This is a genomic window from Azospirillum thiophilum, from assembly GCF_001305595.1.
Classification (GTDB): Bacteria; Pseudomonadota; Alphaproteobacteria; order Azospirillales; family Azospirillaceae; genus Azospirillum; species Azospirillum thiophilum.
In genome coordinates this window covers 1431169-1487764 of record NZ_CP012401.1, presented here as the reverse complement: position 1 = coordinate 1487764, position 56596 = coordinate 1431169, and the positions used below count along the sequence as shown (strand labels likewise).

At 70.2% G+C, this 56596-nt stretch carries 52 protein-coding genes (2 of these 52 running past the window's edge); 22 read left to right on the top strand and 30 right to left on the bottom strand.

Annotated features, from left to right (window positions below):
• From AL072_RS06880 to AL072_RS06865, 4 genes are all read left to right on the top strand, one after another.
• On the top strand, positions 1–425 hold the 3' portion of the coding sequence (locus AL072_RS06880; RefSeq protein WP_045580955.1) for a tellurite resistance TerB family protein. 1 nt of this gene lie to the left of the window's left edge; 425 of the gene's 426 nt are visible here — the last part of the coding sequence; the start codon is cut by the window's left edge — 2 of its three bases fall inside, at positions 1–2; it ends in the stop codon at positions 423–425.
• A 56-nt stretch (positions 426–481) separates the two neighbouring features.
• Entirely contained in the window at positions 482–1369 is an 888-nt protein-coding gene (locus tag AL072_RS06875) for an NAD(P)-dependent oxidoreductase (protein WP_045580956.1), read from the top strand.
• A gap of 205 nt (positions 1370–1574) precedes the next feature.
• Positions 1575–3176: a citramalate synthase gene (cimA, locus tag AL072_RS06870; protein ID WP_045580957.1), complete on the top strand. Its 1602-nt coding sequence runs from the start codon at positions 1575–1577 to the stop codon at positions 3174–3176.
• Positions 3177–3318: 142 nt separating this feature from the next.
• Positions 3319–3786, top strand: coding sequence for a preQ0 transporter (locus tag AL072_RS06865; RefSeq protein ID WP_045580958.1), 468 nt, complete (start codon positions 3319–3321; stop codon positions 3784–3786).
• A 69-nt stretch (positions 3787–3855) separates the two neighbouring features.
• Here AL072_RS06865 and AL072_RS06860 read toward each other — a convergent pair whose 3' ends face one another.
• From AL072_RS06860 to AL072_RS06835, 6 genes are all read right to left on the bottom strand, one after another.
• A complete protein-coding gene (locus AL072_RS06860) occupies positions 3856–4557 on the bottom strand; it encodes a ChrR family anti-sigma-E factor (protein ID WP_045580959.1) in 702 nt (233 codons plus the stop codon).
• Between the two features lie 25 nt (positions 4558–4582).
• A complete protein-coding gene (locus AL072_RS06855; protein ID WP_045580960.1) occupies positions 4583–5158 on the bottom strand; it encodes a sigma-70 family RNA polymerase sigma factor in 576 nt (191 codons plus the stop codon).
• A gap of 206 nt (positions 5159–5364) precedes the next feature.
• A complete protein-coding gene (locus AL072_RS06850; RefSeq protein WP_045580961.1) occupies positions 5365–7383 on the bottom strand; it encodes a molybdopterin biosynthesis protein in 2019 nt (672 codons plus the stop codon).
• A gap of 70 nt (positions 7384–7453) precedes the next feature.
• Positions 7454–8632, bottom strand: a complete 1179-nt coding sequence (locus AL072_RS06845) for a molybdopterin-binding protein (RefSeq protein ID WP_045580962.1) — start codon at positions 8630–8632, stop codon at positions 7454–7456.
• On the bottom strand, positions 8629–9552 hold the full coding sequence (locus tag AL072_RS06840) for a diguanylate cyclase domain-containing protein (RefSeq protein ID WP_045582432.1): 924 nt from the start codon (positions 9550–9552) through the stop codon (positions 8629–8631). The genes AL072_RS06845 and AL072_RS06840 overlap by 4 nt, the downstream gene beginning before the upstream one ends.
• 8 nt (positions 9553–9560) lie before the next feature.
• A complete protein-coding gene (locus tag AL072_RS06835) occupies positions 9561–13421 on the bottom strand; it encodes a response regulator (RefSeq protein ID WP_045580963.1) in 3861 nt (1286 codons plus the stop codon).
• 280 nt (positions 13422–13701) lie between these two features.
• Between AL072_RS06835 and AL072_RS06830 the strand changes: the two genes are divergently transcribed.
• A complete protein-coding gene (locus tag AL072_RS06830; RefSeq protein ID WP_082108835.1) occupies positions 13702–15117 on the top strand; it encodes a PQQ-dependent sugar dehydrogenase in 1416 nt (471 codons plus the stop codon).
• Between the two features lie 44 nt (positions 15118–15161).
• Here the strand turns inward: AL072_RS06830 and cowN are convergent, their stop codons facing one another.
• The 6 genes from cowN to AL072_RS06800 form a co-directional block, all read right to left on the bottom strand.
• Positions 15162–15458: a N(2)-fixation sustaining protein CowN gene (gene cowN, locus AL072_RS06825; RefSeq protein ID WP_045580964.1), complete on the bottom strand. Its 297-nt coding sequence runs from the start codon at positions 15456–15458 to the stop codon at positions 15162–15164.
• A gap of 141 nt (positions 15459–15599) precedes the next feature.
• On the bottom strand, positions 15600–16349 hold the full coding sequence (locus tag AL072_RS06820; RefSeq protein WP_045580965.1) for a LytTR family DNA-binding domain-containing protein: 750 nt from the start codon (positions 16347–16349) through the stop codon (positions 15600–15602).
• 28 nt (positions 16350–16377) lie between these two features.
• Positions 16378–17151 carry an RNA methyltransferase gene (locus tag AL072_RS06815; protein WP_045580966.1) on the bottom strand — a complete coding sequence of 258 codons (774 nt, stop codon included), beginning with the start codon at positions 17149–17151 and terminating at the stop codon, positions 16378–16380.
• Between the two features lie 179 nt (positions 17152–17330).
• Positions 17331–18476, bottom strand: a complete 1146-nt coding sequence (lpxD, locus tag AL072_RS06810) for a UDP-3-O-(3-hydroxymyristoyl)glucosamine N-acyltransferase (protein ID WP_045580967.1) — start codon at positions 18474–18476, stop codon at positions 17331–17333.
• A gap of 116 nt (positions 18477–18592) precedes the next feature.
• Positions 18593–19057 (bottom strand): cupin domain-containing protein, encoded by a 465-nt coding sequence (locus tag AL072_RS06805; protein ID WP_052709919.1) that lies wholly within the window; start codon positions 19055–19057, stop codon positions 18593–18595.
• Between the two features lie 137 nt (positions 19058–19194).
• The gene (locus AL072_RS06800; protein WP_245636787.1) at positions 19195–19788 is read right to left on the bottom strand and encodes an OmpA family protein; all 594 of its coding nucleotides are present in this window, start codon (positions 19786–19788) and stop codon (positions 19195–19197) included.
• A 152-nt stretch (positions 19789–19940) separates the two neighbouring features.
• Between AL072_RS06800 and AL072_RS06795 the strand changes: the two genes are divergently transcribed.
• The 3 genes from AL072_RS06795 (at position 19941) to AL072_RS06785 (ending at position 22225) form a co-directional block, all read left to right on the top strand.
• Positions 19941–20978, top strand: a complete 1038-nt coding sequence (locus tag AL072_RS06795; RefSeq protein WP_045580969.1) for a DctP family TRAP transporter solute-binding subunit — start codon at positions 19941–19943, stop codon at positions 20976–20978.
• A 204-nt stretch (positions 20979–21182) separates the two neighbouring features.
• Positions 21183–21734, top strand: a complete 552-nt coding sequence (locus AL072_RS06790; RefSeq protein WP_045580970.1) for a hypothetical protein — start codon at positions 21183–21185, stop codon at positions 21732–21734.
• Positions 21731–22225, top strand: coding sequence for a hypothetical protein (locus tag AL072_RS06785; RefSeq protein ID WP_045580971.1), 495 nt, complete (start codon positions 21731–21733; stop codon positions 22223–22225). The genes AL072_RS06790 and AL072_RS06785 overlap by 4 nt, the downstream gene beginning before the upstream one ends.
• Before the next feature lie 94 nt (positions 22226–22319).
• Here AL072_RS06785 and acs read toward each other — a convergent pair whose 3' ends face one another.
• Entirely contained in the window at positions 22320–24260 is a 1941-nt protein-coding gene (gene acs, locus AL072_RS06780) for an acetate--CoA ligase (protein WP_045580972.1), read from the bottom strand.
• A gap of 377 nt (positions 24261–24637) precedes the next feature.
• On the opposite strand from acs, the gene AL072_RS06775 reads away from it, so the two are divergent.
• Positions 24638–24877, top strand: a complete 240-nt coding sequence (locus AL072_RS06775) for a hypothetical protein (RefSeq protein ID WP_045580973.1) — start codon at positions 24638–24640, stop codon at positions 24875–24877.
• A 39-nt stretch (positions 24878–24916) separates the two neighbouring features.
• Here AL072_RS06775 and acnA read toward each other — a convergent pair whose 3' ends face one another.
• Both acnA and AL072_RS06765 read right to left on the bottom strand, forming a co-directional pair.
• On the bottom strand, positions 24917–27607 hold the full coding sequence (acnA, locus tag AL072_RS06770) for an aconitate hydratase AcnA (RefSeq protein WP_045580974.1): 2691 nt from the start codon (positions 27605–27607) through the stop codon (positions 24917–24919).
• Positions 27608–27929: 322 nt separating this feature from the next.
• Entirely contained in the window at positions 27930–29006 is a 1077-nt protein-coding gene (locus AL072_RS06765) for a class I SAM-dependent methyltransferase (RefSeq protein ID WP_045580975.1), read from the bottom strand.
• A gap of 261 nt (positions 29007–29267) precedes the next feature.
• On the opposite strand from AL072_RS06765, the gene AL072_RS06760 reads away from it, so the two are divergent.
• The 4 genes from AL072_RS06760 (at position 29268) to AL072_RS06745 (ending at position 31428) form a co-directional block, all read left to right on the top strand.
• Positions 29268–29870 (top strand): NUDIX domain-containing protein, encoded by a 603-nt coding sequence (locus AL072_RS06760; protein WP_045580976.1) that lies wholly within the window; start codon positions 29268–29270, stop codon positions 29868–29870.
• A gap of 55 nt (positions 29871–29925) precedes the next feature.
• Positions 29926–30588 (top strand): 3'-5' exonuclease, encoded by a 663-nt coding sequence (locus tag AL072_RS06755; protein WP_045580977.1) that lies wholly within the window; start codon positions 29926–29928, stop codon positions 30586–30588.
• 118 nt (positions 30589–30706) lie between these two features.
• Entirely contained in the window at positions 30707–30991 is a 285-nt protein-coding gene (locus AL072_RS06750; RefSeq protein ID WP_045580978.1) for a YciI family protein, read from the top strand.
• Positions 30992–31008: 17 nt separating this feature from the next.
• The gene (locus tag AL072_RS06745; protein WP_045580979.1) at positions 31009–31428 is read left to right on the top strand and encodes an EVE domain-containing protein; all 420 of its coding nucleotides are present in this window, start codon (positions 31009–31011) and stop codon (positions 31426–31428) included.
• 75 nt (positions 31429–31503) lie between these two features.
• On the opposite strand, the gene AL072_RS06740 is transcribed toward AL072_RS06745, so the two are convergent.
• Entirely contained in the window at positions 31504–34605 is a 3102-nt protein-coding gene (locus AL072_RS06740; protein WP_045580980.1) for a PAS domain-containing protein, read from the bottom strand.
• Between the two features lie 429 nt (positions 34606–35034).
• On the opposite strand from AL072_RS06740, the gene AL072_RS06735 reads away from it, so the two are divergent.
• A complete protein-coding gene (locus tag AL072_RS06735; protein WP_045580981.1) occupies positions 35035–36066 on the top strand; it encodes an amidoligase family protein in 1032 nt (343 codons plus the stop codon).
• A 10-nt stretch (positions 36067–36076) separates the two neighbouring features.
• Complete coding sequence (locus tag AL072_RS06730; RefSeq protein ID WP_045580982.1) at positions 36077–36814, top strand: gamma-glutamyl-gamma-aminobutyrate hydrolase family protein; 738 nt, start codon at positions 36077–36079, stop codon at positions 36812–36814.
• Positions 36815–36973: 159 nt separating this feature from the next.
• On the opposite strand, the gene AL072_RS06725 is transcribed toward AL072_RS06730, so the two are convergent.
• Positions 36974–37354 carry a hypothetical protein gene (locus tag AL072_RS06725; protein ID WP_144428167.1) on the bottom strand — a complete coding sequence of 127 codons (381 nt, stop codon included), beginning with the start codon at positions 37352–37354 and terminating at the stop codon, positions 36974–36976.
• Between the two features lie 438 nt (positions 37355–37792).
• Here AL072_RS06725 and AL072_RS06720 point away from each other — a divergent pair, with 438 nt between their 5' ends.
• A complete protein-coding gene (locus tag AL072_RS06720) occupies positions 37793–39358 on the top strand; it encodes a phospholipase D-like domain-containing protein (RefSeq protein WP_045580984.1) in 1566 nt (521 codons plus the stop codon).
• 46 nt (positions 39359–39404) lie between these two features.
• Here the strand turns inward: AL072_RS06720 and AL072_RS06715 are convergent, their stop codons facing one another.
• The 3 genes from AL072_RS06715 to AL072_RS06705 form a co-directional block, all read right to left on the bottom strand.
• Complete coding sequence (locus tag AL072_RS06715; RefSeq protein ID WP_045580985.1) at positions 39405–40175, bottom strand: OmpA family protein; 771 nt, start codon at positions 40173–40175, stop codon at positions 39405–39407.
• Positions 40172–40756, bottom strand: coding sequence for a DUF4398 domain-containing protein (locus AL072_RS06710; protein WP_045580986.1), 585 nt, complete (start codon positions 40754–40756; stop codon positions 40172–40174). The genes AL072_RS06715 and AL072_RS06710 overlap by 4 nt, the downstream gene beginning before the upstream one ends.
• A 118-nt stretch (positions 40757–40874) precedes the next feature.
• Positions 40875–41510, bottom strand: coding sequence for a DedA family protein (locus tag AL072_RS06705; protein WP_045580987.1), 636 nt, complete (start codon positions 41508–41510; stop codon positions 40875–40877).
• 152 nt (positions 41511–41662) lie between these two features.
• On the opposite strand from AL072_RS06705, the gene AL072_RS06700 reads away from it, so the two are divergent.
• The 3 genes from AL072_RS06700 (at position 41663) to AL072_RS06690 (ending at position 43182) form a co-directional block, all read left to right on the top strand.
• The gene (locus AL072_RS06700) at positions 41663–42334 is read left to right on the top strand and encodes an NnrU family protein (RefSeq protein ID WP_045582435.1); all 672 of its coding nucleotides are present in this window, start codon (positions 41663–41665) and stop codon (positions 42332–42334) included.
• Between the two features lie 110 nt (positions 42335–42444).
• A complete protein-coding gene (locus AL072_RS06695) occupies positions 42445–42891 on the top strand; it encodes a CBS domain-containing protein (RefSeq protein WP_045580988.1) in 447 nt (148 codons plus the stop codon).
• A 24-nt stretch (positions 42892–42915) separates the two neighbouring features.
• Positions 42916–43182, top strand: a complete 267-nt coding sequence (locus AL072_RS06690) for a DUF2934 domain-containing protein (protein ID WP_045580989.1) — start codon at positions 42916–42918, stop codon at positions 43180–43182.
• 30 nt (positions 43183–43212) lie between these two features.
• Here AL072_RS06690 and AL072_RS06685 read toward each other — a convergent pair whose 3' ends face one another.
• The 3 genes from AL072_RS06685 to AL072_RS06675 all read right to left on the bottom strand — a co-directional run bounded on the left by AL072_RS06685 (position 43213) and on the right by AL072_RS06675 (position 44959).
• A complete protein-coding gene (locus AL072_RS06685; RefSeq protein WP_052709921.1) occupies positions 43213–43953 on the bottom strand; it encodes a cold-shock protein in 741 nt (246 codons plus the stop codon).
• Positions 43954–44112: 159 nt separating this feature from the next.
• Positions 44113–44319: a hypothetical protein gene (locus AL072_RS06680; RefSeq protein WP_045580990.1), complete on the bottom strand. Its 207-nt coding sequence runs from the start codon at positions 44317–44319 to the stop codon at positions 44113–44115.
• 70 nt (positions 44320–44389) lie between these two features.
• Entirely contained in the window at positions 44390–44959 is a 570-nt protein-coding gene (locus AL072_RS06675; RefSeq protein WP_245636786.1) for a hypothetical protein, read from the bottom strand.
• Positions 44960–45220: 261 nt separating this feature from the next.
• Here AL072_RS06675 and AL072_RS06670 point away from each other — a divergent pair, with 261 nt between their 5' ends.
• Positions 45221–46135, top strand: a complete 915-nt coding sequence (locus AL072_RS06670; protein ID WP_052709922.1) for a solute carrier family 35 transporter — start codon at positions 45221–45223, stop codon at positions 46133–46135.
• A 44-nt stretch (positions 46136–46179) separates the two neighbouring features.
• Here the strand turns inward: AL072_RS06670 and AL072_RS06665 are convergent, their stop codons facing one another.
• From AL072_RS06665 to AL072_RS06635, 7 genes are all read right to left on the bottom strand, one after another.
• Complete coding sequence (locus tag AL072_RS06665) at positions 46180–48786, bottom strand: hybrid sensor histidine kinase/response regulator (protein ID WP_045582437.1); 2607 nt, start codon at positions 48784–48786, stop codon at positions 46180–46182.
• A 135-nt stretch (positions 48787–48921) separates the two neighbouring features.
• On the bottom strand, positions 48922–49572 hold the full coding sequence (gene maiA, locus AL072_RS06660) for a maleylacetoacetate isomerase (protein ID WP_045580993.1): 651 nt from the start codon (positions 49570–49572) through the stop codon (positions 48922–48924).
• Positions 49573–49805: 233 nt separating this feature from the next.
• A complete protein-coding gene (locus AL072_RS06655) occupies positions 49806–50510 on the bottom strand; it encodes an ABC transporter ATP-binding protein (protein ID WP_045580994.1) in 705 nt (234 codons plus the stop codon).
• Positions 50511–50523: 13 nt separating this feature from the next.
• The gene (locus AL072_RS06650) at positions 50524–51348 is read right to left on the bottom strand and encodes an ABC transporter ATP-binding protein (protein WP_082108836.1); all 825 of its coding nucleotides are present in this window, start codon (positions 51346–51348) and stop codon (positions 50524–50526) included.
• A complete protein-coding gene (locus tag AL072_RS06645) occupies positions 51345–52292 on the bottom strand; it encodes a branched-chain amino acid ABC transporter permease (protein ID WP_045580995.1) in 948 nt (315 codons plus the stop codon). The genes AL072_RS06650 and AL072_RS06645 overlap by 4 nt, the downstream gene beginning before the upstream one ends.
• Before the next feature lie 14 nt (positions 52293–52306).
• Positions 52307–53182, bottom strand: a complete 876-nt coding sequence (locus AL072_RS06640; protein ID WP_045580996.1) for a branched-chain amino acid ABC transporter permease — start codon at positions 53180–53182, stop codon at positions 52307–52309.
• Positions 53183–53342: 160 nt separating this feature from the next.
• Complete coding sequence (locus AL072_RS06635; RefSeq protein ID WP_200909790.1) at positions 53343–54506, bottom strand: ABC transporter substrate-binding protein; 1164 nt, start codon at positions 54504–54506, stop codon at positions 53343–53345.
• Between the two features lie 450 nt (positions 54507–54956).
• Between AL072_RS06635 and paaX the strand changes: the two genes are divergently transcribed.
• Complete coding sequence (gene paaX, locus AL072_RS06630) at positions 54957–55901, top strand: phenylacetic acid degradation operon negative regulatory protein PaaX (protein WP_045580997.1); 945 nt, start codon at positions 54957–54959, stop codon at positions 55899–55901.
• 259 nt (positions 55902–56160) lie between these two features.
• On the top strand, positions 56161–56596 hold the 5' portion of the coding sequence (locus tag AL072_RS06625) for a hypothetical protein (RefSeq protein WP_060721696.1). 593 nt of this gene lie beyond the right edge of the window; the window shows 436 of its 1029 coding nt (coding positions 1–436); it begins with the start codon at positions 56161–56163; its stop codon lies beyond the right edge, outside the window.

Sequence of the window (56596 nt, the reverse complement as noted above, 5' to 3'; positions counted from 1 at the left end):
TGAGAAAGCCGACCGACCCCATGATCGACCACCACAGCGCGCTCATCTACGTCATGGTCCTGGTGTCCGCCTGCGACGGCGACATGACCGACGCCGAGCTGGAAGCCATCGGCGAGAATGTGCGTTACCTGCCGATCTTCAAGGATTACAGCGCCGATCAGGTGATGGCCGCCACCCGCGAATGCACCGCCATGCTGTCGGACAGCGACGGGCTGGACACGGTGCTGACCATCGTCGACCAGGCGCTGCCGTCCAAGCTGCGCGAGACCGCCTATGCGGTGGCCTGCGACATCGCCGCCGCCGACCCCAAGGCCTCGCAGGAGGAACTGCGCATGCTGGAGCTGATCCGCCACCGGCTGGGCATCGACCGGCTGTGCGCCGCCGCCATCGAACGCGGCGCCCGCGCCCGCCACATGCGCCTTTGACCTGCCGCTTGCGCTTTTGATCTGCCCCTTGCGCTTTTGATCTGAAAGTCCCCGACATGAGCGAAGAGATCGCCCGCCCCGACCTGACCGGCCAACGCGTCGGCTTCATCGGGCTCGGCCTGATGGGCAAGCCGATGGCGCGCGCCCTTGCCCGCGCCGGCGCCGAGCTGGTGGTGACCAGCCGCAGCCCCGGCCCGGTCGCCGAACTGGCGGCCGACGGCATGATCGCCGCCACCGGCCCGGCCGCCGTCGCCGGACAGGCCGGGACCATCGTCCTGATGCTGACCGACACGGTGGCGGTGGAGACGGTGGCCGACGCCCTGCTGCCGGTCCTGCGCCCCGGCCATCTGGTGATCGACATGGGCACCACCGCCGTCGCCGCCAGCCGCGCGCTGGCCGAACGGGCCGCCGCCGCCGGGGCGGAGTGGCTCGACGCCCCGGTGTCCGGCGGGACGGTGGCGGCGGAGGCGGCGACCCTGACCATCATGGCCGGCGGAACCGACGCCGCCTTCGCCCGCGCGCTGCCGCCGCTGCAGGCGATGGGCCGCCGCATCACCCATGTCGGGGCCAGCGGCGCCGGCCAGATCGCCAAATCGGCCAACCAGGTCATCGTCGCCCTGACCATCGGCGCGGTGGCGGAGGCGCTGGCGCTGGCCAGGGCGGCCGGGGCCGACCCGGCCCGGGTGCGCGACGCCATCCGCGGCGGCTTCGCCGAATCCCGCATCCTCGACCTGCATGGCGGCCGCATGGTCAGCGGCGACTTCACGCCGGGCGGCCGGGTGACCACCCAGGTCAAGGATCTGCGTCAGGCGGAGGAGCTGGCCCAGCAGTCGGGCATCGAGCTGCCGACGCTCGGCCTGTCGCTGGAGCTGTTCGAGATGCTGGTCGACCAGGGCGACGGCGCGCTCGACCATTCGGCGCTGTACCGGCTGTTCGCACGCTGAGTCCGCAGGCTTGAACCGGCAACGAAAGACGGGGGCAGGTGCATCCCGTCTTTCGCCGGGCATTCCCTCCATTGCGGCAATTGCCCGCTTTTCGCAAGTTTCTTGTCAAAGTGGTTGAGCAGAGACGCCGCATCGTCCATTCTCCCCGCTTTCCACGGGGCGGAAGGCCCCGGTTCATTCAGGTCAGGCGGCAGGTCAGGCGACGATGACGGGCGAACGCATCTATCTCTACGACACCACGCTCCGCGACGGGGCGCAGACCCAGGACGTGGATTTCTCGGTCGCCGACAAGATCGCGATTGCTAAGGACCTCGACCGGCTCGGCATCGACTATGTCGAGGGCGGCTGGCCGGGCGCCAACCCGACCGACGACCAGTTCTTCGCCGAGGCGCCGGAGCTGACCCGCGCCACCTTCACCGCCTTCGGCATGACGCGCCGCCCCGGCCGCAGCGCCGCCAACGACCCGCAGTTGACGGCGCTGGTGCAATCCTGCGCCAAGGCTGTCTGCATGGTCGGCAAGACCTGGGATTTCCATGTCGACGTCGCGCTGAACATCCCGCGCGAGGAGAATCTCGACCTGATCCGCGACAGCATCGCCGCGCTGCACGCCGCCAAGGGCGAGGCGCTGTTCGACGCGGAGCATTTCTTCGATGGCTACAAGCGCAACCCGGCCTATGCCGTCTCCTGCATCAAGGCGGCGGCCGAGGCCGGTGCCCGCTGGATCGTGCTGTGCGACACCAACGGCGGCACCCTGCCGCACGAGATCGACGCCATCGTCCGCGAGGTGGTGGAGACGCACGGCATCCCCGGCGACCGGCTCGGCATCCATTGCCACAACGACACCGAGAATGCGGTCGCCAACTCGCTGGCAGCGGTGCTGGCCGGGGTGCGCATGGTCCAGGGCACGATCAACGGGCTGGGCGAGCGCTGCGGCAACGCCAATCTGGTGTCGCTGATCCCGACGCTGATGCTGAAGCTCGGCTTCGAGACCGGCATCCGGCGCGAGGATCTGCATCTCCTGACCCAGCTGAGCCGCGCCTTCGATGACCGGCTGAACCGCGCCCCCAACCGCCACGCGCCTTATGTCGGCGCCAGCGCCTTCGCCCACAAGGGCGGGCTGCATGTCTCGGCGGTGGAGAAGGATCCCTCCTCCTACGAGCATGTCGCCCCGGACGCCGTCGGCAACCGCCGGCAGATCGTCATGTCGGATCAGGCCGGCCGCTCCAACCTGATCGTCCGGCTGCGCGACATCGGCATGGCGGTGGAGGCGAAGGACGAAAGGCTGGCCGGCCTGCTCGACCTGGTGAAGCAGCGCGACAGCGACGGCTATGCCTACGACACCGCGGAGGCCAGCTTCGAGCTGCTGGTGCGGCGCGAGCTGGGCGAGGTGCCGCGCTTCTTCGAGCTGCTGCGCTTCCACGTCACCGACGAGCGCCGATACAACGCGGTCGGCAAGCTGGTGGTCGAATCCGAGGCGGTGGTGAGGGTGCGGGTCGGCGACGCCGTACGGCTGGAGGTGGCGGACGGCAACGGTCCGGTCCACGCGCTGGACGTCGCCATGCGCAAGGCGCTGGAGCCGGTCTATCCCGCACTCGCCAAGGTCAGCCTGTCCGACTACCGCGTCCGCATCCTTGCCGCCAAGGAAGGCACCGGCGCCATGCCCCGCGTGCTGATCCGCAGCGCCCGCACCGACGGCACCGAATGGTCGACGCTGGGCGTCTCCACCAACATCATCGAGGCGTCGATGGAAGCGCTGGTGGACAGCTACACCTACGCCCTGCTGAAGAGCGACGCGAAGCCGGTGTGAGCGAGGGGGGGCACGCGGCACCTTCACGGCACGGCGGCGATCTGTTAGCAAGGGCGGCTTCGGGGCGCCCGCATTTCCGCGGGGACTGCTCCGGTCATCAGCGCCCGTATTGCCGCGGGTCCGCTCTCGGAGGATCACCGCCATGCTCTGGCTCGCCGCCTATATCGGCAGCATTCTTGCCATCAACTATGCCTTCAGCCTGTTCCCGCACCTGGATCTGGTCTGGTCCTGCTGGGCCGGCCTGATCTTCATCCTGCGCGACATGGTGCAGGTCCGCTTCGGCCATTGGGCGCTCGCCGCCATGCTGGGCGGCACCGTGCTGTCCTATCTGCTGACCGATCCCTTCGTCGCCACCGCCAGCGTCGCCGCCTTCGCGGTGTCGGAGATGATCGACTGGGCGGTCTTCACCATCACCCGCCGCCCCTTGCGCGACCGGCTGTGGATCAGCGCCGCCCTGTCGGTGCCGGTCGACACCGCGATCTTCTTCGGCATGCTCGACATCTGGGAGCCGGCCGTGTGGGCCGCCAGCCTCGCGTCGAAGCTGCTGGGCGTGTCGGCGGTCTGGCTGCTGATGCGCGCCCGGGACGGGCGCATGGCTGTGGCGGCCTGAACAGGCCCCTGCCCGCTTTTCCATCCATCCTCCCCGACAAGGAGAGGATGGATGGAACGATGCAGCCGTTCAGAAATTGATGAAGCGGTTGAGGAAGCGCCCGACCGGCCCGGTGAGCTTCAGCCCGCCGATCGTGGTGGCCAGGCACAGGCAGCCTTCCGGGTCGGACACCGGGCGATGCTCCAGCGACGGGTCGCCGACGGCGATGTCGCCGGGCTGGAAGGCGCCGAACTCATCCGAGAAGCCGCCTTCCAGCACCACGGTCAGCTCGATGTCGCCATGGGTGTGCCGGGGCACGGCGACGCCGCCCTTCATCCGGATCAGCCGGGTCGTCGTGCCGTTGGCGCCGGCCGGCAGGTCGATGCAACGCATGCCGGGCTGGAGAAAGCGCCAGCCCTCCTCCGCCAGCCTGCCGTCACGGTCAAGACGGCCGCGCAGATAGCCGCGCAGCGGTTCGGGATAGCGCAGGCAATCGGACTTCGGTACTGACTTCGCTGCGGGTTTCGACGCGACCGCACCGGCACGGCATGGCGCGGGCCGCTCATGGTCAAGCCGCGCCATCATCATCTCCAGGCAGCCGGGCGACAGCGGCGCCGGCTCAAGCTCGTCGAGCAGGGCGCCGCCGACCGCCTCCATCTCCGCCACGGCATGGCGGCAGGCGGGACAGAAGGCCATGTGGGTCGCCACGGCCAGTGCCGCCCCTTCGCACAAGCCGCCGCCGGCATAGTCGATCAGCAGCATGTCGCCCGGATGGTGGGTGGGCCGGTTCATCCGGAATACCTCATACCCGAAACGCTCATTCCACATCCCTCATCGACCGGCGCAGGCGCTCCATCGCCAGGCGCAGGCGCGACTTCACGGTGCCGAGCGGAATGCCATGCTCGACGGAGATGACGCTGTGCGGCTTGTCCTCGAAATAGGCCATGCGCAGCAGGTCGGCCTGTTCGGGCGGCAGATCCTTCAGCGCAGCGCGCAGGCGGATGTTGCTTTCCTTCACCTCGATCCGGCGATCGGCCGCCTCTTCGGGTGCGGGGACCAGGGCCGGATCGTCGGGGTCGATCTCCGGCCGCTGTTCGCGACGCAACGCATCGATCCGCTTGTTGCGGGCGATGGTGAACACCCAGGTGCCGGCCGAGGCGTGGATCGGATCATAGGTTTCGGCGCGACGCCAGACCAACAGCATGACCTCCTGAACAAGCTCTTCCGCGCTGGCGGACTCGCATCCCAACCGGCGAAGATAGGTCTTCAGCCGCGGCGCGAAATGGTCGAACAGAACCCCGAACGCCTGCCGGTCCCGCCCGCGCCCGACGGCGACGAGGAGACTTTCCAGACTGGGGGTCGTGCCGGCCGCAGGGGGATGATGGTCTTGCATAGGCCCATTCAAGGGGAACAACCATCGCCGCACAAGCCGGGGATGATCCCACCCCCGGATTCAGCGACGCCCTGCCCCCTTGCGGACTCCATGACGACCCCGCATGCCCCCCGGCCTTCCCGCCGGGCCCTTATGTCGTATCCTGACCGTAGCTACGCAACGGGACAGTTGCCGGATCACAAAAAAACCCTGCCACCGACGATTTGTTAGAGCTTGCAGGCGAATTTGCAGGACGGATCGATCGGACCCTGACGCGAAAACCCCATCTCCCGCAGGGCCGCCGCCACCTCCGGCGTTTCCAGCGCCTCGATGAAGCGGCGCACGGCCGGACGGTCGCGGCGGGCGGCGGGAATGACGAAGTCGTAATGCTCCTCCCGCAGCGGCAGGAAGCCCAGGCCGTAGAGGTCCGCGGCCGGTCCTATGGCCATCCCCCAGTCGGCGCGGTTCTGCGCCACCGCCACGGCGACGGCGTTGTGCGACTTCGCCTGCGTCCAATAGCCGGTCGGCCGCGCCGCGCCGAGCAGCCGGTCGGTCAGGATGCGGGTGCCACTGCCGGCGTTGCGGTTGATCAGGATGCAGTCGGGCAGCCCGGCGACGGCGGCCACCGCCTCTTCCGCCGTCCTCCCCTCGAACCGCGGGTCGCCGTGGCGGAAGACGATGCCCTGCATGCGGCGGTAGCCGGTGACGAGTTCCAGCCCCGGTGCCAGGAAGGGGGTGTTGTAGCTGCCGGTCGCCGGGTCCATCAAATGGATGGGCGCGATGTCGCACTCCCCGCGCCGCGCCGCCGCCAGCCCGCCCATCGAGCCGACATTCAGCGCCTTGACCGTCAGTCCGCCGTCGATCAGGCGGCCGATCACCGCGTTCAGGCCGATGCACTGGCTGCCCACCAGGATCAGGTCGGCGGGCGCCAGCGCCCGGCCCAGCAGCCGGACCGAGACGGGGGTGCCGGCCTCCAGCGCCTCGGCCTGGGCCTCGATGGCGAGGAAGCCGTCGGCATGGCTGAAGGCGGTGACCGATCCCGAGCCCTTGGACAGCGGGTAGGCGGCCAGCTCGTCCCCCTGCGCGCCATGGACCAGCGAAACCATGACATATTCGGTACGCCCGCGTTCCGACCCCAGCCGCACCGGCAGGGTGGCGGACACCTCCTCCACCGCGGCGGGCGGCAGGCCGGCCATGGCGCGGAGCACCGGCGCGACGAAGCTGTGGAAGGTGAACATCGCCGAGGTCGGGAAGCCGGGCAGGATCACCACCGGCTTGCCGGCGGTCACGGCGAGGCACAGCGGCTTGCCCGGCTTCAGCGCCACGCCATGGGCGACGATACCGGGATCGGACAGCCGCGCCACGATGCGGTGGGAGCGGTCGCCCGCCCCCTTGGAGGTGCCCCCCGACAGCAGCAGCGCATCGCACTGCAGCCCTTCGGCGACCAGCCGGTCGAGCGCCTCATCCTCGTCCGGCGCGATGCCCAGCGGCACCGGCTCGCCCCCCAGCTCGGCGACCGCGGCGGCGAGGATGGCACCGTTGCTGTCATAGACGGCGCCCAGGCGGATCGGCCGGCCCGGCGCCACGATCTCGTCGCCGGTGGACAGGATGGCGACACGCGGCCGGCGCACCACCGCGACCTCGGCCAGACCGACGGCGGCCAGCACGCCGATCTCGCGCGAGGTCAGCACCTGTCCGCGGCGCAGCACCACCTCGCCGCGCCCGATGTCGGATCCGGCTGCGGCGACGAAGGCGCCGGGCGTCGCCGGGCGGGTCAGCATGACGAACAGGCCGTCGGGCCGCTCGACCGCCTCCGTCGTCTCCACCATCACCACGGCGTCGGCACCGCGCGGCAGCATGCCGCCGGTGGCGATCACGGTGGCGGTGCCGGGCTCCACCGTCAGCGTGGGCGCATGGCCGGCGGCCAGCACCTCGTCGTTCAGGCGCAGGGCGACCGGCCGGTCCTCCGCCGCGCCGAGCGTGTCGGCGGCGCGCACCGCGAAGCCGTCGACCACCGAACGGTCGAAGCCGGGAACATCGACCTCCGCCACCACGTCGGCCGACAGCACGCGGCCCAGCGCGGCCGACAGCGATACGCTCTCCTCGCCCCGCGGGGAGAGGTCGAGATGGCGGTGGAAGCGGGCGCGCGCCTCCTCCCCGCTCACCACCTCCAGGAACTGGTCCTGGCGGGCGGCCTGGGCGACGAAACGGCGGATGTCCTCGCGGCTCTGGTCGGAACTGTGCACGCGGAAAGCCTCTGTGGAAAAGATCGGGGCGGAAAAGATCGGGGCGGAACGGGATCGAACGGAGCGATGCTCAGCCGAAACGATACATGGTGACCGCGGCGCCGTCCGGCACGCCTTCGCTCCCGGCCGGGACCAGCACGAAGCCGTCGGCCCGCGCCGCCGCCGCCAGACCGGGCCAGCCGGGCGAGCCCACCGGTTCGATCCGGCCGTCACCGTCCAGCCGCACCCGGTGGAGGTCGAGACAGCCGATCTCCGACACCAGCTTGCGCGCCGTCACCGCGTCGGCCGTCGCATGCGGCAGCCCGGCAGGCAGGCCGGCGCCAAGCCGCACCGCGCGGCCGGCCAGCAGCTCGTAGGCGGCCAGCGCCGCCATCGGCTCGCCCGGCAGCAGCAGCACCGGCACGCCGCCCGCTCCATCTCCGGCTGCCAGCCCAAGCCCGGCGCTGCCGCCCGGCCGCATGGCGATGCCGTGCAGGTCGAGGCTGCCGGCATCCGCCAGCGCCGGCGGCGCCACGTCGTCCGGACCGCAGCCGGTACGCCCGGCCGACAGGATCAGGTCGGCGCCCGGCCGCGCATAGGCCAGCGCCAGGGCGGCACGGTCGGCGGGCAGCGCCTCAATGCTTTCGACCCGGCCGCCATCGCGCACCACCAGCGCCGCCAGCATGACTCCCAATTGCTCCGGTGCCCCGTCCCTGGGGCCGCCCGCCAGCAGGATGCGCACCCGCGGCGCCGGCAGGACCGTCAGCGTGCGATGGCCGGCGGCGGCGAGCAGGCCGAGATCGGCCGGCCGCAGGCGCCGTCCGGCCGGCAGCAATGGGTCGCCGACCCGCATCCAGGCGCCCCGCCGCTCCACTCCGCAGCCCGGCGCAACCGCATCGACCGCTTCCGGCAACGGGCCGGCGGCATAAACCGCCTCGAAGGGGAGCACCGCATCGCTGCCCGGCGGCATCGGCTCGCCGGCCGACACCGGCACCGCCGCCATCAGTGGCACCGGGTTGTAGGAGCCGGCTCCCAGCGTGTCCGCCGCCGCCACGGCATAGCCGTCTGCCGCGGCCCGGTCGGCGGGCGGCCAGTCGCCGTCCGCCGCGACCGCCTCCGCCAGCCGCAGCCCGACGCAGTCCGCCAGCGCCAGCCTGCGCGCGGCAGACGGCAGGATCCTGCCGTCGATCCAGTCCCAGGCGAGGGACAGCGGCGCGCGGCGGGCGAAGCCGCGGCCGCGGACGTCGAAGGCGGCAGACACGGCGCTCACGGCACTGGCACCGGCACCATCGCATCCTGCACGCGGTTCCGGCCGGCCCGCTTGGCGCGGTAGAGAAGCTGGTCGGCCATCTCGGCCAGCTGTTCGGGACTGCTGTCGGCGGTCGGGATCACGGTGGCGACGCCCAGGCTGATGGTGAGGTAGGGAGCAACCGACGACTGGCCGTGCGGGATGCGGCGTTCGGTGACGCCGACGCGGAAATCCTCGGCGACGCGGCTGGCGCCGGGACCGTCGGTCTCCGGCAACAGGCAGACGAACTCCTCCCCGCCATAACGAGCGACGAGGTCGCTCGGCCGGCGCGCCCGCTCCGACAGAACGTCGGCCACCACGCGCAGGCATTCGTCCCCGGCCTGATGGCCGTACTGGTCGTTGTAGGCCTTGAAATGGTCGACATCGAGGATGATCAGCGACAGCGGCAGGTGCGACCGGGCGCAGCGCCGCCATTCGCGCGCCATCGCCTCGTCGAAGCGGCGGCGGTTGGCGATGCCGGTGAGACCGTCCAGGAAGGACAGGCTGCGCAGCAGGTCGGCCTGCCGTTTCAGCAGCAGGTGGTTGCGCACCCGGGCCTTGACGATGGGCGGGCTGATCGGCTTGGTGATGAAGTCGATGGCCCCGGCCTCCAGCCCGCGGGTCTCGTCCTCCACCTCGCTCTTGGCCGAGATGAAGATGACCGGAATGTCGTGGGTGGCGGGATCGGCCTTGATCCGGCGGCACACCTCGTAGCCGTCCATTCCCGGCATCATGATGTCCAGCAGGATGAGGTCGGGCATCCGCGCCGGCACGAGGTCCAGCGCCTTTTCGCCGTCCGTGGCGAAATAGATGTCGTAATCGTCCCGCAGGATGCGGCTGAGCACATGGATGTTGGACGGGATGTCGTCCACCACCAGGATTTTCGGGCGAATTTCGGTCATGCGCAAGTTCAGACCGTCGATAAGGGAAGGCCGAGATCCCGTGCGATCCGCTGCACGATGCCAAGCGCCTTGGTGAAATCCAGTCCGTCGATGGCGGCGGACAGCCCCTTCATCGTCGAGGGCTCGACCCAGTCCGTCAGCAACGGTGCAAGCATACCGAACTCCTCCGCCGCTGCGAAGTTACTGTCTTGCAACAATATGGCGAATCGGGGGAGCCTGGTCACCAGCGCCTGCCGTTTCTCGGGCGACCGGGCCGGGCCGCCGCCATCCGGCCTCCCCGCCGGCCTAGCCCCCGCATCCTTCGCCAGCCGGCGGGCACTGTCCAACACAAGGGCCAGTTCGGACCGCAGCACCGGCACCTGCGCCTCCGCCGCGGCGGGGTCGTCCTGCTGGACCGCGACCTGCACCGCGTCCGCTGCGGCGGACAGGCGGCGGGCGCCGAGGTTGCCGGCGACGCTCTTCAGCTCATGCGCGACCGATTTGGCGGCAGGCAGGTCGCCGGTCTCCAGCGCGGCGGCGATCCGTTCGGCCACATCGGCATAGGAGGCGGCGAACTGAGCGATGAAGCGGCGGAACAGCCCGGTATCACCGTCCAGCCGGCTGAGCGCGTCCGCCAGATCGATGCCCGGCAGCATGTCGGGCATCGCGCCGGGTATCGTGCCGGGCGGCCGGGCAGAGCGGCCCGCGAGGACCGCCGCCACGGTCCGGCCGGCCGCGCCCCCGGGAGCACCCTGCACCGGCTGCCGGTCCGGCGCGCAAGGCGCGGCAAGCGGCGCAGCGTCCGGCGGCGGTCCGATCCAGCGGGCCAGTGTGGCGAAGAGCTGGGGCAGGTCGAGCGGCTTGGGCACATGGTCGTCCATACCGTTGTCGAGGCACTGCCGCCGGTCCGCCGGCAGGGCGCTGGCGGTCATCGCCAGGATCGGCAGGCGCCGCCCTTCCGGCAGCGCGCGGATCGCCGCCGTCGCCTCGAAGCCGTCCATATCCGGCATCTGCACGTCCAGCAGCACGGCGTCGAAGGGGCGGTCGGCGCCCTGCACGCACGCCACCGCCTGCCGGCCGGTGGCGGCGACGGTGACCGCAGCCCCGGCCCGCTCCAGGATCTCGCGCGCCACCTGCTGGCTGATGGCGTTGTCGTCGGCCAGCAGCAGCCGGCGGCCTTCCAGCGGCCGGTCGCCCGGTCCCTTCGCGGCTCCCGCCGGGATTGCGGCCGGCAGGAGGGTGCCCGGCTGGGGGGCTGCAGCCTTTCCATGCGCTTGGGCGTAGGCGACGGTGACCGCGTCGAGCAGGGTGGAGGCGGTCACCGGCTTGACCAGGAACCCGGCGACCCCGGCCTCCTCGAAGCGCGCACCCAGCCGCTCGCGGCCATAGCCGCTGATGACGATGATCATCGGGGTGCCGGACCGCGCATCGTCGCGGATGCGGCGTGCCGTCTCGATGCCGTCCATCCCCGGCATCTTCCAGTCCATCAGCACCACGTCATAGGCTCTGCCGGAGGCCGCCGCGCGCTCCAACTCGTCGATGGCGGTCCGGCCGTCGCGGCAGGCGGTGACCGACCAGCCGAAGGTGCCGGCGATCTCGCTCAGCACCTCGCGCGCAGTGACGTTGTCGTCGACCACCAGGACCGTCAGGTCGCGCGGCACCTGGCGCGGCGGCACCGCCCCACCGGCTGCCGGGCCGACGCCCCCACCACCACCCACGGCCCCGGCATGACGGCCGAATTCGGCATGGAAACGGAAGACGCTGCCCTTGCCGACCTCGCTCTCCACATCCATCGCACCGTTCATCAGCCGGACCAGCCGGGAACAGATCGCCAGCCCCAGACCGGTGCCGCCGAAGCGCCGCGTGGTGGAGCTGTCGCCCTGGCTGAAGGCCTGGAACAGCCGCTCGCGCTGCTCCGGCGGGATGCCGACGCCGGTGTCGCGCACGGCGAAATCCAGCTCGACGCCGGCGTCGGCGAGCGACCGGACCCTGACCGACACCACCACCTCGCCGGCGTCGGTGAACTTGATGGCGTTGCCGGCGAGGTTGATCAGGATCTGCTGCAGCCGCAGCGGGTCGCCGACCAGCACCAGCGGAACGTCCGGCGCGACCGAGAACAGGACGTCGATGTCCTTTTCCTGCGCGGCGGACCCGACGATGACGGCAAGCGTCTGCAGCAGGTCGTCCAGGCGGAACTCGACCCGTTCCAGCTCCAGCTTGCCCGCCTCGACCTTCGAGAAGTCGAGGATGTCGTTCAGGATGCCCAGCAGCGACTGCGCCGACACCCGCACCTTCTGCACATAGTCGGCCTGCCGGCCGGTCAGCTCTGTCTGCTGCAACAGATGGATCAGCCCGAGGATCGCGTTCATCGGCGTGCGGATCTCGTGGCTCATGTTGGCCAGGAATTCGCTCTTGGCCCGGCTGGCGGCCTCGGCGGCGAGACGGGCGCGCTGCATCACCGCCTCCGCCCGCTTGCGCTCGGCGATCTCGTGGAAGACCACCACCGCACCTTCCACCCTGCCGTCGGCCAGCATGGGCGAGGCGTTGTATTCGACCAGGAAGGGCTGCCCGGCCTTGGTCCAATAAGTGTCCTCCAGTCCGCGGCGGCTTTCCCCGCTCAGCAGCACCTCGGTCACCGGGCATTCCAGCGACGGGAAATGCGACCCGTCGGCCCGGCGGGAATGGATCAGCGCATGCAGGTTGCCGCCCAGCAACTCTTCATTGGCGTAGCCGGTCAGGACGGAGGTCGCCGGGTTGGCGAAGGTGATCAGCCCCTCGCGGTCGACGCCGCAGATGCTGTCGGAGGCGGAATGCAGGATCAGGTTCAGCCGGCGGTTTGCGGTGGCGAAGGCCTCGTTCGCGCTCTCCAGCTCGCGCTTCTTGGCATCGAGCTCGGCATTGGTGTCGGCCAGCCGGCGGCGGCCCACCACCTCGCGCTCCAGGCTGCGCAGGGCGGCATAGGCCAGCCCGGCGCAGGCCAGCACCGCCAGCCCGACCAGGATGCTGCCGCGGATCGTGCGCTCCCGCCACGACGCCAGCTCCGTCTCTTCCGACAGGGCGACAAAAGTGACCAGCGGCAGGGTCGGCACCCGCTGGTAGGACAGGATGCGCCTGTCGCCTGGAGCCGGTCCCGGCGCCTCGAAGGTCTCGTTCGAGGCGTCCGCCGCGTGCAGCAGCACCACGCGCCCATCGGGACCGTCCAACGGTTCGGTTTCGGGAAAGCGCAGCACCGGCTTGCCGTCGGCGCGATAGAGCGCGATCGCCGACCCCCGGCCGAGATCCAGGCTTTCATACAGTTGCCGGTAATAGTCGAGATCGATGTTGGCGTGGACGACGCCTTGGAAGCGGCCATCAAGCAGGATCGGGCGGCTGACGGTGAAGGACTGCGACCCGGTCATCCGGCCGGTGATGCGTTCGCCGACATGGAAATCGGCGCCCTCCCGGTGGGCCTGGAAATAGCTGCGGTCGGCGATGTTTCCCTGTGGCGCCGGGAACTGCCGGCTGGTCAGCACGGCCTCGCCTATGGTGCCGTGGATCCACAGCGCGGAGATCTCCGGCAGGTTCTCCACCATGTCGCGGATGACGATCCAGGCCTCCCGGCTCGTCTCCAGCCCCGGCATGCCATGATGGCGGACGATATCCAGGGTGCGGCCGACGGCCAGATCGGCGGTCGCGACCGTTCGCCGCACATGCTCCTGCAGCAGGCGGGCGGAGGATTGTGCCTGTTCATGGGCATAACGCAGGGTCTCGACCCGGTCGGCCCAGATCACGAAGCCCCAGAATACGGCCCCCAGCAGCGCAATCAGGGCGAAGGCGGCAGCCAACAGCAGCCGGGGCCGCGTGGACGGGAGGGCGGGTGCCGCAGCGTCAATCGCGTGTCTGTCCATCATCGCCGCATCATTGCCGCACCGGCCTTCGGCTGCAGTCGGCAGCCGTCGGCAGCCGGTACCGTTCACCGGCCGTTCCGCGCGGAGTATGGCTTTGCGCGGGCGGCGACCGCAAGCAACTTGATATGTGCAACGGCGGCGGTGGGAACTCCCGGCGCTTGCGGGTGATCCCACCGGTACAGCCTCGCTTGCACCGCCTGCCTTCCGGCGCGGGCGACGGCATCCTGCCCCATATTTGTCACTCCCGTCCGATCTCCGCCCCGCCCTTGAAAGCGTCCGACCGATGGCCGACCCTTGCTCCGTGCATTCCAAGATCTGTCTGGTCCGGCTCCTTCTGGCGGTTCCCCTGCTGCCCGGCCTGCCGGCCTCCGTTGCCGGTCCGGCCATCGTGGCCTGGTCGGCCATGACCCAATCCGCCCTGGCCCAGTCCGCCATGACCGGCCCGGTGCGCGCCGACCCGATGCAGACGGTCGGCGCCGAGGTCCATGTCCGGATGGAGGCTCTGCCGAAGCCCTACGCCACCCCGGCCGTCGCCAACGAGGCGGTCCCGGTGCCCCGCCCCGCCGGCCAGCCGCTGAAGGCGCCGCGCGGCTTCACCGTCACCCTGTTCCGCGACGGGCTGGAGAACGCGCGCAACCTGCTGGTCCTGCCCAACGGCGACGTGCTGGTGGCCCGGCAGCGGCCGGGCGTCCTGACCCTGCTGCGCGACGCCGACGGCGACGGCCGGGCGGAGCTGGCGCAGAGCTGGGCGGAGGGATTCGACCAGCCCTTCGGCCTCGCCTTCCACGACGGCGCGGTGCTGGTCGGCGCCCTGGACGGGGTATGGCGGCTGCCCTGGACGCCCGGGGCGGACCGGGCGGGGGAGCGGCGGCGGCTGACGCCGGACGGCGCCTTCGGCAGGCGCGGCGGCCATGCCACGCGCTCCGTCGCCGTGGCGCCGGACGGGCGGCACTTCTATGTCGGCATCGGATCGGAGGGGAATATCGGGGTCGAGCCGGAACCGCGTGCCACCATCCAGGAATTCCGCATCGACGGCAGCCGCCAGCGCACCTACGCCGCCGGCCTGCGCAACCCGGTCGGCCTCGCCTTCAAGCCCGGCACCGGCGACCTCTATACCGTGGTGAACGAGCGCGACGGGCTGGGCGACCAGCTGGTTCCCGATTATCTGACCGCGGTGGCGCCGGGCGGCTTCTATGGCTGGCCCTATTCCTACATCGGCGCCAACCCGCAGCCCGATCTCGCCGGGCGGCGCCCGGATCTGGTCAAGGCGGCGCTGGTGCCGGGCCTGCTGTTCCAGGCGCATTCCGCCCCGCTCGGCCTCGTCTTCGGCGATGCCACGCACTTTCCGGAGCGTTACCGCATGGGCGCCTTCGTGGCGCTGCACGGGTCGTGGAACCGGGCGCGGCCGACCGGCTACGCCGTCGCCTTCGTGCCCTTCGACAACGCCCCCTTCGACAAGAGCCGCCCGACCGGCACCTATGAGACCTTCGTCACCGGCTTCCGCGCCGGCCCGGACTCCGGTTCCGACTCCGGCACCGGCACGGACTCCGGCGACGAGACGCCGCGGGCCTGGGGCCGGCCGAGCGGGCTCGCGGTGACCGCCGACGGCGCGCTGCTGATCGCGGAGGATTTCTCCGGCTCGGTCTGGCGCGTCGCCTATGCGGCGGCGGAGAGGGAACCGGAAGCGGGCAAGCCCTGACCGGTCAGCCGCATCCGCTCAGCCGATCCGGCCGGGAGCCCCGTTCAGCAGCATTCGTCCTCCAGCCGGCGCAGCATCGCCAGGCCTTCCTCGTCGTCATGCTCCTCGAACAGGTCGGCAAGGTAGTAGATGTTGGAGCAGAGCAGGCACAGCCCGTCGGCCTGCCGTTTCAGCGGATCGTCGGCGACCGCCAGCTTGGTGCGGAACCGCTCCCAGAAGGCGTTGGTCTTGGCGGGATCGTCGATGTGCATGTACAGCCGTTCGATGATGCGGCGGCTGTTGCCCTCGCAGTCGATGCCCTTGAACGAGACGTAACGGTCGGGTGCCTCGATGCTGTCCACGGATGCGGCCTCCTTTGCCGGTTGCCAGGGGTGGGGAACTCTGCACCGATGCTTCCCCGGCGGTGACTGCGTCTTCAAGCCGCACTGCACCAACCGCATCCCGCCCGCGCGAACGGCCGGACCGCTGCATGAACGGTTCGCCTACAGGGCCAGCCGCTTCTTCAGCGCATCGGCGCGGTTGCGGCTGACCGGGATGCGGGGGGAACCGGGCGCCGCCATGACGAAGGCGGCGCGGCCGTCCTGCCGCTCCACCGCCCGGGCATGGCGCAGGTTGACGATGTAGCCGCGATGGGTGCGCACGAAGGAGCGCGGGTCGAGCCGGGCTTCCAGCTCCGACAGCGGCAGGCCGCAGAAGAAGGCGCCGTCGGCAGTGTGGACCGTGGTGTAGTGGCCGTCGGCCTGGAGATAGACCGCGTCCGCCGGGTCGAGCAGCACGATCCCCTGCCCCTTCTCCACCGGCAGCTTCACCAGCGGCTCGGCCGCCGGAAGCGCTGCGGCGGGCGGCGAAGCGGGCGAGCCTGCAGGCGGTGCCACGGCGGGCTTGACCGCCTCCATCAGGATGAGCGCGGTAACCGCGTGTCCCGCCCCCTCCCCCTCCGGTGCCGCGGCGGCCGGCGCCAGCGCGCTGGCCTTCACCACCAGCACCCGGCCGGGCAGCGCCACCATCATCGAACGTGCCGAGGCCGGGGCCGCGGGGTCGCCGGCCGCCGCCAGCAGCAGTTCCACCTTGGCCCGGTGCGAGGGCGGGTGGAGGTCGTGCAGACAGGCGCCGACCAGACCGGCCGCCCGTTCCCCCAGCAGCCGCACCGCCGCCGGATTGAGCGCCAGCACCCGCCGCGCCCCGTCCAGCAGCACCAGCCCGACATCCATGTTCTGCAGCGCGTATTCCATGGATGCCCACTATAGCCGCGGTTTCGGCTCAGCTCCCGTCTTTCCGCCGGGTCGAGGTCAGCGCGGCGACGACGCCATGGAGGGTCCGCACCTCCTGCTCGGTCATCTCCATCCGCTCGAAGGCATTGCGCAGGGTGCGGACCATCGAGGGGCGCTTCGCCTCGCTGGTGAAGAAGCCGGTGCGGTCCAGCGCCGCCTCCAGCCGCTCGAAGAAATTCGCCCGCTCGGCCATGGTCGCCGGCCGGGTCGGGCCGGTGTGCAGGAAGCGGTCGGGCGTGCGGTCGCCGGCCTGGAACCATTCATAGCCGATCAGCAGTACCGCCTGCGCCAGGTTGAGCGACGAGAAGGCCGGGTTCAGCGGCACGGTGACCAGCGTCTGGGCCAGGGTCAGGTCGTCGTTGAACAGCCCGGTGCGCTCCGGCCCGAACATCACGCCGACCTTCTGGCCGGCGGCATAGCGCTCGCGCATCTCCCCCGCCGCGACCCGCGGGGTGACGAAGCGCTGGATCATGTCGCGGGTGCGCACCGTGGTGGCGTAGACCGCCTCCAGGTCGGCCACCGCGTCGGCCGTGGTCTCGAAGATCCTGGCGTTGTCGATGACGATGTCGGCACCGGATGCCGCCGCGGTCGCCTTCGGGTTGGGCCAGCCGTCGCGTGGGCTGACCAGACGCAGGTCGGTCAGCCCGCAATTCAGCATCGCCCGCGCACAGGCGCCGATGTTCTCGCCGAGCTGCGGCTGCACCAGGATGACGGCGGGGCCGCCGAGGATGGACTCGCGGGTGGGGTTCTGGCCGGAGGTCATGGGGACATGGTTCGTTCGAGGTGAAGTGATGGGGCGCCCTCCCTAACCCTCCCCCTCTTCGAGGGAGAGGGAACTGCCGCCGCTCTGCGACTCCCTCCCTCCCCCGCGATCGGACCGACCTTCGGTCGGCCGAGAGCGGGGGAGGGCCGGGGAGGGGGCAATCCGGACCGGAGCCCCGCCTATTCCTGCTGTTCCGTCGGCTCCGTCTCGACCTTCACCGGGCCGCCGTCCAGGGCGGTCAGGCGCTTCTTCAGGTCGGAGACGTCGGCGTACAGGCGCTTCAGGCGGGCGAGGCCCTTGTATTGTTCGAAGGCGCGGGCGCGCGGCACGGCGGGATAGCCCATCCACACCGACTTGGGCGGGATGTCCATGCCGACGCCGGAATTGGCGGCGACCACGGCGTCGCTGCCGATCTTGACATGGTCGGCGACGCCGACCTTGCCGGCCAGCACCACGCGGTCGCCGATGATCGTGCTGCCGGCGATGCCGACATGGCCGCACAGCATGCAGTTGGTGCCGACCTGGACGTTGTGGCCGATCTGGACGAGGTTGTCGATCTTGGTGCCGCTGCCGATCCGGGTGGCGGTGACGGTGCCGCGGTCGATGGTGGCGCCGGCCCCGATCTCCACGTCGTCGCCCAGGATCACCGTGCCGATGGAGTTCACCCGGCGGATCAGCACGTTGGTGCCGACGACGCGCCCGGTGGTCTTGGCCGATTCGACGCTGCCCGGCTCGGGCGTGACGAAGCTGAAGCCGTCGTTGCCGACCGCGGCGTTGGGATGGATGATGCAGCGGGCGCCCATCTCGACCCGCTCGCCGATGCGGGCGCCGGGATGCAGCAGGCAGCCCTCGCCGATCACCGCGTCGGCGCCGATGGTGACGTGCGGCAGGACGACGGCGCCGGCGCCGATGCGGGCGCGCGGACCGACATAGGCGAAGGGGGCGATGGAGGCATCGGGCGCGACCACCGCGTCGGGCGCCACATAGGCCTGCGGCGACACCCCCGGTTCGGCATGGACCGGCCGTTCGAAGAGGTCGAGCATTCCGGCCATGGCATAGCGCGGACGCGGCACCACGATGCGGCCCCGGATGCCGTCGGGCACCTCGACCCCTTCGGCGACCACGGCGGCGACCGCCTTGCTGCCGGGCAGCAGCGCCAGCAGATCCTTGTCCATGGCCAGCGCCAGATCCTCCGGCCCCTCCGCCTCCGACGGGTGGACGGCGCGGCGGATCAGGATGGAGCCGTCGCCCTCGATCCGGGCATCCAGCGCGTCGGCGATCGCGGCCAGGGTCAGGGGAAGCTGGGTCAGGGAGGATTGGGTCATGGGTGCGGCACACCGGTATCAGGGACTTCGGATCGCATCGCCGTCCCGCGAAGCCTCTTGAGCGCTGCGGACGGCGCGGCGGACCCTAGCACGGGCGTCCGGCGGATGGCGAGGAGTCAGAAGGCGGCGCCGGCCTGCGCATCGGCCGCCTGCCCGTTCCGCGCCCCCGGCCGCAGCCAGCCCTTGACCCGCTGCTTCACCCGCCGCATCAGCGGCTGGCGCGCCTGGACCGCGTAGTATTTGCGCACCGTCTCCAGGATCTCCCAGGTGCCGGTGAAGCCCATCGGCAGCACCAGCGCGTCGCCGGCCCGGTACTCGCGCGGGCTTCCGCCCTCGGGCGTGATGACGACGCGGCCGGCCAGCAGGACGCAGAACTCGTGATAGGGCCAGTCCGTCATCGCCACGACGCCCGGCGTGCATTGCCACACCCCCGAACGGAAGCGCCCGTAATCGCCCTCGAACAGGTTGCGGTGGATTTCCAGCGGCTGGCCGGAAAGGATGGCGCCGAAGACCGCGGGCTTGCCCACCTCGTCGTCGGCGATGCGGCGGCTGTCGATAGGAACGGGGGTGAAGTCGGGCATCGGCTCTCCCGGTCGGAGGGTGGCAGGTCGGAGGGTGGCAGGTCGGCGCGCGCAGGCCTGAGCCTGCCGGCGCTTGGCGCAACACCCCGCCCGGCCGAAGGTTCCCGGGATCACACGGAATCCCGGCGGGGAAAGTCTCAGCCGCCCAGATTGACGATCTCCACCCGCCGGTTGGCTGCCGCCTTGGGCTGGTCGGGCAGCAGAAGCTCGCGGGCGCCCATGCCGGACGCCTCCAGCCGGTCGCGGCGGATGTGGTGGTGGGTCGCCAGATACTCGACCACGCCCGCCGCCCGCCGCCGCGACAAGGCGAGGTTCGCCGCATCGCCGCCGACCGCATCCGTGTGGCCGACGACGCGGAACCGGGTGCGGCCAGCCGCCGGGTTCGCCATCACCGCCGCCACCTTGTCGAGGATCGCCCGCGATTCCGGCCGGATGCGGGCGGAATTGAAGTCGAACTCGACCCGGAAGGCGGCGCGCAGTTCGGGTGACGGCATCGCCGCCGGACCGGGCAGCGGCGGCACGGTCACCGGCCCCGGCCGTGCCGGCCCGGCTGCTGTTGCTGCTGCGGCGGCGGGCGGCGGGACGGCCGGGCGCCGCATGGCCAGCGGCGGACAGGTCGGATCGGTGGTCCCCAGCAAGGCCGCCTGGATTTCGCATTCGCTCGGGTTCGGCCCCATCGGAATCGCGGGATTGGGCAGGGCCTGGGCAAGCGCCGCCACCGGCAGGATCATCCAGGCGCAAGCACCGAAAAGGCACCCCCATCGCATGGCCGCATTGTTCGGACCGCGGACGGTCGTGGCACATTGCCCGTGGAACAGTCCTGCGTGCATCTGTAGCATCCCGGTCCGTATCTTTCGTATAGGGCGCTTGGGAGGAAACAAGCATGAAATCGCTGAAGGCTCTGCTCGCCGGCATCGCGCTGGCCGCGCTGACGGTCCCGGCCATGGTGGCGGGCGCGGCGAACGCTGCCGACTACAAGGCGGAGTACAGGCTTTCCACCGTTTTGGGCAAGCCCTTCCCCTGGGGCATCGGCGGCGACCGCTGGGCCGAGCTGGTCAAGGAGAAGACCGCCGGCCGCATCAACATCAAGATGTATCCCGGCACCTCGCTGGTGAACGGCGACCAGACCAAGGAATTCACCGCACTGCGCCAGGGCACCATCGATCTGGCGGTTGGGTCGACCATCAACTGGTCGCCGCAGGTGAAGGAACTGAACCTGTTCTCCCTGCCCTTCCTGATGCCCGACCACAAGGCGCTGGACGCCCTGACCCAGGGCGAGGTCGGCAAGAAGCTGTTCGACCTGCTGGCGACCAAGGACGTGGTGCCGCTGGCCTGGGGCGAGAACGGCTTCCGCGAGATCTCCAACTCCAAGCATGCGATCAAGGCGCCGGGCGACCTGAAGGGGCTGAAGATCCGCGTCGTCGGCTCGCCGCTCTACCTCGACACCTTCACCGCGCTGGGCGCCAACCCGACGCAGATGAGCTGGGCCGACGCGCAGCCCGCGCTCTCCACCGGCGCCGTCGACGGGCAGGAGAACCCGCTGACCATCTTCGTCGCCGCCAAGCTGGCGACGCTGGGCCAGAAGCACCTGACGCTGTGGGGCTATGTCGCCGATCCGCTGATCTTCGTGGTCAACAAGGAGGTCTGGAGCAGCTGGTCGAAGGAGGACCAGGAGGCGGTCCGCGCCGCCGCCGTCCAGGCCGCGGCGGAGGAGGTGGCGATCTCCCGCAAGGGCATCACCGCTGCCGACGACAGCCTGCTGAAGGACATCGCCGCCCAGGGCGTCGAGGTGGTGCGGCTGACGCCGGAGCAGCAGAAGGCCTTCCAGACCGCCACCCAGCCGGTCTTCGACAAATGGACCAAGCAGATCGGCCCCGATCTGGTGAAGGCGGCGCAGACCGCCATCGCCGCCGGCAAGTGAGCGGCGTGTTCCGGCGGTAACCGCCGGCTGCAATTTCCAGCCGCACCGATACGGCGCCCGGCCCGTCCGCCGGGCGCCGTTTTTTCATGCTGCAACCGCGCCGGGGCATGATGCGCGTTGCAACGGAATGGAGTACAAACGACCGGTGACGCCGGCCCGTCCGGGTGCGGCGCGACTGGAGGCCGGGTTGCGGGGCGGGCGCGCATGACGTCGGAGATGCTGCTGGCGCTGTTCTGCATCGGCGCCCCCCTGCTGTTCCTGGCGATCCGCCGCGGGCTGCTTCATCGGACGGAGCGCGAGGTCCGCCGCGCCGGCGCCAGGCTGGTTGCCGAACGCGACGCGCTGGAGCGCCAGGCCAACGAGCTGGAGGCGATGCAGGCCGACATCGAGGCGACGAAGGCCAGGCTGGCCGAGCTGTCGACCCACAAGCTGATCCTGACCCGGCGCAACGGCAAGCGCACCGCCTCGTCGCGCCGATTCATCCACGAGATCGGCCGGCCCGAGCCGACCCGCAACCGCTTCGTCTTCCGGCTGGCGATGGCGCCCGGCTTCATCGGCAAGCCCGATGCCAAGGCGGTGGTGCATCCCGACATCTGGCGTTTCGAGAACGAGGCGCAGGTCTGGGCCGCCGACTTCGCCGCCGCCCGGATGCTGACCGGCAGCATCTTCCACGACCGGGTGGGCGTCACCGTCTCCGGCGAAGACACCGTCGAAGACGCAAAGGAGGACGCCATGGCGGAGGCCGCGGCGCCATGACGGCCCTGTGGATGCTGGGGGCGATAACCGGCCTGGGCATCGGCCTGCTGGGCGAACGGATTCTGGGACGCCGGGCCGCACGCCAATCGGCGCGGCTGGCGGCGCTGAACGAGCGGCTGGACGTCTATGCCAACTTCGCCAAGCTCGCCGCCGTCCGCCGTGCCGAGACCGAGGAGACGCTCTCATCCCTGCGCCGCGAGGCGGCGGAGGCGGAAGGCGAGATCGGGGCGCTCCAGACCGCGGCGACCGACGATGCCGCGCTGACAGCGACCGAGTTCCATTGCGTCGACCGCGTCGCCCGGGCCGGCGGCCCGCTGTGGCATGTCGCGGTCGAGGCGCTGGATGCGACCGCCCCCTGGACGGGCGTGCGCCATTATGCCGTCGCCGCCGAAACCGCCGACGAGGCCCGCAAGCGCATCGGCGAACGCCATTCCTCCGCCACCGCCTTCGCCATCGCGCCGGCCGCCCCGCTGGTGCTGCCGGACCGCTGACGGGTGACGTGAAACAGGCCCCGGCTTGGGGCCGGGGCCTGTTTCGTCTCATGGAGGAGATGGGGGCCACCCAGGAAGGCAGCCCCCGCTTCCGTCAGGCGTTGTTCATGCGGTTGTCGATCAGGTCGGTGACGACGCCCGGATCGGCCAGCGTCGAGGTGTCGCCGAGCGCGTCATGCTCGTTGGCGGCGATCTTGCGCAGGATGCGGCGCATGATCTTGCCGGAGCGGGTCTTCGGCAGGCCGGGAGCCCACTGGATCAGGTCGGGCGAGGCGATCGGGCCGATCTCCTTGCGGACCCAGGCGACCAGCTCCTTGCGCAGCTCCTCCGTCGGGGTCTCGCCGGCGTTCAGCGTGACGTAGGCGTAGATGCCCTGGCCCTTCAGGTCGTGCGGATAGCCGACGACCGCGGCCTCGGCGACCTTCGGATGGGCGACCAGCGCGCTTTCGACCTCGGCGGTGCCCATGCGGTGGCCGGACACGTTGATGACGTCGTCGACGCGGCCGGTGATCCAGTAATAGCCGTCGGCGTCGCGGCGGCAGCCGTCACCGGTGAAGTACTTGCCGGCGAAGGTCGAGAAGTAGGTCTGGACGAAGCGCTCGTGGTCGCCGTAGACCGTGCGCATCATGCCCGGCCACGCGTCGGCGATGCAGAGGTTGCCCTCGGTCTCGCCCTCCAGGACCTGGCCCTCGTTGTCGACGACGACCGGCTGGACGCCGAAGAAGGGCTTGGTCGCCGAACCCGGCTTCTGGCCGATGGCGCCGATCAGCGGGGTGATCAGGATGCCGCCGGTCTCGGTCTGCCACCAGGTGTCGACGATCGGGCAGCGGGCGTCGCCGACCACATTGTAGTACCACAGCCACGCTTCCGGGTTGATCGGCTCGCCGACCGAGCCCAGGACGCGCAAGCTGGCGCGCGAGGTCGTCTTCACCGGCCCCTCGCCTTCGCGCATCAGCGACCGGATGGCGGTGGGCGCGGTGTAGAAGATGTTGACCTTGTGCTTGTCGATGACCTGCCAGAAGCGCGAGACGTCCGGATAGGTCGGCACGCCTTCGAACATCAGGGTGGTGGCGCCGTTGGCGAGCGGTCCGTAGACGATGTAGCTGTGACCGGTGACCCAGCCCACGTCGGCCGTGCACCAGTAGACCTCGCCCTGCTTGTAGTCGAAGACATACTCGTGCGTCATCGACGCGTAGACCAGATAGCCGCCGGTGGTGTGCAGCACGCCCTTCGGCTTGCCGGTCGAGCCGGAGGTGTAGAGGATGAACAGCGGATCCTCGGCGCTCATCTCCTCCGGCGGGCAGTCGGCGGAGACGCTCTCCATCTCCTCGTGGTACCAGAGGTCGCGGCCCTCGGTCCAGGCGACGTTGCCGCCGGTGTGCTTGACGACCAGCACATGGCGGACCATCGGGGCGCCGGCCACCGCCTTGTCGGCGTTGGCCTTCAGCGGCACCTTGCGGCCGCCGCGCAGGCCCTCGTCGGAAGTGATGACGAAATGGCTGTCGCAGTCGACGATGCGGTCCTTCAGGCTGTCGGGCGAGAAGCCGCCGAAGACGATCGAATGGATGGCGCCGATGCGGGTGCAGGCCAGCATCGCATAGGCGGCCTCCGGGATCATCGGCAGGTAGATGGTGACGCGGTCGCCCTTCCTGACGCCGTTCTTCTTCAGGACATTGGCGAGGCGGCTGACCTTCTCGTGCAGCTCCTTGTAGGTGATCGCCTTGGAAACGCCGGGGTCGTCGCCTTCGAACAGGATGGCGGTCTGGTCGCCGCGGGTCGCCAGATGGCGGTCGATGCAGTTGGCCGAGACGTTCAGCGTGCCGTCGTGGAACCAGCGGATATGGACGTCGCCGTTGAAATCGACGTCCTTCACCTTGCTGTAGGGCTTGATCCAGTCGATGCGCTTGCCATGCTCGCCCCAGAAGGCCTCGGGGTCGTTGACCGACTGCTCGTACATGCGGGCATAGGCTTCCGCATTCACATGGGCGGTGGCCGCGATTTCCGGCTTGACCGGAAAGAAGCTGTTGTCGGTCATGAGTGCGTTTCCCCGTGGTGCTTCCGATTGGCCGGAAGATGTTGGAGGGCGGTGGGCCGCCGCCCGGAATTGAGCGGCATTATCCACACAAGTTGCGGGACGAACAAGCGAATCGGCCCGCGCCGGCCCCCCGACCAAAGGAGGATTGTATCGCTGATTTTGCAGCGCGAGACTGTTTCTTCCCCAAGCATACCAGGGCACGCAGCCCCCAGGGCGCCATTCCCCCGGCGCTTCCGGCGCGACCATCCGCCGCGCCGCGCCGCAGCATGCTCCATGACCGTCCCGTAACGACCGGTCGCTTGCTTAACCCGACCTTAACCGGGCGGCCACTATAGAATTGCTGCATCACGGTAACGATCATCGGCGCAAGGATCGCAATGCCCAGCACCACCAACGCGGACGATCTGGCTGAAACCGGCAACGGCATCGGCCGCCTGGCCGCCCTGGCCGACCGCACCAGCCTGATGGCCATCGACGCCGCGCTGCGCCTCCTGCCGCGCGACGGAATCCCCGCCCTGTCCGACACGACCTCGGCCGCCGGCATGGCCGACATCGCCCGGCGCATGCTCCAGGCCACCGGCGATTTCCGCGCCGTCATGCAGGAAGCGGCGGAGTAAACACCTCCGCCGCCTTGCCGCTCCCCTATCGGGCCAAGCCTATCCCGCCAGATTCCGAAGCACGAAGTTCAGCACGCCGCCGTTCCGGTAATACTCGACCTCGTCCAGCGTATCGATGCGCAGCAGCAGCGTGTGGTGCTCGACCGTTCCGTCGGCCCGGGTCAGGGTCAGGGCGACATCCTTGCGCGGGCGCAGGTCCTGCTCGATCCCGGCGATGTCGAAGGTCTCCGACCCGTCCAGCTTCAGGTCGGCACGGGTCAACCCGTCCTTGAACTGCAGCGGCAGGATGCCCATCCCGACCAGATTGGAGCGGTGGATGCGCTCGAAGCTCTCAGCGATCACCGCCTTGATGCCCAGCAGCCTGGTGCCCTTGGCCGCCCAGTCGCGGCTCGACCCGGTGCCGTATTCCTTGCCGGCGACCACCACCAGCGGCACGCCCTCGTCGGCGTAGCGCATGGCCGCGGTGTAGATCGGCAGCCGTTCGCCCGACGGGTAATGCTTGGTCTCGCCGCCCTCCACGCCGGGGAGCAGCTCGTTGCGGATGCGGATGTTGGCGAAGGTGCCGCGCATCATCACTTCATGGTTGCCGCGGCGGGCGCCGTAGCTGTTGAAGTCCTGCAGACGCACCTGATGGCTCAGCAGATACTCGCCGGCCGGGCTGGTCCGCTTGATCGAGCCGGCGGGGGAGATGTGGTCGGTGGTGATGGAATCGCCCAGCACCGCCAGCGCGCGGGCGCCGCGCACGTCCGACACCGGGTCGAGAGTCCTGGTCAGGCCGCTGAAGAAGGGCGGCAGCTTCACATAGGTCGAGGCGTCCTGCCACTGGTAGGTCTGGCCCTCCGCCGTGGCGATGGCCTGCCACTGCTCCGGCCCCTTGAAGACATCCGAATAGCGGCTGCGGAACATGTCGGCGGTCAGCGAGGCGTCGATGGCGTCCTGCACCTCGCGGTTGGTCGGCCAGATGTCCTTCAGATAGACCGGCTGCCCGTCGGTGCCGGTGCCGAGCGGCTCCGTCGTCAGGTCAATGTTCAGGTTGCCGGCCAGCGCATAGGCAACGCACAGCGGCGGCGAGGCGAGGTAGTTGGCGCGGGTGTGCGGGTTGACCCGGCCCTCGAAGTTGCGGTTGCCCGACAGCACCGCGCCGACCACGAGGTTGCCGTCCTCCACCGCCGCGGCGATCGGTTCCGGCAGCGGGCCGGAATTGCCGATGCAGGTGGTGCAGCCATAGCCGACGATGTTGAAGCCGAGCCGGTCGAGATAGGGTTGCAGCCCGGCCTTGGCGAGATAGTCGGTGACCACCTGGCTGCCCGGCGCCAGCGAGGTCTTGACCCACGGCTTCTGCGCCAGCCCCTTCTCCACCGCCTTCTTCGCCAGCAGGCCGGCGGCGACCAGCACCGCCGGGTTGGAGGTGTTGGTGCACGACGTGATGGCGGCGATGACGACCGCGCCCTGTTCCAGGCTGTAGCCGGCATCCTTCACCGGAACCGCCTTCTTGGGATCGTCGGCCTTGTAGGCCTCGGCCATGTCCCTGGCGAAGCCCTGGGCGAGGGCCGACAGCGCGACGCGGTCCTGCGGCCGCTTCGGCCCGGCCAGCGACGGCTCCACCGTGCCCATGTCCAGTTCCAGCACGTCGCTGAAGACCGGATCGGGGCTGTCCGGCTCGCGCCACATGCCCTGGGCCTTGGCATAGGCCTCGACCAGCGCGACGCGGCCGGGGTCGCGGCCGGTGAAGGTCAGGTAGCGGATGGTCTCGGCATCGATGGGGAAGATGCCGCAGGTGGCGCCGTACTCGGGCGCCATGTTGCCGATGGTGGCGCGGTCGGGCAGCGTCATGCTGTCCAGCCCCGGCCCGAAGAACTCGACGAACTTGCCGACCACGCCCTTCCTGCGCAGCATCTGGGTGACGGTCAGCACCAGGTCGGTGGCGGTCATGCCCTCCTTCATCCGGCCGGTCAGCTTGAAGCCGATGACCTCGGGGATCAGCATGGAGATCGGCTGCCCCAGCATCGCGGCCTCGGCCTCGATGCCGCCGACGCCCCAGCCCAGCACCGACAGGCCGTTGACCATGGTGGTGTGGCTGTCGGTGCCGACCAGCGTGTCGGGATAGGCCACCGGCCTGCCCGACGGGTCGGCGTCGGTCCACACGACCTGCGAGAGATATTCGGTGTTGACCTGATGGCAGATGCCGGTGCCCGGCGGCACCACGCGGAAATTGTCGAAGGCCTTCTGGCCCCAGCGCAGGAACTCGTAGCGCTCCAGGTTGCGCTCGAACTCCAGGTCGACGTTGCGCTGGAAGGAATCGGCACCGCCGAAATAATCCACCATCACCGAATGGTCGATGACGAGATCCACCGGCACCAGCGGGTTGATCTTCGCCGGATCGCCGCCCAGCGCCGCCATCGCCTCGCGCATCGCCGCCAGATCGCAGACCGCCGGCACGCCAGTGAAGTCCTGCATCAGCACGCGCGCCGGGCGGTAGGCGATCTCACGGTCGGACCGCTTGTCGACCAGCCATTGGGCCACCGCCTTCACGTCGTCGACGGACACGGTGCGCCCGTCCTCGAACCGCAGCAGGTTTTCCAGCAGCACCTTCATCGAGAAGGGCAGCCGCGACAGATCGCCCAGCCCCGCCTGTTCGGCGGCCTTCAGGCTGAAATAGTCGTAGCTCTTGCCGCCCGCACTCAGTGAGCGGCGGGTCTTGAGCGAATCCTGACCGGTGAAGGTGGTCACGGGGAAGCCTCCTTGGCTTTGGGTCGGGCCTCGACACGGGCTCGGCGCTTGGCTGGCGCTTGGAAGAGCGCTTCGGTTACGGTCCGGCGGATGACGGTCCTGCGGACAGGGCCGCCGGCGGAACCCGGATTTCATGCTGCCAAGATGTAGGGCGCCCTCCCGGCAGATCAAACGCAGGGTTCAAAGAAAGCGCAAGCATGGGCATGGACATGAGAGGGTGGCGGACATGGGGATGGGCGGGCAACCGCTGCCGATCATCCTATGCCGTCTCGGCGGTTTCTTTCTTTACTCATATGAACATCAGAGAAAGCTGTTCCGGCATTCATGCCGGCTTCATCGCCACATAGCGGACGAAGCGCAGGCCGTTGCCCAGCACGCGCAGCCGGGCCCACCACAGCGCCAGCTCCCGCTTCAGCGACGCCAGCACCGGCGCCGGTGGGACGGACGCGGTCAGCGTGTCGGCCAGCTTGCGCACGCGGTCGATGATGTGACGGCGGTGCAACTGGGTCAGATCCTCGGAGATGCGCAGGTCGAGGTTGCGTTGGGTCAGTTCGTCGGCCATGCGGGTGGCGGTCCAGGGATAGACCTCCATCGGCTCCTCCTCCCGCCAGCCGTTCCAGGCGTCCCAGGAACCGGGGGCGCCGTCGATCACGTAATCGAACAGCACCATGCCGCCCTTGGGCTTCACGCAGTCGCCGGCACGGTCGAGGAACAGTTCCTTGTCGCGCAGGCGGTGGACGATGCGGTCGGCCATGACGAGGTCGAAGCTGCCGGCCTGGTTGAAATGCTCCGGGTCGTAATGGGCGACCGGCGCCTTCCTGGACAGGCCGAGCGCCTTGGAACGGTCCATCGCCAGCTTCGCCAGCAGCGGCGACGGCTCCAGCCCGGTCACCCAGGTGTCGCAGGTCTCCGCCAGCGCGCGGGCGGTGCCGCCCAGCCCGGCCGACAGGTCCAGCACGCTCTTGGCCGGGTTGAGCCCGAAGGAACGGACCGAATCCACCATCCACGCCGCTTCCTCCGGCCCCGTCATGTCGCGGCCCCACAGAAGCTGGGCACCCTCGCTGCGCGACGGCGACCACACCGGCTCGCCATGGCGGTCGAGCTGCATCAGGGAGAGCCGGTCGAGCTCCGGATCGATCGTGCCGGCCGCCGCATCCGACGGCACCGCCGACGAAGGGGCAGTCAGGGGGGAGGCGGCCGGGGATGGGGACGTGGAGGCGGTGCCGATCGCCTCGAGCGGACGCAACGGGCGCCGATCCGCCGAATTACGCAGGGCCGCCCTGTCGGAAACGCGGGGCAGGCGCGCCAGGTCATACCCTTCCCACCAGGCCGCCAGACGGATGCGCCAGTCGGGATTTCGCCACCGCTCCAAATCATGCGGACTGATCTGCGGAACCACGGCCTGCCCTTTCCAGGTCAAGGGGCGAAACGCGAATCTAGACTTTCGGAGTATGACATCGCCGTCCCACCCCGCAATTTAGAAGTAAGATCCGGCGGTTTGTCTGTCAAGAAACCATTATTTAACGATTTCGACTTTGTTCTCAGCAATTGTCTGCAAATTTTAGGTAGTTTTGTCTCTACAGTGTTATGGGGCGGCCATTGCCGCAATCGGGTGGCCTCCCTATACTCCGGGCACAACCGACTTGAGGGAGAGCCCCGCGTGCCGATCGAAACCGGTGAGTCCGCCGGCAATCCCTGGACCGTGCTGACCAGCACGACCAGGTACGAGAATGCCTGGATGGAGGTGATCGAACACAAGGTTCTGACCCCGAAGGGCGTCCCCGGCATCTACGGCGTCGTCCACCCCCGCAGCATCGCCACCGGCGTGGTCCCCATCCACGAGGACGGGTCGGTGACGCTGGTAGGCCAGTACCGCTTCCCGCTGCAGCAATACAGCTGGGAAATTCCGGAAGGCGGCGGGCGCAAGGGCGTGGAGCCGCAGGAATCCGCCGCGCGCGAACTGCGCGAGGAAACCGGCCTGACGGCGCGGCGCTGGATGCCGCTGATGACCCTGCACCTGTCCAATTGCCTCACCGACGAGGTTGCCCATACCTTCGTCGCCTGGGACCTGGAACAGGGCCTGTCCGCCCCCGACGAGACCGAGGTGCTGGCGGTCCGCCGCGTGCCCTTCGCGGAAGTCATCGACATGGTGATGGCCGGCGCGATCACCGACGCCATGGCGGTCGCCAGCCTGCTGAAGCTGCGGGTGCTGGCGGCGGAAGAGGCGCTGCCCGACGACCTCGCCCGCCGGCTCCGCGTCTGATAGGCTTGCCATCCGGACCGCCCATTCCGGCCCCGCCCACCGTTCCCGGACCCCCATGACCGTTTCTTCCGGCCGTGCAGCCCTCTCCGCCGCCCCCTTCGGCCACGCAGTCGCCATCGATTTCGAGACCGCGAACGAGACCCGCACCAGCGCCTGCTCCATCGGCGTCGCCTGGATCGAGGACGGCCGCGTGACCGCGACGGAAGAGCATCTGATCCGCCCGCGCGAGCTGCGCTTCAATTCCTTCAACAGTGTCATCCACGGCATCCGCGAGGCCGACGTCGTCGACGCTCCCGAATTCCCGGAGGTGTGGGCGGCCTTGCGCGACCGGGTGCAGGGGCGGCTGATCCTGGCCCACAACGCCGCCTTCGATATCAGCGTGCTGCGCCATACCTTGACCGACTACGGCCTGGACTGGCCGGATTGCGACTATCTGTGCACCGTCATGCTGGCCCGGCGCGCCTGGCCGGCGCTGGTCGCGCACAAGCTGAACCATCTGGCCGATTTCCTGGGCATCGCGCTCGACCACCACCATGCCGGCAGCGATGCCGAGGCCTGCGGCCGCATCGCGCTGGCCGCCACGCGCGAGATGGGGCTGGCGGGGTTGGCGGAGATCCCCGGCACCGGCATCAGCTTCGGCCGCATCGCCCCCGGCGGCTACACCCCCTGCAAGGGCGGCAAGGCGCCGCGCCGGCCGCGGGTGGCGGGAGCGGTCTGACCGGCGGGACTGCGGTCCCGGTTCGGCCAGCGGTTCGGCCGCCCAAGCTCAGCCCGCGCTTCCCCCTCCCGCCGGCCTGCGCTAGGCTCCCGCTCCACCGAACGGAGGAGGGGACCGCATGCTGTTCATGTTCCATTGCGTCGACAAGGCCGGTGCCGCCGACATCCGCGCAGCCAACCGCACCGAGCATCTGGCCTATCTGGAGGCCACCGCCGACCGCATCTTCGCCGCCGGCCCGCTGCTGTCCGACGACCAGAGCGGCATGGTCGGCAGCCTGCTGATCGTAGACTGCGCCGATGCCGCCGCAGCCCAGGAGTTCGCCGGCAACGATCCCTACGCCAAGGCCGGCCTGTTCGACAGCGTGACGATCCGGCCCTGGCGCCGCGTCTATCCCAAGGCCTGAGCGGGAGAGCGCAGGCGATGGCATACTGGCTGCTGAAGTCCGAGCCGTTCAAATATTCCTGGGACCGCATGGTCGCCGACGGCCGGACCCACTGGGACGGGGTGCGCAACCACCAGGCGTCCAACAATCTGAAGGCGATGGCGGTGGGCGACCGCGCCTTCTTCTACCACTCCAACGAGGGGCTGGAGATCGTCGGCATCGTCGAGATCGTCCGCACCTACTATCCCGATCCCAGCGACGAGTCCGGCCGTTTCGGCATGGTCGACGTGGCGCCGGTGACGGCGGTGAAGACGCCGGTCACGCTGAAGCAGATCAAGGCCGATCCGCTGTTGGAAACCATGGCCTTGGTCCGCCAGTCGCGCCTGTCCGTCTGTCCGGTCGCCGAGGCGGAATGGGCGCGGGTGTGCGATCTGGCGGGAGTGGCCGTCCCGGCGTGAGTTCCCCGTTCCCGGGGCGGCTCACGCCGCCCTGAGAGTGAAGGCGGCTCACCCCGGAACGGGAATAGGGGCGGCTCACGCCGCGCCGGCACTGGCCATCATGCGGCGCAGGTCGTTGGGGAAGACCGGCTTGTGCAGGAGGCGGAAGCCGCGGCGTTCCGCCTCTTCCTGACGTTCGGGGTTGGTGTCGCCGGTCAGGATGATGCCGGGAACGGTCTCGCCCATCAGGGTCCGGACGGCGGCAACCGCGTCGGGACCGGTGCGCCCCTGCTGGAGCTGGTAGTCGGCAAGCACGATCCGCGGGCGGCGGCCGTCGGCGCGCAGCCGCTCCAGGGCCTGGTCGCCCGATTTGGCTGTCAGCACGTCGTAGCCCCAGCCTTCCAGGATCGCCTTCAGGCCGAGCAGGATGATCGCCTCGTCGTCGATCACCAGCACCATGCCCTTGTCGGTTTCAGCGCCGGAGCCGGACGCCCCGTTGCTTCCCGCCATGGTGACGCCCGCCTTGCCGCCCATCGACTTGCCGCCCATCGCATTGCCGAAAGCGCTGGCGAAGGTGTCGATGGCTCGGCCGCGGTCATTGGCGGCGGCACTGTTGGCGGCGGCGGAACGGAGGGCCAGCGTCGCCGCGGCTGCCGCCGTGCCCCTGCCGGAACCGGAGCGGGAAGCGCCCAGGATCACCCGCGGCATCTCCACCGCGAAGACCGAGCCCTTGCCTTCCCACGACCGCACCGTCACCGCATGGCCGAGCAGCCGCGACAGCCGCTCGACGATCGCCAGCCCGAGGCCGAGGCCGCGCTCGCTGCGTTCGCCCAGCTGGGTGAACTCCTCGAAGATGTCTTCCAGCCGGTCGGCGGGGATGCCGGCGCCAGTGTCCCACACCTCCACCCGCATGCCCGACGGCGTGCGGCGGCAGCCCAGCAGCACCTTGCCGCTGGCGGTGTAGCGCAGCGCGTTCTCCATCAGATTGCGCAGGATGCGCTCCAGATGGGCCGGGTCGGTGCGCACCCAGGCACGGGTCGGCACGGCGCGCAGCTCCAGCCCCTTCTGGGCGGCGCGCGGACCGTATTCGGCGACCAGCCGGCCGAGCATCTGGTTCAGCCTGACCTCGACGGGGGCGACGGCGATCTTGCCGGATTCCAGCCGCGACATGTCGAGCAGGCTGTCCAGCAACCCCTTCAGCGTGTCCAGCCCCTGGCGGATGTTGTCCAGCATCGGCAGGGCGGCATGGCCCTGCATGCGGTCGCCCAGCGCCGCGGTGAAGAGGTAGAGCGACTGGACCGGCTGGCGCAGGTCGTGGCTGGCCGCGGCCAGGAACTTGGACTTGCCTTCGTTGGCGCGGTCGGCCTCCTCGCGCGCACGGTGCAGCTCGGCCTCGGACCGCTTGCGGTCGGTGACCTCGACCGCGGCACAGGTGACGCCTTCCACCCGGCCCGCCGGGTCGCGCAGCGGGTCGACCGTCAGGTCGAAGAAGCGGTCCTCGCCCTTGCAGCGGATCCGCACCTCCTCCCGCGCGCCGACACCGCTTTCCAGCACCCGGCGCTTCAGCGCCATCAGGCTTTCGGCGTCCTCGCGCCGGTCGGACAGGTCGGTGTCGGTCCGGCCGATCAGCGCCGCCGGCGCCACGCCCAGCCATTCGGAATGGGCCCAGCTGTAGCGCAGGTCGCGGTCCTGGTTGAACACCACGACGCCGGAGTTGCGCAGCCCGGTCCGCACACGCTCCTCGGCGATGCGCAGGGCCTCTTCGGTGCGCTTGCGCTCGGTGATGTCGATGCCGGTCGCGATCAGGTGGGTGACATGGCCGTCGGCATCGACCATCGGCGTCAGGTTGACGTCCACCGTCATCTCGCGCCCGTCCGCCATGCGGAGGCCGGAGTCGAACCGCGAGGCCCGCCCGCCTGCTCCGAGCGCCAGCGCGTTGCGCAGCCGTTCACGCCCGGCCTCGTCGAAGGACAGCCAGCAGATCTCGTCGAAGGGACGGCCGACGATGCGGGCGGCCGGCAGGCCGGCGGCGTCGGCCGCGGCGCGGTTGACCTGGGCCACCGCCCCGTCCGGGGTCAGCACGCCAACATAGGCCGGCAGCGCGTCCAGCACGGCGCGGATGTGGCATTCGGACCGGCGCAGCGCCGCCTCGCGCGCTTCCAGCCGGTCGGCCATCGCGTCGAAGGCGTGGCCGAGCTGGCCGATCTCCGACGAGCGGTCGGACAGCTTGACCCGGCTGGCGGTCTTGCCGTCGCTCCAGTCGCGGGCGGCGCGGACCAGCGCGTCGACCGGGCGGCGGATGAACAGGGTGCCGCCGATCCAGGCGGCGGCGGCGGCGACCAGGAATCCCGACAGCGTCATCAGCAGCCCGTCGCGGGTGGCGCGGTCGACCGCGCCCATGGCGGCGCCGCGGTCGACACCGACGCTGATGAACAGGTCGCGGATGCCGGCCGACGGCGGCGAATAGGCCAGGATGCGCGACACGCCGTCCAGGCCGGGCATCGTCTTCGCCCCCGCATCCCTCGTCGACAGCAGGGGGAGATAATTGTCCGGCAGCCGTTCGCCGGCCCGGCCCGGCCCGCCCGGCAGCTTGACCAGGATGGTGCCGGAGCGGTCGGCGACGGTCAGGGTCGCATTCTCCGGCATCGGGCGGGATGCGAAGGTGGCGGTGAGCCAGGACACGTCCAGCGACAGCGCGACGACGCCGGTCCGCTTCCCCTCCATGTTGGTGTAGGGGATGGCGACCGGCAGTTCGCCGCCGCCGCCGGAATGGGTGATCGTCCATTCGCCGACGGCGAAGCGGTTCTGCGCCATCGCCCGGCGGAAATGGGGCTGGGCGGACAGCGAGGCGCCGATGCGCGACGGGTCGGCGCTGCACAGGATCCGCCCTTCGGTATCGGTGACCGACATGCTGCGGTAGTTGCTGGAGCGGACGGACAGCCGTTCGAGATAGGTCTGGCAGCGCTCGACCTCGCCGCGGCGCAGGAAATGCGCCTCGGTCACCGCGGTGACCATCAGCCGGGCGCTGTCGATGATGCGGGCATGCTCGCTTTCCACTTGGTGCAGCAGCCGCTCCGCCTGGCTGGTCACGTCCGCCTCACGCTCCGACCGCTGCTCGAGCACGCTGTAGACCTGGATGCCGATCGCCGGCAGCACCGCGAGCAGGACCAGGATGAAGAGGCGTGCCAGTAGGGTCATGACGCAGACAAGGCTCCCACCGCAAAGCCGACCGGATGGATCGCCAGGTAGGCCCACCGTGCCGCTGCGGCCATCGTTAGCGCACTTATGGTTAAGAGCCGGTTAATTCAGGAAACAACCGGATGAGGAAGCCATGCCGACACTATCCGAAGGCAAACAACAGCCCCAACAATGAAGCGGATCTATTCGGCATTTTCATCAAATTTTGAAGCATACCCCCAAGGAAGCCACATTGATCGAAAGGAGTATGCCCTTGCAGGGGGCTTGATCCCCTCCGCTACCGCCGAGGAGACCCGGCCCTTGATTTCCAAAGTGGGGGAAGGCGACGGAGACGAGACCCTCCATGACCTGAAGTTCGGGCGGAGGATTGCGGCGCGGGAACAGCGCTCCCCATGGCCTGTTGGAAGCTTGCCCCGTTGAAAGCCTGCCATGACCCAACCCTTCCTGCTCCCCCCGCTCCTCACCACGCCCCGGGACACGCCGCGCCGCGTGGGGGTGGAACTCGAATTCGCCGACCTGGACGCGCCATCGGCCGCGGCCTGCGTGCGCGAATTGTTCGGAGGGACGGTCATCGTCGAAAACCCGCACCGCTGCCTCGTGGCGGGCACCCGGCTCGGCGACTTCACGGTGGAGCTGGACATGCGCTCCGCCCATCCCGGAAAGGGGGGATCGAAGGTCCTCGATCCGCTGCGTCCGCTCTGGGGGAACATCGGCAGCCTCGTCATGCCGTTCGAGATCGCAACCCCGCCGGTGACGATCGACCGGCTGCCGGACCTGGAGGCTCTCGTCTCCTGCCTGCGCGGCCGCGGCGCGGCGGGGACGGAGGCCAGCCCGCTGTTCGCCTTCGGCCTGCACTTCAACCCCGAGGTGGCGCGGACCGACGGCGACTACGTGCTCGACCACCTGAAGGCCTTCCTGCTGCTGGCGCCCTGGCTGCGACGGGAGATCCGCGTCGACCCGACCCGGCGCCTGTCCGGCTTCATCGCGTCCTTTCCGCTGCCCTACGCCGCCAAGGTCACCGATCCCGGCTACCGCCCCGGCCTGGGAACGCTGATCGACGATTACCTGGCCGACAACCCGACCCGGAACCGCGAGCTGGACCTGTGCCCGCTGTTCGCCCATCTCGACCGCGACCGGCTGGCCGCGGCGCTGGAGGATCCGCATGTGCGGTCGCGCCCGACCTTCCATTACCGGCTGCCCAACGCCCGGCTGAGCGATCCCGGCTGGTCGCTCGCCGCCGACTGGAACCGCTGGGTGGCGGTGGAGCGGCTGGCGGCCGACCGGCCGCTGCTGGACCGGCTCGGCGCCGCCTATCGCGAGGCGGCGGATGGGCCGGGGCTGGCGGCGTGGCCGGAGCGGATCGACGCCTTCCTGGCGGAGAGTCCCGATATCGGGGGCGGCATCCGGGGCGATACGCCGGCGTCCGGCGCCGCGGACGGCCCGGTACGGCAGGCGGTCTGAGGGAGGCGTCATGGCCGCGACAATCGGCAGAGCCGGATCCCGGTCCCGGCCGCTGGTCGGCATCACCGCCTCGGTCCATGGCAGCCGCATCGCCGCCATGGCCAACCGGCTGGCGCTGTGGCGGGCCGGCGCGGCGTCGGTCCGCATCACGGTCGACGCGCCTTTCCCCATCGAGCGGCTGGACGCGCTGGTGGTGGGCGGCGGCGACGACATCGACGCCTCGCTCTACGGCGAGTCCGCCCGGCCGCACATCCGCATCGATCCCGACCGCGACCGGCTGGAACTGCTGGCGCTCGATCGCGCGGCCCGGCTGGGGCTGCCGGTGCTGGGCATCTGCCGCGGATCGCAGATGATCAACGTCCACCGCGGCGGCTCGCTGCACGTCGACATCCACGAGGTGTACGAAGAGGCGCCGCACATGCGCACCGTCCTGCCGCGCAAGCGCATCCGGATCGAGCCTGACAGCCGGCTCTACCGCATCCTCGGCATTGCCGAATGCCGGGTGAACGCCCTGCATCACCAGTCGGTGGACCGCGTCGGCGACGGGCTGCGGGTCGTCGCCCGCGAGCGTGCCGGCATCGTCCAGGGCATCGAGGCTCCGGCCGAACCCTTCCTGATCGGCGTACAGTGGCACCCGGAATATCTGATCGCCGACAGCCGGCAACAGGCCCTGTTCCGCCGGCTGGTCGTCACGGCCATGGGCGAAGCTCCGCTGGACGAGATCGCCGGGGTCGCGCCCGCGCAATAGGGAGGCGGGTGGCATTGGCGGTCGGGCGCCAGAAGCAAAGCGAAGCGAAGCAAAGCGGGCGCCGCCGGAGGGATGGCTCCGGCGACGCCCGCATGGTCGGTCCCCCGGGGGAACGGCCCCCGAGGGATGGCAGTGAAGGGGATGGCAACCGAGCTGCCGTCAGTTGCTGCCGGCCGGGCCGCAGTTCGGGGTGCCCGGCGGGCAATGGGTTCCGGTCGCGCTCTGGTTGTCACGCGGGATATTGCTGCCGGTGTTGTTGCCCATGCCCGACGGCGCGGTGGTCACGCCCGGCGTCGAGGAGCCCGACATGCTGCCGCCGGTGGTGCCGCCGGTCGAGCCGGAGGTGCCCGGAGCGCTCAGCGGACCGCCGGACGTCGAACCGGCCGACGGCGAGGTGGTGGCGCCCGGCGCGGTGCGGACGATGCCATCCGGTCCGGTGTAGCTGGTTCCGTCGGCAGCACCCTGCGGAGCCGTCTGGGCCATGGCCGAGCCGGCCATCAGGAAAACCGCCGAAACCACGCCGATCATCAGGTTACGCATCCTCGAACTCCTTCATGGTGGCGACGCCTCGCGAACGGGCGTCATTGGGACCGGGGCGGATGCCGGGCCAGGGATGGCCGATCTGGCAACCCCGACTTGGCAACCGCCTCTTTCACCGGGTTCAACAGTGTGAACCGGCCATGGTTTCGGGCTGCGCGGTCGCTTTTTTCAGGATTCGGCGGCAAAGGCGTTCCATCGCCGGATCCTTCGGCGTGACCCCGACGCCCTGGCCGCGTCAGGGGAACAACCGGTTCCGACAGGGGTTCAAGCCGCGAGACGGACGGACTTTCCCGATCTGCCCGTCCGCCAGACACCACGCCCGGCCCCCACATGAAGCCAGATCCTTCCGCCCTCCCCTTCCGCTTCCCGCCCCGCCTGTCCCCAGCCTCTCCGGAACGGGCCTCTCGCGAACGGGCGGCGCCATCCCGGGGCGGGCCGGTGCTGCGCCCCGGCGACACCTGCTGGCGGATCGAGCGGGCCGGACGGGTCGCGGTCCTGGTCGACGGGGCCGACTATTTCGTCGCCGCCCGCACCGCGATGGAAAAGGCGCGGCAGTCGATCCTGCTGGTCGGCTGGGACATCGACCCGCGCATGCGGCTCGACCCCGAAGGGTCGGAGACGCTCGGCCCCTTCCTGACCCGGCTGATGCGCTCGCGGCCCGGCCTGCATGTGCGGGCGCTGAAGTGGGAGATGCCCTTTCCCATCGCGCTCGACCACCCGCATGAACCGCTGGAGCGCTGGAACCGCGGCACCGGCCACCGGCTGAACGCCCGGCTGGACGACGAGCTGCCGGTCGGCGCCGCCCAGCACCAGAAGCTGCTGGTGATCGACGACGCGCTGGCCTTCTGCGGCGGCATCGACTTCTCCTTCGACCGCTGGGACACTTCGGAACACCGCGACGACGATCCGCGCCGGGTCTGCCTCGACGGACAGCCCTACGGCCCCCGCCACGACGTCATGATGATGGTCGACGGCGATGCCGCCGCCGCGCTCGCCGAACTGGCGCGGGAGCGCTGGCACCGGGCCACCGGCGAGGCTCTGGCTCCCTGCCCGCCTTCCGGCAGCGACCCGTGGCCCGACTGCCCGTTGCCGGACTGCGCCCATCCGGTGCTGACCGACGCACGGGTCGGGGTGTCGCGCACCGTGCCGCCCGCCCAAGGCCGTCCGGCGATCCGCGAGAGCGAGGCGCTGACCTTCGCCGCCATCGCGGCGGCCGAGCGCACCATCTATCTGGAGAACCAGTATTTCGCCTCCGCCCGCATCGCCGACGCCCTGGCCGGCCGGTTGGCCGAGCCGGACGGGCCGGAGGTGGTGCTGGTGGTGTCGAAGGAAAGCCCGAACTGGTTCGACCGCATGGCGATGGACACGCCGCGCTCGGTCGCGCTGCGCTGCCTGCGCGAGGCCGACCGCTTCGGCCGGCTGCGCACCATGACCCCGGTCACCGACTCCGGCGCGCCGATCATCGTCCATTCCAAGGTGATCGCGGTCGACGGCCGGCTGCTGCGCATCGGCTCGTCCAACCTGAACAACCGCTCGATGGGCTACGACAGCGAATGCGACCTGACCATCGAGGCGCCGGGCGAGGATGGCCCGGACAAGGACGGGCCGGCCCGCCGGGACGTGGCTGATGCCGCAAGGGATATCATCGTCGGCGTGCGCAATCGCCTGCTGGCCGAGCATATGGGCGTCGACCAGGATCTGCTGAATGCGGCGGTGTGGGAAACCGGCAGCCTGATCGCCGCGATCGACCGTCTGCGCAAGACCGCCGGCCGCCGGTTGGTCGATCTGCCGGCCGACGACCCAAGCCTGACCGAGCAGGCCTTCGCCGCCCTGCGCATCGCCGATCCCGGCAACCCCGGCGAAGCCTGGGCCCCCTGGAAACGGCTGCCGCCAGCGCCGCGCTCCGGCCTGCGCGCGGCTGCCGCGGCGCTGCTGGTGATTGGCGTGGCGGCGGGGATCTGGGGCGTGGCCGGGGCGGCGCGCAACGGTGCGCGCCGGCGATAGGGCCGGCGCGCCTGTTTTGACGGCTCTGTATTCAGCGGGTCCCTATTCAGCGGGTCTGGGCCACCGTGCCGTCGTCGGAGATGACGATCTCCACCCGGCGGTTCTGCTGGCGGCCGGCATCGTTGCCGTTGGACGCGACGGGCTGCGCCTCGCCCATGCCCTGGGTGACGATGCGCGACGGCGGGACGCCGCGGGCGGACAGGGCGTCGCGGACGGATTGGGCCCGCGCCTCCGACAGGCGCAGGTTGGCCGCGTCGTTGCCGGTGTCGTCGGTGTGGCCCTCGATCCGCACCGTGCGGGCGGGATGAGCCTGCAGGAACCGGGCGAGGCGGTCGATGCGCTCATGGGCGCCGGGGGTCAGTTCCGCCCGGCCGGTGGAGAACAGGATGTCGCCCAGCGTCATCACCAGGCCGCGCTCGGTCCGCTGGGCCTGGAGCTCGCGCAGCTGCTGTTCCAGCGCGGTGTTGCGGGCCTGGAGGCGGTAGCTGTCGGCATTGGCGACCACCGTCTGGGCCCCCTTCACCCCGGCCGTCTCCTGCGCGATCTGGACGCGGCGGCTGGCGATATAGGCCTGATGGTCGATCTCGGCGGCGGCGGCGCCCTGGACGCGCATCGCCTCGGCCCGGCGCAGCGCCTGTTCGGCGTCGCGCAGCTGCAGCGGGGCGTTGCCGGCGACCTGCGGGTTGGCGGCGGCAAGGCTGTAGTCCTGGCGCGCCTGGGTCAGGGCGGCACTGTCGGTCGGCTGGGTGGCGCAACCGGCGAGCCCGAGCCCGAGGCCGGCGAGAACCAGCAGGTTGCGGGTGGTGAACGGCGTCATTGGCGCATCTCCGGATAGCTGTAGCCCCAGGCGTTGCCGGTGCCGGCACCGGGGGAACCGGCCGGAGCCGGCGGGACGGCGGCCGGGGCGCCATAGCTGGAACCGCTCGGGCCTGAACCGCTCGGGCTGCCGCCCGGCGCCGGCAGCGTGCCCAGCGTCGAGCCGCCGGCAGAGGACCCGCTGTGGACGGGCGCGCTGCCGGGCGCCATGGCCGATTGCGGCGCGGCCGGGGTGGCCGACCGGCGCACCGCCGTCGCGGCCTGCTGGGTCACCGCGCGCTGCGACGTCACCGTCGCCAGTTCGGCATCGACGCGGGCCTCGTCGGCCAGCCGGCGGGCACGGGTGCGCTCGTCGGCGCGCATGGCCTCGTCGGCGGCGGCCAGCTTGTCGCGGGCGCTCTGCAGCGCCACCGGGGCGTATTGCAGGGCGTTGGCGCGCTCGGCCTCCTGCACCGCCTGGGAGGCGGCGCCGAGCTGGGCGGTGGGGGGCGGCACGCTGCCGGCGCAGGCGGCCATGCCGAGCGCGGCGGACAGCACGGCGGCGGCTCGCCATCGGGTCGTCGTTGCGGGGATGCGGGTCATCGCGTTGGATCCTTATCGGAAACGGCGGCACGCCGGATGGGTCCAGGCCGGAAGGCCATGCCCGTTCGGGTGGTTCGTGGCTCCAACGCTCGGGGGCGGGCCAAGGTTCCAGGCCGGCTCATCCCCCGCCGCGCAAAGCCGCGTCCTTCGCCAGACGGCTGGCGCGGCGGTGGCGGACCAGCCGCAGCACATAGGCGGCCAGCAGCAGGATGAACAGCGCCAGCGCCCCCGGCACCATCCAGTCGGCGATCCAGGGAAAGCCCACCCGCACCAGATAGCCGGTGGTGGCGAGCACCAGGGACCATAGCGCCGCCCCCGTCGCCGCATAGACCAGGAACACCGCCACCGGCAGCCCGCAGGCCCCGGCGGGGACCGAGATCAGGGTGCGCAATCCCGGCAGCGGCTGGCACAGCAGGACGGCGACGCCGCCTCGGCGCGCGAACCATTCGGTGGCGCGGTGGACCTGCTCCGGCTTCACGGTCAGCCAATGGCCATGGCGGCGCAGGAAGGCCTCGAAGCGCTCGCGCCCCATCCAGTGGGCCGGCAGATACCACACCAGCTCCCCCACCGCGGAGCCGAGCCCGGCGGCCAGCGCCACCAGCAGCAGGTTGAACTCGCCCGTCGCGGCTCCCATGCCGGCCAGCGGGATCACCGTCTCCGCCGGCACCGGCGGCAGCACGCGGGCCAGCACCAGCATCAGGAAGATGCCGGGATAGCCGAACTGCTGGACGATCTGGACGATCCATTCGGTCATGGGGGCACGGCCATCGGGTTGACGGGGCGGAAGGGCGAGATACCGTGAACCGCGCCACCCGCACAGGCGTTCCGCCTTCTTCTCGACTGACGTCCCCATGCTTGACTGTCGTCAAGGCGGCGATCCTTCGCCTACGGTTGAATGGGACCATCATGACCGCATCCCTCGCCCTCGCCGCCGCCCTGCTGTTCCTCAGCCACGCCCTGCCGTCCTGGCCGGGCTTGCGGCCCGCCCTGATCGCGCGGCTCGGCCGCGGCGGCTTCGCCGCCCTCCATTCCGCCGGTTCGCTGGCGACGCTGGCCCTGTTCGTTCTGGCCTACCGCGCGGCGGACGGCGGCGAGGTCCTGTTCACCCCCGCCGGCTGGGCGGCGCCGCTGGTGGTGCTGGCGATGCCGCTGGTCTTCCTGCTGCTGGTCGCCCGCATCACCACCCGCTTCGGCAGCCAGGATGCGCCCGACCCGCCGCGGGGGATCTACCGCCTCACCCGCGCGCCGGGCAGCCTGGCTCTGCTGCTGTGGGCGCTGGTCCATCTGAACGCCACCGGCGACGGCCGGCGGGTGCTGCTGTTCGGCACCATGGCCGCCATCGCCCTGTTCGCGCTGGTCAAGAACGAGGTCGTGCTGCGCCGCGGCCCGGCCGGCCGCGCCTTCCGGGATCGGACGTCGCTGCTGCCGCTCGCCGGGCCGCAGGGGCTGCGGGACACGGCGGCGGGACTGGCGGAGATGGGGCCGGCGCGGCTGGCCGGCGGGCTGGCGGCCTATGGCGCCATGCTTGCGGCGCATCCCTGGCTGTTCGGCGTGGATCCCCTCTATTGGGTAGGTTGAGCGTGACGGTCGAACGGCGCATGTGTTGAAGCGGGACGGGAATACCGCGCCCTTCCCGACCACGCGCCCTGCAGAACCGCCCCCCGCAAAACCGCGTCAGGAATCCCCGCATGAAAATCCGCGAGATCATGACCCGCGACGTGCAGACGGTACGGCCCGACGACAGCATCCGCCGCGCCGCGCAATTGATGGACCAGTTGAACGTCGGCATCCTGCCGGTCTGCGACGGACGGGATCTGGTCGGGGTGGTGACCGACCGCGACATCACCGTCCGCGCCATCTCGGCCGGAAAGCAGCCCGACCGCTGCAAGGTGGCCGAGGTGATGACCGCCAACCCGCGCTACTGCTACGAGGACGACCCGGTCGGCAGCGTGACCCAGCTGATGGCCGGCCAGCAGATCCGGCGGGTGCCGGTGGTGGACCGCAACGACCGGCTGACCGGCATCGTCTCGCTCGGCGACCTCGCCACCGAGGCGAAGAACGACCGCGCGGTCCACGACACACTGGAGCGGATCTCCTCCCCCTCCCAGCCGGACCGCATCCTGCCGGGCCGGTGACCTCAAGCAAGGGAACCTACCATCATGGAACACACACCGGGTCCGGACGACCCGCGGGTCCGTGAACGGGCCTACCAGCTCTGGGAACAGGAGGGGCGGCCCGACGACCGCCATCTCGACCATTGGGCGCAGGCCGTCCGCGACATCGAGGAGGAGGACCGGCGCAACGGCGGCGGCCCGCGCGTCACCGGCCCCGACGCCGGGCTCGCCGTCCCCGACGATGCCGCCGCCCGCAACCAGCGGGAGGCGGCGCAGCATCTGGGCCAGTCGGCGCTGCCGTCGGACGGTTGAACCAAACCGGGAGCGGTCACCCGGAAGCGGTCACTCGACGGTGACGCTGACCGCTTCCGTGCCCTTTTCGGTCTGGCGGACGGTCATGCGCACGCGCTGGCCGTCGTCCAGGCCGCGCAGGCCGGCGCTTTCCAGCGCCCGGGCCGGGACGAACACGTCACGTCCGCCGCCGTCGGGCTGGACGAAGCCGAAGCCCTTGCCGCCGTTGAACCATTTCACCGTGCCGGCCAGCTGGCTGGTCGGGCCGCCGGCATCCTGACGGCGCGGGCCGCGGTCCTGGCCACGGTCCTGGAATCCACGATTGCCCGGACCGCGGTCGCCGCCACGATCGTTGCCTCGATCGCCGAAGCCGCGGTCGCGCGGACCGCCGGCATCCCGGCGCGGGCCGTAGTTGCGGTCGCCGCCCCGATCATTGCCACGATCGCCAAAACCGCGGTCCCCGCCGCGATCCCCGCCGCGATCGCCAAAACCGCCACGGGCGGCCGGGCGGGCCGGCACGGCGGTGGACAGGTCGACGGAATGCAGGACGCTGACCTGCTGGCCCTTGCGGTCCTCCACGAGGTCGACGACGACGGTGGCGCCGTCCGGCAGCGTGGCGTGCCCGGCCGGCACGACGATGGAGGCCGGGATCAGGGCGTCCTTGCCGTTCCCCCCGACCGTGACGAAGCCGTAGCCCCGTTCCGGGCTGAACCATTTGACGGTCGCCGTCACCTGGGTGGCGATGACGTTGGGCTGGCGGTAGACGTGGCTGCGGGGCGGCTGATTGTGCATGGGAAACGCGAACTCCGACGAACAGAAGCGGCGCCCGTGCCGGTCCGATCGCGGACCGGCGGACGCCAACCTCTGACACATCGCCCGTCCTGGCGCTCTTGGCAAGTCGGGACCGCTCCGAATGCCCGGGAAGGGCCGTGAAATCTTGGGTGACCTCCGTCAGCCCATCAGGCGGTCCATCAGGCGGTCGGGCACCGGCGGCGGCTCGCGCGGCGGAACCGGGATGGGGGCCGGCGGCTCGCCCAGCGGCGGACGCGACGGGTCGCCAGGCACCGGCAGCGGCTCGCCGGGCATCGGCGGGATGGAGGGGTCGCGCGGCGGCGACGGCGGATAGGGACCGAGGCGGTGGACGGCACGATCATGCATGCGCGGCATCCTTGCAAGATGGAACCGATGGGGGGATTTGCCGGGTAGGATCGCCGGCCGGGCCGGACCGTCAGTCGCTCCGGCCGGCGGGGGCGGCCCCGGACAGGCGGCGGGCGTCGTTCAGGCTGTCCATGCAGCGGGCCTCGTCGCCGTCGCGGGCGGCGGCGCGGGCGGCGGTGACCAGCGAGTCCAGCTGGGCGTTGCGCGCCGCCTGCCCCATCGCGCCGTCGGCGGCGCCGGAGCCGCCGGGCGCACTGTCCGGCGCCGCCCGCGAGGAGGCCTGCGGCCCGACCGACGGAGCGGTCGGCATGTTGCTGCCGATGGCCGGCGGTTCGATCACCGAGCGGTCGCCGACCGACGGCGGCGCCACCATGCCGCCGGACCGGGCCAGATCCTCGCTGCCGGCGCCGCCGGTGCCCCCGGTGCCGGTCCCCTGCTCGTCGCGCGGGGTGGAGCCGGACAGGCCCGGCGGCGCCGTGCCGGGAACGGCCACCGGCGGCGGCTGGGTCGACAAACCAAGGTCGGCGGCGAACTGCTCCACCATCGCGGCGCAGCCGGCCGACGTCGCGGTTTGCGCCGCCGCCGGATGGGCGGCGAGAAGCCCGGCGGCCGCGGCGAGCGCGACGGGTCCGAGCCGCATGAGAGATGTCCGCATCGGTCGCGTCCTCTTCGGTTGTCTTGAGCCACAGGCGGCCATGCCCCATGGGGGCATCCTTCAAGCCTGCCCCCTGGGGGCATCCTTCACCGGAATAAACGGCCCGCATCCGGGCGGGTTCCGCCGGATAGCGGAAGGTGGGGGTGGAAGGTCGGCCCGGCCATGCAGCCTGCACATTTCGCAGGCAGTCGTCGGGGGCTGTAGAGTGCGGCTCCCGATCCTCAACCAACGGTCTCCGTTTCCATCATGATCGCCAACATTGCCGCGCTGGGCGCGGCGCTGTGCTGGGCCGCCGGCGGCCTGATCGCCATCGGGCCGGTGCGCGTGCTCGGCTCCATCGCCTTCAACCGCCTGCGCCTGACCATCGTCGCCGCGGCGCTGCTGGTCGCCACCACGCTGCTGGGCGGCTGGGAGACGCTGGATGCCGGCGCCGTTCTGACGCTGGCCCTGTCGGGCGCGGCCGGCATCGTGATGGGCGACATGGCGCTGTTCTGGTCGCTGAGCCGCCTCGGCCCGCGCCGCAACGTGGTGATCTACGCCGCGAACGCGCCGCTGACCGCCCTGCTCGGCTACGGGCTGCTTGGCGAGGCGCTGGGGCCGTGGACGGCGCTGGGCATCGCGCTGGTGACGCTGGGGGTGATGCTGGCGGTGGCCCTGCGTTCGGGCTCGACCCACAATTGGGAATCGGTGCAGGGCAGCCTGCTGGCCGGGGTCGGCGTCTGCCTGGTGGCGGCGATGGCCCAGGCGGTGGGGTCGGTGATCGCCAAGCCGGTGATGGCTGCCGGTGCCGATCCGATCGCCTCGGCCACCGTGCGGGTGACGACCGCGGCACTGATGTTCACCGCCATCGGCATGCTGATGACGATGCGCAACGGCGGTGCGGCAGCGGCGGCCGGCCTGTTCCGCCTGCCGCCCGGCCTGACGCCGAAGCTGACGCTGCAGGTCGCCGGCAACGGGCTGCTGGGCGTCGGGCTGGGGATGACGCTGCTGCTGGTCGGGCTCGCCCACGGCAATGCCGGCGTGGTCGCCACCCTGTCTGCGCTGAGCCCGGTGCTGATCCTGCCGATGATGTGGCTGTTGACCGGACAGCGCCCGTCGCTGGGGGCCTGGGCCGGCGCGGCGGTCGCCGTGGCCGGCGTCGCCCTCATCGTCAACCGGTGACGCTCAGGCGGTGACGGTCAGGCGCTGATCGGCCGGCGCCCGCCTCACCGCACCGTCTCGACCGCCACGCCCAGGGTCGGCAGCGCTGCCCGGAGTGCGGCGGCAGCGCGGTCGGAGGCCTCGCGCAGCTGCGCCTTCAGCGCCGGCGCGTCCGACCGCTCCTGTTCGCAGGCGTGCTGGACCTTGCGGGCGAGGCCCGACAGTTCCATGAGCCCGACATTGCCGGCCAGCGACACCATGGCATGGGCGTCGGCCGCCGCCGCCTTCGCCGTCTCCGCCGTGTCGACGCGGTCGACGCGCAGAGCCAGCTCCGCAAGCGTACCGGTGACGAAGCGGGGCAGCGCATCGGCCCCCAGCGTGTCGGCCAGCATGTCCAGCGCGGCGCGGTTCAGCACCGGCACGCCGTCGGAAGCCGGAACCGCCGCCTTCGATGTCTCCGCCGGGAGCGGAGAGTCGGATGGAAGCTCGGAATCGAGCTCCGCCCCGGCGGCGAGCCAGCGGTCGACCGCCGACAGCAGGGTGTCGCGTTCGATCGGCTTGGTCACATGGTCGTTCATGCCGACATCCAGGCAAAGCTGCAGCTGATCGGTCAGCGCATTGGCGGTCAGCGCGATGATGGGCACGGCCCCCCGCCGCCCGCCGAGCCGGCGGATCGCCGCGGTCGCCTGCAGCCCGTCCATGCGCGGCATCTGCATGTCCATCAGGATCAGATCGAAATCGCCGCCGCGCACCGCCTCCACCGCCAGCTCGCCGTCCTCCGCCACCTCCACCGTGTGGCCGGCCTTGCACAGAATGGACGAGGTGACGATCTGGTTCATCGGCACGTCCTCCGCCAGCAGGATGCGCGCACCGCGCCGCGGGGCGGCTTCCGTCCTGTCGGCGGCGGGGGCGACCACGGCCGGCGCCACCGGCAGCGGCAGCTCGAACCAGAAGGTGCTGCCGATGCGGAGGCTGCTCTGCACGCCGATCCGCCCGCCCATCAGTTCCGCCAGCTGCTTGGAGATGATCAGCCCCAGCCCGGTGCCGCCATAGCGCCGGGTGGTCGACCGGTCGCCCTGGTTGAAGCGCTGGAACAGGTTGGCCTGATCGGCGGCGGGGATGCCGGGGCCGGTGTCGCTGACGGCGAAACGGATCAGCGCGACGCTTCCCACCCCCGCGGCATGCTGTCCCGCCGGGCCTTCCCCCAGGGGGGCCACCTCTGCGGCACGGTCGGCGAACAGCATCCCGACCGACACCAGCACCGATCCGCGCTCGGTGAACTTCAAGGCATTGCTGACCAGGTTCAGCAGGATCTGGCGGATGCGCGCCTCGTCGCCATGGACGAAGCGCGGCACCGTGCCGCCCAGCGACAATTGCAGCAGCAGCCCCTTCTGCGAGGCGGCGTTGCTCATCAGGTCGCGGCAGTCGCGCAGCAGCCGGTGCAGGTCGAAGGCGCGCTCCTCCAACTCCAGCTTGCCCGCCTCGATCTTGGAATAGTCCAGGATGTCGCCGATGATGGCCAGCAGCCCGCGCCCGGCCTCGCGCTGGAGCGCCACATACTGGCGCTGCTCCGCCGTCAGCTCGGTTCCCAGCAGCAGGTCGGCGAAGCCGATGACGCCGTTCAGCGGGGTGCGGATCTCGTGGCTCATCGAGGCCAGGAATTCCGACTTCACGCGGTTGGCCGCCTCCGCCTCGGCGCGGGCGTCGGACAGCTCGCCCTCGTAGCGCTTGCGTTCGGTCACGTCGCGGACGACGCCGACGACGAGAAACCCGCCATCCGCCCCCACCGTCGGGCGCATGCTGGATTCGACCCACAGGTAGCGGCCGTCGCAGTGACGCAACCGGTGGGTGAAGGTGACGGGAGGCGATCCCGGCCGCATGCTGGCGAAGGCCTGCGACGCCTTTTCCAGATCGTCGGGATGCAGCAGGTCGGCCGGGGCGGTGCCGACGACCCCGGCCGGGTCGCAGCCCAGGATGTCGCGCGCCGACGGCGACAGGTAGCGAACCGTTCCGTCGGCCCTCATCTCCAGGATCATGTCGGTGGCGTTGTCGGCCAACAGACGGTAGCGCGCCTCGCTCTCGCCCAACCGCTGCTCGGCGTCGTGCTGGCGCTGCTCGCGCAGCAGCAGGCCGCCGAGGACCAGGGTGCCGACCGGCACGATGACCAGCAGCGGCGGCGCCGTCGCGCGCGCCACCCGCCACATCAGCTCAGGGTCCGGCAGCAGCAGCAGGGAGGGCAGCGAAACCAGCGTCAGGAGCAGGCCGAACCCCAACAGCGGCACCGCCCCCAGCCGCAGGCCGCGGCGGCGTGCCCAGACGGCGAAGCCGACCCCGGTCGAAAAGGACAGCAGGGCGTTGGCGACCCCCGCCTCCATCCCGACCCCGCCCAGCCAGATCCGGTAGCCGGCGACCGTTCCCGCGGTCATCGCGGCGGAAACCGGACCGCCGAACAGCGCGGCCAGACCGATCAGCGCCGTGCGCGCGTCGATGAAGATGCCCGGCCCGACATGGATCGGGTGGACCATCGAGAACAGCGCCGTCAGCGCCATCACCGTCCCGAAAACCATCTGGCGGGCGAGCGGGCTCCAGCCGTCGGACCGGCGGATCAGGAAGGTGTAGGCAAGGACGACGAAGGCGCTTGCCGCGGTGTTCTCGGCAAGGTCGTACGCCATGGAAGAAAAATTGCCCGCCATCGCCCGGCCGCCTGTCCCCGCTCCGTTCCGGCTACCTCTATACCACGGAAGGATGCCACGAAACCGCTAACACCAATGGGGCAATGTGACTTTTGACGGCCGGACTCCGCCCGCTCACGCCTCGGCGTCGGGTTGCCGGTCGGGAGCCGCGGCGGCGAAGGCCGGCAGGGCACGGCAGGCCCCGTCGATGCGCAGCAGCGTCGGATAGGCGTCCAGCGGGCAGCCGAACCGGCGGGCGTTCGCCATCTGCGGCACCAGCACCACGTCGGCCAGACCGGGCGTGTCGCCATGGCAGAACCGCCCGGTGCGCGGATCGCCGGCAAGCTGCGCCTCCAGCGCCGTCAGCCCGATGGCGATCCAGTGGCGATACCAGCCGTCGACCTCCTCCTGGGGGTGGCCCATCGCCTTCAGATGGCCAAGCACCCGCAGATTGTTGAGCGGGTGGAGATCGCAGGCCACCGCCAGCGCCAGCGCCCGCACCCGGGCGCGACCGGCCGGATCCGCCGGCAGCAGCGGCGGGGCGGGATGGGTCTCGTCCAGATACTCGATGATGGCGAGCGACTGGGTCAGCACATGGTGCCCGTCCGGCCCGTCGACCTCCAGCGCCGGGACCAGACGCTCCGGGTTGAGGTCGGCGAAGGGCGGCTTCGCCTGCTCCCCCCGGCGCAGATGGACGAAGGCCTGGTCCGGCGCCAGCCCCTTGAGGTTGAGCGCGATGCGCACCCGGTAGGCGGCGGAGGAGCGGAAGTAGGTGTGGAGTTTCACGGGATTGGTGTCCGTTGAAGTGTCGCGGCGGTTGCCCCCTCCCCATCCCTCCCCCGCTCCGCGGGAGAGGGGGTAGGAGCTTTGCGGGGAATTTTGCAAAGGAGCGGCGGCAGTCCCCTCTCCCGCGAAGCTCTCGCACAAAGCTGCGCTTTGTGCTGACGCGGCAGGCGGACCATAGGTCCGCCGAGAGCGGGGGAGGGTTAGGGAGGGGGCATCGGCAGCCGATACCCTGATCACAGCCCGAGATAAGCCTGCCGCACCCGCTCGTTGCTCAGCAGGGCGGCGCCGCTGTCGCTCAGCACGATCTCGCCGGTCTCGATCACATAGCCGCGGTCGGCGATGGCGAGCGCCGCATGGGCGTTCTGCTCGACCAGCAGGATGGTGGTGCCCTCGCGCTTCAGCCGCTGCACCGCGTCGAAGATCTCCGCCACCAGCAGCGGCGCCAGCCCCATGCTGGGCTCGTCCAGCAGCAGCAGCCGGGGTTTCGCCATCAGCGCGCGGCCCAATGCCACGATCTGCTGCTGGCCGCCCGACAGGGTGCCGGCGGGCTGGTCGCGCTTGACCTTCAGCATCGGGAACATCTCGTACAGCCGGCCGATGTCCTCGTCCGGCCTGCCGCTGCCGCGGCGGAAGGCGCCGAGCCTAAGATTGTCCTCGACCGTCTGCGGCCCGAACAGCTGGCGGCCCTCCGGCACCTGCACCACGCCCTCCGCCACCCGGCGCGACGATTTCATCCGGGTGATGTCGCAGCCGTCGAAGGTGATGCGCCCGCTGCTGGCGGGATGGACGCCGGACAGGGTGCGCAGCAGCGTCGTCTTGCCGGCCCCGTTGGCGCCAACCAGCGCCACCAGCTCGCCCTCCCGTACGGTCAGGCTGGCCGATTTCAGCGCGTGGATGCGGCCGTAATGGCTGTTGAGGCCCTCGATCTCCAGAAGCATGGGGGCTCCCTCCTTACGGTGCGGCGCCGAGATAGGCGGCGATGACATCCGGGTTGGCTCCCACCTCCTGCGGCGTGCCCTCGGCCAGCATGCGGCCCTGGTTCAGCGCGGTGATCCGGTGCGAGATGCCCATCACCATCTTCATGTCGTGCTCCACCAGGACGATGGTGACGCCGTTGCCCGCCACGGTCTTGATGACCTCGTCGATCTCGCGGCTTTCGGTGGCGTTCAGGCCGGCCGCCGGCTCGTCCAGCAGCAGAAGCTTCGGCTCCGACGCCAGCGCACGGGCGATCTCCAGCCGCTTCAGCGCGCCGTAGGGCATGGAGGCGGCATCGGCGTCGATGTATTTCTCCAGCCCGACATCGGTCATCAGCTGCACCGCGCGGTCGCGCGCCTCGCGGTCCTTGCGCACCAGCGAGGGGAAGCGGAACAGCGCCGGCAGCAGCCGGGTGTCCAGGTGCAGGTGCCGCCCCACCATGACGTTCTCCAGAGCCGTCATGTTGAAGAAGATCTGCAGGTTCTGGAAGGTGCGCGACATGCCGCGGGCGGCCAGCCGGTAGGGCGCCATGCCCGACACGTCGGCCCCGTCGAACAGCACCCTGCCGCCCGACGGCTTGTAGACGCCGGTCACCAGGTTGAACAGCGTGGTCTTGCCCGCCCCGTTCGGCCCGATGATCGAATGGATGTCGCCGGCCGCGATGGTGAAGCTGAGATCGCCGACGGCGAGCACGCCGCCGAATTCGCGGCTGAGATGCTCCACCTTCAGGATCGGCGGGCCGATGCGGCGGGCCTGGGTCGTCATATCCAGGGAAATCTCTGTGGTTGCCAGCATCTTCATGCCCGCCTCCGCGCCGGGAGCAGTGCCGCCAGGGTGGGAAGCAGGCCCTTGGGCATGAACACCATCGTCGCCATCAGGATGCCGCCCAGCACGATCTGCTGGTAGTCCTGGAACATGGTCAGCGCCTGCGGCAGCAGCGTCAGCACCACCGCGCCGACCACCGCGCCGAAGGTCGAGGCCATGCCGCCGAACACCACCATGGTCACCAGCTCGATCGACTTGAAGAAGTCGGCCTTGGCCGGGGTGATCAGGCCGGCGTAATGGGCGAACAGGCTGCCGGCCACGCTGGCGAACACCGCCGACAGCACGAAGACCAGCACCTTGAAGCGCGCGGTGTCGACGCCGACCACCTCGGCCGCCACCTCCGACCCGTGGACGGCGCGCAGCGCCCGGCCCATCGGGCTGTCGATCAGGTTCAGGGACAGCCAGACCACCCCGACCAGCAGGACGCCGACCACCCAGTACCAGACCTTCTCGCCATACAGCTCGATCCCGAAGATGCGGAACGGCTCGACCATCATGCCGTCGGGGCCGCCGGTCAGGCCGCTTTCGGTGCGCAGCACGATCGACACGATGATGCCGATGCCGAGTGTCGCCATGGCGAGGTAATGGCCCTTCAGCCGCAGGATCGGCTTGGCGACCGCGAAGGCCAGCAGCCCGACGACGGCGGCCCCGGCCAGCAGCGCCAGCACCGGCGGCCAGCCGTAGGTTCCGACCAGCACGCCCGACGCATAGGCGCCGATGCCGAAGAAGCCGGCATGGCCGAGGCTGATCTGCCCGGCATAGCCGATCAGCAGGTTCAGCCCGACGCAGACCACGGCGTTGAAGCCGGCCAGGATGGCGATGTCGAGATAGAAGTTGTTGGGCAGGAAGGCCGGCAGGACCGCGATCGCGGCAGCCAGTACCATGAGGCCGGTCAGCCGCCCGTGAAGGAGTGCGTTCATCGTCTTGAAGGTCCTTACACCCGTTCGGTGCCGCGTTTGCCGAACAGCCCGTTCGGCATGAAGAGGAGGACGGCCAGGATGATGACGAAGGCGATGGCGTCCTTGTAGGCCGACGAGATGTAGCCGGCGCCCAGCGCCTCGGCGACGCCGACGATCAAGCCGCCGGCCACCGCGCCCGGCCCGTGGCCCAGCCCCCCCAGCACCGCGGCGGTGAAGCCCTTCAGCCCCAGCATGATGCCCATCTCGGTGTAGGAGAAGGTGATCGGAGCCACCACCGCCCCGCCGACGGCACCCAGCGCCGCCGACAGCGCGAAGGAGGCGAGCACCACCCGCTTGACGTCGATGCCGACCAGCTGGGCGGCCAGCCGGTTGTGCGAGGTGGCGAGCATCGCCTTGCCGGTCAGCGTCCTGGCGAAGAACAGGCCGATGGCGACGATCAGCACGGCGGCCGTGCCTACCACCCACAGCGACTGCGGCTGCATCGAGGCGCCCAGGATCTGGATCGGCGTCTCGCCGGAGAAGGCGTCGAGCCGCTTGAAGTCCTTGCCCCAGATGAGTTCGGCGATGCCGCGCAGGAAGATCGACGCGCCGATGGTGATGATGATCAGGGTGACGGTCGAGGCGTTGCGCGCCCGTTCCACCGCGAATTTCGCCACCAGGACGCCGACCAGCATGGCGCCGCCGCAGCCGATCATGATCGCCAGCGGCAGCGGCACCCCCGACGCCGTCAGGGTCGCCGACGCCATGCCGCCGATCATGATGAACTCGCCCTGGGCGAAGTTGATGACGTGGCTGGCATTGTAGATGATCGAGAAGCCGAGCCCCGCCAGCGCATAGATCGCGCCGATGGTCAGCCCCGACAGCATGTATTGCAGCAGTTCCGCGAACATCGTTTGGGTTTCCGCTTCGCAGGCCCCCTCCCCGACCCTCCCCCTCTGCGAGGGAGAGGGTGCCTCACGGGAAAGCGGCGGCAGTCCCCTCTCCCACCACAGGTGGGGGAGGGTTAGGGAGGGGGCATCGTGGCTTGAGTGCGAGAGAGGGCCGCTACCCTTACTTCACCAGCGCCCAGTCACCCTGTTTCACCTCCACCATGTGGAAGGCGTCCAGCGTCAGGCCCATGTGGTCCTTGGCGCTCATGGTCACGATGCCGCCGGTGCCGACATAGCCCTTGGTCTGCTCGATGGCGTCGCGCAGCTTGGCCTTGTCGGTGCCGCCGGCGCGCTTCACCGCGTCCAGCGCGATCATCAGCCCGTCATAGGCATGGCCGGCGAAGGTCGAGACCTCCGAGCTGAAGCTGTCCTCGTAGATTTTGGTGAACTCGGTCGCCACCTTCTTCTGCGGGTCGCTGTCCGGCAGCTGCGCCGCGACGACCAGACCGGCGGCCGGCAGGCGGACACCCTCGGCGGCCCCGCCGGCCAGCCGGATATATTCCTTCGACGCCACGCCGTGCGACTGGTAGAGCGGCAGCGAGATGCCGAGCTGGCGGTAGTTCTTGGTCACCACCGCCGGCCCCTGGCCGAGGCCAAACACCAGCACCGCCTGCGCCGCGGCGTTGTTCTTCACCTTGGTCAGCTGGGCGGTGACGTCGGTGTCCTTGGCGCCATAAGTTTCGTCGGCGACCAGCTCGATCCCGCGCTCCTTGGCGACGGCCAGCGTCTGCTCGCGGCCGGACTTGCCGAAGCCGGAATCCTCCGACAGCAGCGCCAGCCTGGTCAGCCCGCGCGCCTTCATGTCCTCCATCACCTTCTCGGCGGCCATGCGGTCGGTGTGCGGGGTCTTGAACACCCACTTCTTCACCGGCTCCACGATCACCACCGCGCCGGCCAGCGAGATGAAGGGCACGCCGGCCCGCTCCACCAGCGGCACCGCCGCCATGGTCGCCGCGGTCGTGGTGCCGCCGACGATCACGTCGACGCCGTCGCTCTCGATCAGGCGCTTGGTGAAGGAGGCCGCCTTGTCCGCCGCGCCGCCGTCGTCATAGACGGTCAGCTGGACCGGCCGGCCAGCGATGCCGCCCGCCTGGTTGATGCGGTCGGCATAGAGCTCCAGCACCTTCTTCTCGGGATCGCCGAGGAAGGAGGCCGGGCCGGTGGCGGAGACGATGGCGCCGACCTTGATCGGATCGGCGGCGACCGCCGCACCGGACAGCATGCCGGACACCGCAAACATGGCGGTGATGGAAAGGGCGATGGTGGAAAGCAGGCGTCTGCGCAAGATGACCTCCCTTGGCTGCCCCCTTATCACCGGCCCGGGCGACGGCCCGGTCCCGGTTCGGCGGGACGATTTGACTTACATAATGTTTCAAACGAAATGATTTCTGAAGAAAAATTTCCGCTACCAAGACCATAATCGCGATCCGGATACTCCCGGTGCCCGTCCCGTCCTTCCGCGGTCCCGCGAACGGCGGGGAGGGAAACCGATGCTTCGTTTTATGACACATTTTTACTTCAATGAACCAACCGTAGTGTATCATATTAATGATTGTCAAACGGAAAGTCCGGCCACCATCCTATCCGGAGACGCCGGCGCGTCCCGCCCCGTCGCGGCGCTGGCCCTCGGGGGGGCGGGTTGCGTATACAACTCCCGACGCCGCCCCATCGCCGTGCCGTCCGCATCGCATCGCGCCCGCAACAGTTCCGCCCGCAACAAGGACGCCCCCGCCGCATGGCCCGCCCACGCCGCCCCGAAGACCTCGCCGCCCAGCTGACAGAAGCCATCGCGCCGCGGGCCAAGTCGCTGATCATCACCGCCTATGGCGACGCGGTTCTGCCGCATGGCGGGTCGCTGTGGCTGGGCAGCCTGATCGAGCTGATGGGGCTGTTCGGGATGAGCGAGCGGATCGTCCGCACCTCGGTCTTCCGGCTGTGCAAGGACGATTGGCTGACCAACACCCAGATCGGCCGGCGCAGCTTCTACCGGGTGACCGACAGCGGCAAGGAGCGCTTCGCGGCGGCGGAACGGCGGATCTACGCGCCGCTGGCCCGCGAGTGGGACCGCGGCTGGGACCTGCTGCTGGTGCCGCCCAACGCGCTCGACGCCGAGACCCGCGACGCCTTGCGGCGGGAATTGACCTGGCAGGGCTTCGGCGCCGCATCGGCCACCGTCTACGCCCATCCCAACTGCGACGAGGCGGCGATGCACCGGTCGCTGGCGGAGCTGGGGGTCGCCGACCGGATCGTCCACATGAAGGCCAGCCTGGACCGGGCCGAAGGGTTCGGGGCGCTGCGCGATCTGGTGCGCGGCTGCTGGGACATCGATCAGCTCGAACATGATTATGCGGCGTTCCTGGATCATTTCCGTCCGGTCTGGGCGGCGGTCGACGCGGCGGAGGCCCTGGACCCCGCCGCCTGCTTCGTCCTGCGCACGCTGATGATCCATGATTTCCGACGCATCCTGCTGCGCGACCCGATGCTGCCGCCCGACCTGCTTCCGGCCGACTGGCCGGGCCAGGAATCGCGGATGCTGACGCGCAACCTCTACCGCCGGCTGGCAGGCCCATCGGAAGCCTTCCTGATGCAGGCGGCGACCACCGCCAACGGCCCGCTGCCCGATGCCCAGCCGTCCTTCCACGGGCGCTTCGGCGGGCTGGAAACCATCGCCGCCGGCTGAGCGCTTCCGCCTGCCATTCGGGTGGCGGTTTCCGATACCGATCCGGCCGATAAACTCCGTTGAACGAACGAATTGATCTGGATCAATTCGCCGCTTTCGTACATATTTCTTTTCCTGGCAATGGGTTAACGGGACTTCTCCGCCTTGTCATTATGATACAGATACCGTTGATGATCTGATTTTTCTGTGTCATATAAAGACCACAGGGCGCCGATGGAAATGTGAGCGCCCGCCGAATTCCCGCGGAGGAAACGCCCCCATGTCCAAGGACTACACCCCCATCGCCAACACGATGGAGTTCCCCCCCGCCACGCCGCAGCCGAACGTCTACCCGCTGTCCTGGGTGTCGCAGACCAGGAAGCTGGAAGAGGTCTATGCCGCCGCCCAGCGCGAGAACTGGGACCCGGCCAAGCTGCCCTGGGACAGCTTCGACGTGTCGCGCTATTCGTGGGAGGAACGGGAGGCCATCGCCTATTGGTGGACCATCCTGTCGGTGTTCGACGCCTCGGCCCCGCCGGTCTTCGCCCATGCGCTGATCAAGACCTACGAGGTGCATGAGGAGGATCCCGTCCGCCGCTGCTTCTTCTCCGTCACCCGCGACGAGCAGAACCACGAGCAGATGTGCGGGCTCGCCATCACCAGGCTGCTGGAGGCCACCAGCCCGCTGACCTACGAGCCGAAGACCGACCTCGGCC

Excerpts from the sequence above, each read along its gene's own strand:
- AL072_RS06875 (WP_045580956.1), top strand. The coding sequence starts at position 482 with ATGAGCGAAGAGATCGCCCGCCCCGACCTGACCGGCCAACGCGTCGGC.
- cimA (WP_045580957.1), top strand. The coding sequence starts at position 1,575 with ATGACGGGCGAACGCATCTATCTCTACGACACCACGCTCCGCGACGGG.
- AL072_RS06865 (WP_045580958.1), top strand. The coding sequence starts at position 3,319 with ATGCTCTGGCTCGCCGCCTATATCGGCAGCATTCTTGCCATCAACTAT.
- AL072_RS06860 (WP_045580959.1), bottom strand. The coding sequence starts at position 4,557 with ATGAACCGGCCCACCCACCATCCGGGCGACATGCTGCTGATCGACTAT.
- AL072_RS06855 (WP_045580960.1), bottom strand. The coding sequence starts at position 5,158 with ATGCAAGACCATCATCCCCCTGCGGCCGGCACGACCCCCAGTCTGGAA.
- AL072_RS06840 (WP_045582432.1), bottom strand. The coding sequence starts at position 9,552 with ATGACCGAAATTCGCCCGAAAATCCTGGTGGTGGACGACATCCCGTCC.
- AL072_RS06835 (WP_045580963.1), bottom strand. The coding sequence starts at position 13,421 with ATGATGGACAGACACGCGATTGACGCTGCGGCACCCGCCCTCCCGTCC.
- AL072_RS06830 (WP_082108835.1), top strand. The coding sequence starts at position 13,702 with ATGGCCGACCCTTGCTCCGTGCATTCCAAGATCTGTCTGGTCCGGCTC.
- AL072_RS06820 (WP_045580965.1), bottom strand. The coding sequence starts at position 16,349 with ATGGAATACGCGCTGCAGAACATGGATGTCGGGCTGGTGCTGCTGGAC.
- AL072_RS06815 (WP_045580966.1), bottom strand. The coding sequence starts at position 17,151 with ATGACCTCCGGCCAGAACCCCACCCGCGAGTCCATCCTCGGCGGCCCC.
- lpxD (WP_045580967.1), bottom strand. The coding sequence starts at position 18,476 with ATGACCCAATCCTCCCTGACCCAGCTTCCCCTGACCCTGGCCGCGATC.
- AL072_RS06805 (WP_052709919.1), bottom strand. The coding sequence starts at position 19,057 with ATGCCCGACTTCACCCCCGTTCCTATCGACAGCCGCCGCATCGCCGAC.
- AL072_RS06800 (WP_245636787.1), bottom strand. The coding sequence starts at position 19,788 with ATGATCCTGCCGGTGGCGGCGCTTGCCCAGGCCCTGCCCAATCCCGCG.
- AL072_RS06795 (WP_045580969.1), top strand. The coding sequence starts at position 19,941 with ATGAAATCGCTGAAGGCTCTGCTCGCCGGCATCGCGCTGGCCGCGCTG.
- AL072_RS06790 (WP_045580970.1), top strand. The coding sequence starts at position 21,183 with ATGACGTCGGAGATGCTGCTGGCGCTGTTCTGCATCGGCGCCCCCCTG.
- AL072_RS06785 (WP_045580971.1), top strand. The coding sequence starts at position 21,731 with ATGACGGCCCTGTGGATGCTGGGGGCGATAACCGGCCTGGGCATCGGC.
- acs (WP_045580972.1), bottom strand. The coding sequence starts at position 24,260 with ATGACCGACAACAGCTTCTTTCCGGTCAAGCCGGAAATCGCGGCCACC.
- AL072_RS06775 (WP_045580973.1), top strand. The coding sequence starts at position 24,638 with ATGCCCAGCACCACCAACGCGGACGATCTGGCTGAAACCGGCAACGGC.
- AL072_RS06755 (WP_045580977.1), top strand. The coding sequence starts at position 29,926 with ATGACCGTTTCTTCCGGCCGTGCAGCCCTCTCCGCCGCCCCCTTCGGC.
- AL072_RS06750 (WP_045580978.1), top strand. The coding sequence starts at position 30,707 with ATGCTGTTCATGTTCCATTGCGTCGACAAGGCCGGTGCCGCCGACATC.
- AL072_RS06745 (WP_045580979.1), top strand. The coding sequence starts at position 31,009 with ATGGCATACTGGCTGCTGAAGTCCGAGCCGTTCAAATATTCCTGGGAC.
- AL072_RS06740 (WP_045580980.1), bottom strand. The coding sequence starts at position 34,605 with ATGACCCTACTGGCACGCCTCTTCATCCTGGTCCTGCTCGCGGTGCTG.
- AL072_RS06735 (WP_045580981.1), top strand. The coding sequence starts at position 35,035 with ATGACCCAACCCTTCCTGCTCCCCCCGCTCCTCACCACGCCCCGGGAC.
- AL072_RS06730 (WP_045580982.1), top strand. The coding sequence starts at position 36,077 with ATGGCCGCGACAATCGGCAGAGCCGGATCCCGGTCCCGGCCGCTGGTC.
- AL072_RS06725 (WP_144428167.1), bottom strand. The coding sequence starts at position 37,354 with ATGCGTAACCTGATGATCGGCGTGGTTTCGGCGGTTTTCCTGATGGCC.
- AL072_RS06715 (WP_045580985.1), bottom strand. The coding sequence starts at position 40,175 with ATGACGCCGTTCACCACCCGCAACCTGCTGGTTCTCGCCGGCCTCGGG.
- AL072_RS06710 (WP_045580986.1), bottom strand. The coding sequence starts at position 40,756 with ATGACCCGCATCCCCGCAACGACGACCCGATGGCGAGCCGCCGCCGTG.
- AL072_RS06705 (WP_045580987.1), bottom strand. The coding sequence starts at position 41,510 with ATGACCGAATGGATCGTCCAGATCGTCCAGCAGTTCGGCTATCCCGGC.
- AL072_RS06700 (WP_045582435.1), top strand. The coding sequence starts at position 41,663 with ATGACCGCATCCCTCGCCCTCGCCGCCGCCCTGCTGTTCCTCAGCCAC.
- AL072_RS06695 (WP_045580988.1), top strand. The coding sequence starts at position 42,445 with ATGAAAATCCGCGAGATCATGACCCGCGACGTGCAGACGGTACGGCCC.
- AL072_RS06690 (WP_045580989.1), top strand. The coding sequence starts at position 42,916 with ATGGAACACACACCGGGTCCGGACGACCCGCGGGTCCGTGAACGGGCC.
- AL072_RS06685 (WP_052709921.1), bottom strand. The coding sequence starts at position 43,953 with ATGCACAATCAGCCGCCCCGCAGCCACGTCTACCGCCAGCCCAACGTC.
- AL072_RS06680 (WP_045580990.1), bottom strand. The coding sequence starts at position 44,319 with ATGCATGATCGTGCCGTCCACCGCCTCGGTCCCTATCCGCCGTCGCCG.
- AL072_RS06675 (WP_245636786.1), bottom strand. The coding sequence starts at position 44,959 with ATGCGGCTCGGACCCGTCGCGCTCGCCGCGGCCGCCGGGCTTCTCGCC.
- AL072_RS06670 (WP_052709922.1), top strand. The coding sequence starts at position 45,221 with ATGATCGCCAACATTGCCGCGCTGGGCGCGGCGCTGTGCTGGGCCGCC.
- AL072_RS06665 (WP_045582437.1), bottom strand. The coding sequence starts at position 48,786 with ATGGCGTACGACCTTGCCGAGAACACCGCGGCAAGCGCCTTCGTCGTC.
- AL072_RS06655 (WP_045580994.1), bottom strand. The coding sequence starts at position 50,510 with ATGCTTCTGGAGATCGAGGGCCTCAACAGCCATTACGGCCGCATCCAC.
- AL072_RS06650 (WP_082108836.1), bottom strand. The coding sequence starts at position 51,348 with ATGAAGATGCTGGCAACCACAGAGATTTCCCTGGATATGACGACCCAG.
- AL072_RS06645 (WP_045580995.1), bottom strand. The coding sequence starts at position 52,292 with ATGAACGCACTCCTTCACGGGCGGCTGACCGGCCTCATGGTACTGGCT.
- AL072_RS06640 (WP_045580996.1), bottom strand. The coding sequence starts at position 53,182 with ATGTTCGCGGAACTGCTGCAATACATGCTGTCGGGGCTGACCATCGGC.
- paaX (WP_045580997.1), top strand. The coding sequence starts at position 54,957 with ATGGCCCGCCCACGCCGCCCCGAAGACCTCGCCGCCCAGCTGACAGAA.